Below are 57671 nucleotides of genomic sequence, written 5' to 3'. Positions count from 1 at the left end.
TTCACGATGGAGATGTAGAGCGTATCCGTGCGACAGGTATCGCCGGTCTTTCTATCGTTGCCGATTCGTTGGCTGCTATCCGTGATACGAAAGTACGTGTGATCCGTGACGAGCGTGGCTTGGCGGTTGATTTCGAACGTGAGGGCGAATATGTTCCTTTCGGTAATAACGACGATCGTACGGATAGTATCGCTGTAGAGATCACCGAGAAGTTCATGGAATATTTGCGTCAGCACGAGACCTATCGCCATGCGAAACCTACGCAGTCCATCCTTACGATCACCTCTAATGTGGTATATGGTAAGAAGACTGGTACGACACCGGATGGCCGTATCGGTGGAACTCCTTTCGCTCCGGGCGCGAACCCTATGAACGGTCGTGATACGAAAGGTGCTATCGCTGCGCTAGCTTCGGTAGCGAAGCTTCCATTCCAGCATGCGCACGACGGTATCTCTTATACTTTCGCTGTTTCTCCGGCTACGTTGGGAAAGGAGCGTGAAGTGCAGATCAATAATCTGGTTAGCTTATTGGATGGCTATTTTACTCCGGATGGAGGTCAGCATCTGAATGTTAACGTATTTGATAAGGATTTGTTGATCGACGCTATGGAACATCCTGAGAAATATCCGCAACTTACGATCCGTGTATCCGGATATGCGGTAAACTTCGTGAAACTGACTCGTGAACAACAGTTGGATGTTATTTCAAGAACCATTAACCATTCACTGTAAGTGATAAAAGGTAAGATACATTCATTAGAGAGTTTCGGGACCGTAGATGGTCCCGGAATTCGCTTTGTCGTTTTTATGCAGGGCTGCCCGTTGCGTTGCCTGTATTGCCATAACCCGGATACTTGGAACCCGAAAGGGAAGGTGAAATATCAGATGACTCCCGGCGAGCTATTGACGGAAGTCTTACGGTATAAGAGTTTTATCGCCCGTGGGGGGGTGACTGTTACCGGTGGGGAACCTTTATTGCAACCTGAGTTTCTGAAAGAGTTTTTCCGTTTGTGCCAAGAGCAAGGTCTTCACACAGCTTTGGACACATCTGGTTTCGTATGTACCTCAAAAGCTTGGGAAGTCTTGGATTATGCGGACTTAGTGTTATTGGACATCAAAACCTTAAACCCGGATTTACATCCGTTACTGGCGGGTGTCAAGCAGGATAATACGCTTCTGTTCTTGGATGAATTGGAGAGACGTGGCATAGATACTTGGATTCGCCATGTTATTGTCCCCGGATATACGGATAATGACGAGTGGCTGGAGGCGTTAGCTCGGTATGTCAGTTCATATAAAGTGGTTCGCAAAGTGGAATTATTGCCTTATCATACGATGGGAACCTATAAATATGAGCAATTAGGTCTCGATTATCCGTTAAAGGGGGTGGAACCCTTATCAAAAGAACGTTTAGATAATGCGAAAGCGATATTCTCTCGCTACAAACCAGAAAATAACAAGGCCTGATCTCTCGATCAAGCCTTGCGATTATGCAACAGCTAATCAGGGAAAACAATCTAATCCGATTAGCTTTTAAACGATAGTAATAATTTTTTGCCTAGACTAACCTTGACTATTTAATATGTGTTTGTTTTGTTATATGCAACAAATATCTATTTTTGTAAGGAGATAAAAAATGATATAGATCAGAAAATGATGAATAGTATGAAGACACCACAAGAAATAGCCGAAATGATATCCAAACGTTTTTATCCATTACCCGATGCGGATTTGGATTCTCTGGCCTCGATCATAGAATCAAGTAAGGCTGCGAAAGGAGAATTATTGTTGGATAACGGACAAATATCTAAATATTTATATTATGTGGAATCGGGATTATTACGCCAGTTTTACTATAAGAATAAACGTGATATTACCGAGCATTTCTCCTGTGAGGGAAATATCGTTATTTGTATAGCCAGCACATTCCAAAGAGAACCGACGCGTTTATTAATCGAGGCATTGGAACCGACGGTTTATCACCGGATCTCTTTTTCGGAATTTAGCGATTTATTGAAAACATCTTTAGCTATTAATAGATTGTACCAGAAAATACTGGAGTGGGCTTTGATGCTTTCGCAAGAGAAAGCGGACTCTTGGCGTTTTGAGTCGGCAAGAAAACGTTATCTGCGTTTTCAACAGGAATATCCGGAAGCAGCGAAACGTGCTTCTGTCAATCATATCGCCTCGTATTTATTGATGACACCCGAATCTTTGAGCCGGGTGCGGGCGGGAGTGTTGTAGTCTCTACCTACATTCAGGTATTATTGAGGTGAAAATAGCAATTTGTGGTGATTTCACGGTTCAAGTAATCCATCTATATTTGCGTCAGTTTAAAAAACGTAGAAGCAATGAAAATAGAAAAGATTACAGGACGTGAGATCCTAGATTCAAGAGGTAACCCGACAGTAGAGGTTGATATTTTACTAGAGTCCGGCGTTATGGGCCGTGCGTCTGTGCCTTCCGGTGCGTCCACCGGCGAGAACGAGGCTTTGGAGTTGCGTGATGGCGATAAGAAGCGTTATGGTGGTAAAGGCGTATTGAAAGCGGTTGAGAATATCAATACGATTATCGCTCCGGCATTGAAGGGGATGTCTGCCTTGGATCAGATAGGTATCGATCATGCGATGTTGGCTTTGGACGGTACGAAAACTAAATCGAAACTAGGTGCGAACGCTATCCTTGGCGTTTCTTTAGCTGTAGCGAAAGCTGCCGCAAATTATTTGGATATTCCTTTATATAGATATATTGGTGGAACGAATACCTACGTGATGCCTGTTCCGATGATGAATATAATCAATGGCGGTTCGCATAGCGACGCTCCGATCGCTTTCCAAGAGTTTATGATTCGTCCGGTAGGTGCCGCTTCTTTCAAGGAAGGCTTACGTATGGGCGCTGAGGTATTCCATGCGTTGAAAAAGGTATTGCACGATCGTGGGTTAAGTACCGCTGTTGGTGATGAGGGTGGTTTCGCCCCGAATTTGGAAGGTACGGAAGATGCCTTGAACTCAATTATCGCCGCTATCAAGGCGGCTGGTTATGAACCGGGCAAGGATGTGATGATCGGTATGGATTGCGCTTCTTCTGAGTTTTATAAGGATGGAATCTACGATTACACGAAGTTTGAAGGAGAAAAAGGAGTGAAACGTACTTCCGACGAACAAGTGGATTATCTGGAAAAGCTGATCAACGAATACCCGATCGATTCCATTGAGGATGGTATGAGTGAGAATGATTGGGCTGGTTGGAAGAAACTGACAGATCGTATTGGTAACCATTGCCAATTAGTCGGAGATGATTTGTTCGTGACAAATGTAGAGTTCCTTTCAAGGGGTATTAAAGAAGGTTGCGGTAACTCAATCTTGATCAAGGTAAATCAGATCGGTTCCTTGACGGAGACACTGAACGCTATCGAGATGGCTCACCGTCATGGATACACGACCGTTACTTCACACCGTTCCGGTGAGACGGAAGACGCTACGATCGCCGATATCGCTGTCGCTACCAATAGCGGACAGATCAAGACGGGATCATTAAGTCGTTCGGACCGTATGGCTAAATATAACCAGCTGCTTCGTATCGAGGAGGAATTGGGAGACCGTGCCGTATACGGATACAAAAGAATCAATTAAGTATATAAAGTAAATTATAATCGCTAATTATGTAGTAATCCAAAACCCAAGATATTGAAGGGCTTATCCGTGAGGATAGGCCCTTTTTATTGATTGATAAAGTATTATCTATAACCTCATAAAATATATCGATTAGAAAAATTGTTTTAATGAATAAATATGTTATATTTTTGTATCGGAAATAAAAACAAATAGTATTCATTTAAAAATAGGAACAAGTATGGAACCGATTATTAATTCTCAACTTCCGGAGTTTAAAGTACAAGCTTTTCAAAATGGTAATTTCAAGACTGTAACCAACGAGGACGTCTTGGGTAAGTGGGCTATCTTTTTCTTCTACCCGGCCGATTTTACATTTGTTTGTCCAACAGAGTTGGTCGATATGGCTGAGAAGTATGAGCAGTTTAAATCAATGGGAGTAGAAATTTACTCTGTAAGTACAGACTCTCATTTTGTACATAAAGCTTGGCATGACGCTTCCGAGACTATCCGTAAGATCCAATATCCGATGTTGGCGGATCCCACTGGAGCACTGAGTCGTGCGTTTGGTGTGATGATTGAGGAAGAGGGTATGGCATACCGTGGCACTTTCTTGGTAAATCCGGAAGGAAAGATCAAAGTGGCCGAGATTCATGATAACAATATCGGTCGTGACGCTTCCGAGTTACTTCGTAAAGTTGAAGCCGCTCAGTTTGTCGCTTCACATGATGGTGAGGTTTGTCCCGCTAAATGGAAGAAAGGGGAGGCTACCTTGAAACCTAGCATTGACTTGGTAGGGAAAATCTAAATAATTAAGAGTATAGATCGTGTTAGAATCAACATTAAAAGAACAATTGAAAGGTATATTCGCAGGGTTAAATGCGAATTATACCTTTGATATATCGATCTCTCCTGCGTATGAAAGTAGACAGGAATTGTTGGATTTATTAGGTGATGTTGCCTCTTGTTCGGATAAAATATCTATGCAAGTATCTGATGGGGAGGGATTGGAATTCATTTTGTTAAAGGATGGAGCGAAAACGGGGATTAAGTTTCGTGGAGTACCTAATGGACACGAGTTTACTTCCTTACTGTTGGCGATCTTGAATTCAGATGGGAAAGGCAAGAATTTTCCGGACGAGAGCATTTGTAATCGTGTTAAAGCCTTGAATGGCCCGATACATCTGACGACCTATGTCTCTTTGACTTGTACGAATTGCCCGGATGTGGTACAGGCATTAAACGCTATGACGACTTTAAATCCTCAGATCCATCATGAGATGGTAGATGGGGCTATCAATCAAGCGGAAGTTGATGCCTTGAAGATACAAGGCGTCCCCTCTGTCTTTGCGGATGGAAAACTGATCCATGTAGGACGTGGGGAATTCGGAGAATTGTTATCGAAGCTGGAAGCTCAGTATGGAATCAATGAGAGCCTAACGGAGAAGACGGTAAAACGATATGACGTGGTTGTGGTCGGTGGGGGTCCGGCTGGTGCTTCTGCCGCTATTTATTCCGCACGAAAGGGGCTGAGTGTCGCTGTCGTGGCGGAGCGTATCGGCGGGCAGGTGAAGGAGACGGTAGGAATTGAGAATCTGATTTCAGTTCCGGAGACAACAGGTACCCAGTTGGCTGACAATCTGCGCTTGCATATGCGGCAATATCCGATTGACCTGCTGGAGCATCGTCGTATAGAGAAGGTAACGATAGAAGGAAACGAGAAGGTTTTATCTACGGCTGGAGGTGAGATATTCAAGGCTCCGGCGGTTATTGTCGCTACGGGCGCTAGCTGGCGTAAATTGAATGTACCGGGTGAGGCAGAGTATATAGGGCGTGGAGTGGCTTTTTGTCCTCATTGCGACGGTCCGTTTTATAAGGGAAAACATGTTGCCGTGGTTGGCGGTGGAAATTCCGGTATCGAGGCGGCTATTGATTTGGCGGGGATCTGTTCGAAAGTAACCGTTTTGGAGTTTATGGATGAGTTAAAAGCGGATCAAGTCTTGCAAGAGAAAGCGAAGAGTTTGCCGAATGTCGAGATCTTTGTTAGTTCACAAACAACCGAGGTGGTTGGAAATGGCGACAAGGTAACCGGTATCCGTACAAAGGATCGTAAGACAGGGGAAGAGCGTGTTATTCATTTAGACGGTATTTTTGTTCAAATCGGCTTAGCCGCTAATAGTGGTGTCTTTAAGGAGATTGTCGAAACAAATCGTCCCGGTGAGATCGTGATTGACGCACATTGCCGGACGAATGTCCCGGGTATTTATGCAGCGGGCGACGTTTCCACCGTACCCTTTAAGCAAATCATTATTTCTATGGGAGAAGGAGCCAAAGCGGCCCTTTCGGCCTTTGAAGATCGGGTACGTGGCGTACTTGATTGAGGAAAGTACCTACAAATAGGTAATTTTTGAACAGCGTATCTTTTTTATCGGTTATATTACTATATTTGCGATCGAGAGAAAAGAGATGGATAGATTAAGAAAATATCTGAGGATATTACTCCCTGCGCTGTTCATAGCCTATTTGGGATGTATTATTGCGTTTACTCACGTTCATATTGTCAACGGGGTAACGATCGTCCATTCTCACCCGTTTCATAAAACGGACGATGGTCGTCCGGACCATGAACATGGCTACGCCGAGTTTCAGTTGCTTCATCAGTTATCTGTCTTGCAGATAACAGGTGCGGCTTTCGTCGCTATTCTGCTGGCGGCTTTTTATTCCTTTATCCGTAACTTATCTTTCGCTCCGGTCTATCCGGACTATATCGTTCCCTTCCGGGGAAGACGTACGCTTCGTGCTCCTCCCATATTCTGATATTGTGAGATTAATAACATTGTATTACTTATCAGAATAAATTAAAATGAATAAATTTTTCATCTTTATACTATGCCTGTGCTGTGCCCTAACGGTAGCTCAGGCCATGGGAGAGAACCGTCTAAACGACTCAGACGCAAATGTTTTCGGACATGTATTGGATAAGAAAACAGGGGAACATCTTCCCTTTATCAACGTATTGTTAAAAGGTACCACGATCGGTACGACCACCGATAACTCGGGACATTATTTCCTGAAGAATCTGCCGGAAGGTAAATTTACGCTAGAATATAAAGCGCTCGGGTATAAGACTGTCTCTAAAGAAGTGACCCTAAAGAAAGGAAAAACCTTAGAGATTAATGTAGAACTGGAAGAAGACCAGATCGCCTTGGATGGCGTGGTGGTATCTGCGAATCGTGCGGAAACTTCCCGCCGGTTGGCTCCCACATTAGTGAATGTATTGGATGCGAAGGTTTTTACTACGACTAATGCGGTGAATTTGGCACAGGGACTAAATTTCCAACCGGGTGTACGGGTAGAGACGAATTGCCAGAATTGCGGTTTCCAGCAAGTCCGGATCAATGGATTAGACGGACCTTATACCCAAATACTGATTGATTCACGTCCCATATTCAGCGCTTTATCCGGCGTATATGGGCTTGAGCAAATACCGGCGAATATGATCGAGCGGGTAGAGGTGATGCGAGGAGGGGGATCGGCACTGTTCGGCTCGTCCGCTATCGCCGGGACAATTAATATCATCACGAAGGAGCCCTTGAGAAATTCCGGGGAATTGTCGCATACGTTAACCTCGATCGGTGGGACATCCGCTTTCGATAATAATACGACCCTAAATGCCTCTTTGGTATCGGAAAATGGGAAAGCGGGCTTATATCTTTTTGGCCAGAACCGTCATCGTTCCGGTTTTGATCAGGATGGAGATGGTTTTACGGAGTTGCCTAAATTGAAGAATCAAACGGTTGGTTTCCGTTCGTACCTGAAAACGAGTACTTATAGTAAATTGACATTCGAGTATCATCATATGAATGAATACCGCAGGGGAGGAAATCTGTTGGATCGTCCACCTCATGAAGCGGATATCGCCGAACAGTTGGAGCATTCGATTGATGGAGGAGGTCTGAAATTCGATCTTTTCTCCAAGGATTACAAACATAAATGGAGTGTTTTCACTTCTGCCCAGAATACAGACCGGGATAGTTATTACGGGACGAATCAAGATCCGAACGCTTACGGCAAGACTACGGACCTGACGGTTATGGCCGGTACGCAATATGCTTATAGTTTTGATAAATTCTTATTTATGCCATCGGATTTGACTGCCGGTTTGGAGTATAGTTTCGATCATTTGAAAGACGAGATGATCGGGTATAATCGCTTTACGAATCAGAAGGTGCATATCGAGAGCGCATTTTTGCAGAATGAGTGGAAAAATAAGCGATGGAGCTTCTTGATTGGCGGTCGTTTGGATAAACATAATATGATGGATCATATAATATTCAGCCCTCGTGCGAATATCCGTTTTAACCCGACGGAAGATATCAATATCCGGGCTAGTTATTCCAGTGGTTTCCGTGCCCCGCAAGCGTTCGATGAGGATATGCATATCTCGGCGGTCGGCGGAGAGGTCGCTATGATCCAACGTGCGAAAGATTTATCCGAGGAGAAATCGCGGAGCTTGAGTGCTTCGGTCGATTTTTACCATCGTTTTAAGAATGGTATCCAGTTGAACTTCTTGGTGGAAGGTTTTTACACCAGCTTAAGTGATGTGTTTGTCTTGGAAGATATCGGGAAAGATGAGCAAGGCAATCTGATTAAGGAACGTCGTAACGGTTCCGGGGCGAAAGTGATGGGATTAACCTTGGAAGGGAAGTCGGTGCTAACTTCATGGCTATCTTTGCAAGCGGGCGCTACTTTCCAGCGAAGCCGTTATAAAGAGGCCGAGAAATGGAGCGATGACGAGAATGTACCAGCCGAGACAAGGATGTTCCGTACGCCGGATACCTATGGTTATTTTACGGCTACCCTTACGCCTATCAAACGTTTCACGGCTTCCCTGTCGGGAACTTATACGGGAAGTATGTTGGTGCAGCACTTGGCGGGATATATACCTTTGGATAAGGCGGTGGAGACTCCGGATTTCTTTGATATGAATATCAAGCTTGCGTATGAGTTCCCGCTTTACAAAGAGCTGAAACTAGAAGTAAATGGAGGCGTGCAGAATCTGTTCAACGCTTACCAATCCGACTTTGATCAAGGTAAGAACCGGGATTCCTCCTATATCTATGGCCCGGCTAGCCCGAGAAGTTATTTTGCCGGTGTAAAGATGAGCTTTTAATCATGTAATGCCCTTTGAAAAAACATGTACGTGTTTCGTGAAAAACACGTACGTGTTTCCGAAAAAAGACGTACGTGTTTTTTTGAAGGCAAAATAAACAAAAAGACAGTGTTCCCAAGCGTATGATCGCCCTGCGGAAACACTGCCTTTTTTATGGGATAAATCGGGATGTTTTATTTAACGAACGGAGCGGCTTGCAAATAGGCGGCGCTCTTCTCTACACCCTCGAACTGAGTACGGCCTTTCTTGTCGCCTTCCAGTTCCACGTAGTAGCCGAGGATACCGATCTCGTACGCTTTTTTGAATATATTCGGGAAATTCATCATACCGGAATCACCGATGATCCAACGATCCTTGATGTGCAATAACTTAAAACGATTCGGATAATTCTCCATCCATTCCACGGGATCTTGCTGCCCCATAACGGCCCAATATACATCCAACTCGAACATAACCTTATCCGGATCGGTATTTTTTAGGAATAACTCCTCGATATAAGTACCTTTAGGAGGTGCCCACGGATTCGGGTTCTGTTCCGGTTTCTCGCCGGCTTTCAATACCCGTTTGAACTCATTGCTATGATTATGGTAACCCCATAGGATTCCGGCTTTCTTCGTGATCTCTCCGGCACGGTTGAAGATCTCCGATACTACTTTGGCGTCATCCTCGTTTTCGATACGGGGTAAACTCGGTTGTACCATACAACTAACACCTAGCTCGGCATGGATATCGGTTGCCTTTTTCCAGAACTCGTCGAATTTGGGCATATTCTCTTTCGTGTACTCACGAAGAGAAGGGGTCAGGTGTGAGCTACTGATTCTCAAACCGGCATCATCCACCATTTTCTTATAATCCTTGGAGGCGATGAATGTCGTATTTTTAGGATTATAATCACCGAATTTACCAGTGTCTTCCCTATATCCGAAAATCTCCAGATCGGTATATCCCGCTTTTGCCAATCGGTTCAATCCGTTAGGCATATCTTGCAGTAACTCCTGTCCGAGCGAATAGGTTTGCAATCCCATCTTTTTCCCGGCGGTTGCCGAGGATATCGCATCCGTGGCGGGTATGGATCTGGTGGGATTTGAAGCCATTACTTTTTGGCTGGCTATGCCCCCTAAAGTAAGTAATGAAATGTTTCTCAAAAATGTTCTTCTGTCTGTCATGGTGATAAAGAATTAAAATTAAACATCTGTTTCTCGCAAATATAGTTAACCTTTTTGAAGTTTATTAAGAAAATGTCTCTCAAAAACTTGCGATTGGGTTTAAATAGATTTAAAATTTGACATAACTCAATTTTACGAACTTACTCCATACATCCAATTACCTGAATAAGGGGATTGTTTGGTATACCTCCGTGGATTTTTAATGTGATTTTACCCATTCTTAGGTATTGTGGGGCTGTAGTCTCTGATCGTAACTTTGCAACGTTTTAAATAACATAATTGATTAAATGATGATGAAGAAAATCAGAGGGCTTTTCCTCTCCTTTTTACTGTTGCTTATTTCCATCTCGGCTTTTTCTCAACATAAAACAATGATATCGGGTAAAGTCCTGTCCACGGAAAAAACAACCGTGGATTTCGCTACCGTTTATCTAAAAGGTACGAATTACGGCGGGACTACGAATGAGGAAGGTATCTATCATCTTCAAGCTCCCGCGGGAGAATATACATTAGTAGTATCGGCTATCGGATATAAGACGGTAGAGAAACCCGTGAAACTGATGCGTGGGGAACGGACGAAGATGAATGTGGTAATCAGCCCTCAAGCTACGGAGTTGGATGAGGTGGTTGTCGTTTCTAATGGCGTGACCCGGCTCAAGCGTTCTGCGTTCAATGCCGTGGCCCTCGATACGAAAGCCTTGCAAAATTCAACCCAGAACTTGAGTGAAGCCTTGGCTCAAGCGCCCGGAATGAAGATCCGGGAGTCCGGCGGTGTCGGCTCGGATATGCAACTGATGATGGATGGATTTACCGGCAAGCATATCAAGATCTTTATCGATGGGGTTCCGCAAGAAGGTGTCGGCAGTTCTTTCGGACTGAATAACATTCCGGTGAATTATGCCGAGCGTATAGAGGTCTATAAGGGTGTGGTACCGGTGGGTTTCGGAACAGACGCTATCGGAGGTGTTATCAATATCATCACCAAGAAGAACCGGAACAAATGGTTTTTGGATGCTTCTTATTCATACGGGTCTTTCAATACGCATAAATCTTATGTGAACTTCGGACAAACTTTCCGGAGCGGACTCACGTATGAGATCAACGTTTTCCATAATTATTCGGATAATAATTACTATGTGGATACTCCGGTGAAGGACTTTACGACCGGAGCGATCAATAAGAAAAAGATCGAGCATGTGAAGCGTTTTCATGATACGTATCATAACGAGGCTGTTATCGGGAAAATAGGTTTCGTGGATAAGAAATGGGCGGATCGTTTGATGTTTGGGTTTACCTATTCACATATGTATAAAGATATACAGACGGGCGTACGCCAAGAAGTGGTGTTTGGCGGCAAATATCGGAAGGGATACTCGATCATGCCGTCGTTGGACTATCGCAAGCGTGATTTCTTCGTTAGGGGCTTGGATGTGGTATTGACGGCGAATTATAATAAGAACATGACGAACAATGTAGATACCTCTTCCTATGAATATAATTGGCGTGGCGAGATGCGTCCGCTCCGGATGCCCGGTGAGCAATCTTATCAGAACACCCGGTCGGATAATAATAACTGGAACGGAACCTTAACAGCTAACTACCGTATCGGTAAGGCGCATACGTTCACGTTCAATCACGTGATCAACGCGTTCCGGCGTTCGAATCAGTCTCTTTTGAACGAGGACTCGGAAGCGAACGCTATCCCGAAGGAAACCCGTAAAAATATCAGCGGTCTTTCGTATCGCTTGATGCCGACGGAACATTGGAACTTGTCTGTGTTCGGTAAATATTACAACCAGTTTATCGCGGGGCCTGTCGCTACTTCCTCGGCTCAAGATGACTATATACGTACGACCAATTCGGTAAGCGCGATGGGATATGGGGCCGCGGGAACTTACTTTATCTTGAAAAGCTTGCAAGCGAAATTGTCCTATGAGAAAGCCTATCGCCTGCCGACCAATGAGGAGATGTTTGGCGATGAGGACCTTGAGACCGGCGATATTTCCTTGAGACCGGAGAACAGCGATAACGTGAATCTGAATTTAAGCTACAACGAGACATTCGGTAAGCATTCCGTATATGTGGAAGGCGGATTGATCTACCGAAATACGAAAGATTATATCCAACGGAATATATCGGATTTGAGCGGCGGTAAATATGGCGCTACCTATGTGAATCATGGTCGTGTAGAGACCAAGGGTTACAATATCTCGGTTCGCTACGGTTTCGCTAACTGGGTAAGCGTAGGAGGAAACTTTACGCAGATGAATGTAAGGGATAACGTGAAGACGGTTACCAGCGGGACGAACCAAGAGAGCTTGACATATGGCGCACGTATGCCGAATCTTCCTTATCAGTTTGCCAACTCGGATGTGACCTTCTACTGGCGTAATTTGTGGAAGAAAGGCAATACGCTAAGTGTCACTTACGATAATTTATATATGCATAGTTTCCCGCTGTATTCGGAGGCAGTAGGCAGTGAATCCGAATTTGTGGTACCAACTCAATTCTCGCATAACCTGACACTCTCTTATGGTATACAGAACGGGCGTTACAATATCTCTTTCGAGTGCAGGAATCTCACGAACGAGAAATTATACGATAACTTCAGCTTGCAGAAGGCTGGCAGGGCTTTCTATGGTAAGGTGAGGGTTTATTTCGGTAATTAATTTAAAGTGTGACTATCTTTTATTTATCAATAATTAATTCAAAACATAATAGATTAAAACAACATGAAGAAGAATTATTTAATGACAGGTCTTGCCGCCGCGTTATTGGTTGGGGGGGTATTTACTTCTTGTAGTGACGACGATCCTGTAAACCCGGATAACGGAGGCAACGGGAATGGAAATGGCGGAGGATCGACCTCGGAGGCGGTTTCGAGCTATGTAGTTGCCGCTTCTGTCGGTGACGCGAATTACTTGTTGACAGCCGATACGCTGGGTGATGGCTCTATCTCCGCTAAAAACAACGGACTCACTACGGAAAGCGGTACGCAATGGATCTTCTATAAGGATAAATATTTGTATCGTTTGGTTTACAATCAAGGAAATGCCGGTGTTACTTCTTCATACGTACTGAATACGGAAGGCAAGGTTAAGGAGCGTGATAATACTTACGAGATCAAGCGGTTTACTTCTTATGGTATCTACGGTGACTATATCATTACATCTTCTACCGGTGATCTGGGTGAGGAATATGCGGACGAGAATGGTTATCTGCCTAAAGGTTTCTTGCTCTCTTATCTGGATGTGGCCAAAGAGACGTTTACGACAAACACGAATACGATCTTGTCGGAGAATTATTTGGGAAATGGCGAGTTTGTTACGTTAGCGGGTATTCTCCAAGCGAACGGCCGGATCTATTCCGCGGCTATCCCGATGGGATTGAGTAAGTACGGCGTGAAAGCGGAGGGAGGTAAATATGTTAAATACCCGGAGCTGGTAAAGACTGAATCCGGAGGAAGCGGTAGTGGCGCTTACGAAAAAGGGGAATTGCAATGGACGCAATATCCGAACGAGGCTTGGGTCGCTATTTATGCGAACGAGAAATTCGAGAACCCGAAACTGATAAAGACGGATAAGATCAGTTATGCTTGCGGACGTAACCGTTCTCAATACTACCAGACCATTTGGACGGCAGACAACGGCGATGTGTATGTGTTCTCGCCCAGCTATGCCAAGACGATGACCGCGGAGGTACAGAAAACGACTTTGCCGGCCGGTGTAGTTCGTATTAAGGCTAACGCGGAGGGGTTTGATCCTGATTATTATTGTAATTTGGAGGCACAGACGGGTGGTAAGGCATTCTTGCGTTGTTGGCATATCACGGAAGATTATTTCTTGTTGTTGATGTATGATCGTCCGTTGACTGAATCCGGATTCGCCGCGAAAGAGTTGGCTATTTATAAAGGAGAGGATAAGAGTCTTACTTACGTGAAGGGGCTGCCTTCCACGGATGTTATTTCCGGATTTGGCAATACTCCGTTCTCGGAGGATGGTATCGCTTATATGGCGGTTACGACTACCGATGGAAGTCAACCTGCCGTGTATCGTATCGATCCGAAGACAGCTACCGCAACAAAAGGTCTTACCGTTGAGGCAGAGCAAATCAGTGGTGTAGGTAAATTGACTGCCGCTCAAGAGTAATAAGCAAGTATGAGTCGGACTCACATTCTTTTAATATTCCTCCTGCTCCCGCTAACCCTGCGGAGCCAGGAGGATATTTGTATAGGAAAGGAACTGGTTTTGTACTCTACCGTATTGCAAGAAGACCGGAGTTATTGGATACACCTGCCGGAGCATTATAATATGGATACGAAACAACGCTATCCGGTTGTTTACCTGCTAGATGGAGATTCTTTCTTTCATTCGCTGGTAGGCATAAGGAAAACGTTGGCATCCGGTAGAGGTAAATATCTACCTCCCTGTATTATTGTCGGGGTATTAAATACGGATCGGACACGTGATTTTACGCCTACCGCTTCAGCCGCCGGACGGGATGGTAAAATCTCCATAGATGCGATTCCGCAAGGAGGGGGAAGTGAGGCTTTCAGTAAGTTTCTTACGGAAGAACTTCGCCCTGCTATCGATAGTGCCTATCGCACGAACGGCTGGAATATGCTTATCGGTCATTCGTATGCGGGGCTTTTCACCTTGAATACGTTTCTTCGTCATACGGAATTATTTGATACCTATCTAGCGGTCGACCCTAGTTTGTGGTGGGATCAGGGGCGGTTGGTCCGGGAGGCGGAGGCTTTGGTTGCAGGCCGGGATTTTAAAGGGAAAAGCCTGTATATCGGTGTCGCGTCTAAAAAAAGGACGGACCGGGTGGACATTCATCTTGACAAAGTGAGTTATCTTCTTTCGGAGCTTTTACCGCAAGCGGAGAACCTGCGTTTCTTTAGTAAATCATTTCCCGACGAGAACCATGGAACGGTAGCGGTTCCGGGTATATATGACGGGATTAAACAATTATTCGGAAAATGAGAAAATTCTTTGCGAAAGTACATTTATGGCTATCGATACCTTTTGGCATTATTATTGCGATTGTCTGCCTGACCGGGGCGATTCTCGTCTTTGAGACAGAGATATTAGAATTAGGCTACCCTTCCCGTTATTTTGTAAAGGAAGTAAAAGGGGAACCTCTCTCGCCTGCCGCCTTGATAGAATCGGCGCGCCAACAATTACCCGATTCGGTTCGAATAAACGGTATTCGGGTATCGTCTGACCCGAGACGAACTTATCAACTGGTATTACCGGGGAAAAAGGCCGCGGGTTTTATTGATCCCTACACCGGGGAGGTGACCGGGATGGATGACGGACAAGGTTTTTTCCTGAAAATGATGCGTCTTCATCGTTGGTTACTTGATGAGTATAAACGGGATGGAAGTTTTTCTTGGGGAAAATCAATAGTTGGCTATGCGACTTTGGTCTTGGCGATTATTATTATGAGTGGAATTGTTATCTGGTATCCCCGTAATAAAAAAGTATTGAGAAACCGGTTGAAAGTAAAGACCAAGGCTGGTTGGTTCCGTTTCTTCTATGATTTACATGTCTCCGGGGGATTCTATGCGGCATCGCTCCTGCTTATCTTAGCGTTAACCGGATTAACATGGTCGTTTGGCTGGTATCGAAATGCCTTTTATAGTGTCTTCGGTATTAGTGCAAACCCGCCTCAAGCGCATCATGCTCCAGCTTCTTCCGGCGCGAGGAAACCTGCGAAGAAAAAGACGGATTACACACAATGGGCTGAGGTGTTATCGGCATTGAAAAGCCATTATCCGGACTTTAACTCAATCACGATCCAAGATGGCTCCGCTACGGTTTCTACGGCCCGTTATGGAAATACAAGAGGAAGCGACCGTTACTCCTTTGATCCTGCAACGGGTGAGATTACGGAAGTCCAATTATATAAAGATCTCCCGAAATCGGGGAAGATAAGAGGATGGATTTATTCCGTACACGTCGGCTCGTGGGGGGGAATGACTACCCGTATATTGACTTGCTTAGTTTCCTTGTTGGGGACGATCTTCGCGATAACCGGCTATTATTTTTGGATAAAGAAACAATTCAGGAAACTGAGATGAAAAGAAAGAGGTATGTTTGAGCCACATACCTCTTCATAAATCTAAACCAATCTAGTTGAATACGCAAACGTTGCAATATTAAGGTTAAACAGTTATGTATGTAAAAGTGTGCGTCTATTCAATTCCTTCTTTCCTTATAGATGCCAACCACTGGTCGATCCGCCCTTCCGTTTGATCGTCCTCGTTCATTTCATCCAGAGGAAGTCCGACGAACATACCGTTTATGCAGGCGGTGGAACTGTCAAATGAATATCCCGAAGCATCTACAGCGCCAATGAATTTGCAACCTGTATTTCGCAGGTCGGAATAGATCGTGCCGATGGCGTCACAGAAAGTGTCGCTAAAAGAGGCTGAGTCTCCGCAACCGAATAATGCGACGGTTTTCTCACTTAAGTCCAGCTTTTTCAGTTTCCCTAGATAACTATCCCAATCATCTTGCAAATCTCCGGCGCCCCAAGTGGAACAGCCTAATAACAAGATTTCATAAGGCGCCACATCAGCGGGAGAAGCGTTAGATACGTCATGAATATCTTTGTCTTCCACACCCAGCTTCTCCGCGATACGTTTCGCGATCCCTTCCGTCGTTCCTGTAGACGAGCCGTAGAATATTCCTATAGTCTTCATTTCTATTTGTTTTTATAGTTTGATAACGAAAGCAAATATCCGATATCTTATTAGTCTCGGCAATACCTACAAATATGTATTTTGAGGGTCGCGAATACCCATGAATGATCAGTGATGGTTGGGGGAAGAAAGCATTTTGTGAATTTGTCGATAATTTGAATTGTTTTTTATAAATTTGCCAACGTATTGGTTCGCCTACTTTATTCAGGGTACGGCGATTAAAAGGGAATCAGGTGAGAAACCTGGACAGTCCCGCTGCTGTAAGCTCCAAAAAAGCTTTAGACATCAACTCATTGCCACTGTTTCCGGAAGGAACGGGAAGGAAGTTCTAAAGTGGAGTAAGTCAGAAGACCTGCCAATGCCGGATAACCGCCGCGATTTTACGCTACCGGGGTTTAGCGTATGATTCAAATATGGAATACAAAGAACATTGCTCTAAAGAGGTAATTTGGATAGGGTAAGTTATGCCGTAGTTCGTGGGGAACTATGGACGATTTATTTTGTGTTAGCCTGTTAAAGCCATGTCCTTTTATATCATTCAGTGTATTTGTTTTTTGGAGTTTTACATTAATATTATGCTTATGAGAAAGTTTTTATCTTTTTTCTTTGTAATGGCTTTTTACGTAGTGGGAGCCTATGCGCAGGTATTGGTTCAAGGTCAACCGCATCCTTTCGCAAGGAATATCTCAACAAAGCAGGAGTCTCAATTAAGAGCTGATGCCAGTTTTACTTTCGATGACATCCAATATTGGGTTGGTAATGGTAGCAATAAAGCCGCTTTAGTGATTGAATGGCATGATGGGAATCGCCCGGATGCCATGGTTTGGGGATATCGCTGGGATGGCGAGGCTACCGGACATGATATGATCGTGGCGATTGCTCAAGCAGATCCGCGATTGGTATTGCTCACCCAATACACCGGCTGGATGGGATATACGATCGATGGAATCGGGTATGGTGAGAGTATACTTAATATTTCTTATGATCTAGAGGGAGCGAAGTCTGAGCCTAAAAATGCGTTTAAATTTGAACCTCCTATCACAAATCCGCTGTTGGGACAAACTTCTCACCCTGAGCATCCGGCAGAGGATGTTGCGGCCGCCATTCGGCAAGGGGTTCAAACAGGAGTTATTTATCACCCGATAAATGCGGAAAGATATGGATATCCATCTTATGACTATGACTATTGGAGTTGTAGCAATGGCATTCATTGGCAAGCCGGTTGGTATTATGGTTATTGGAGTTATTTTGTGAGAAGTAGTCAAACCTCGAATTTTAGTTATTCTGGTTTAGGTGCGACAAGCCGTGTATTAACGGATGGTTGTTGGGATGTGTGGAGTTGGAATGGGAATATGAATACATCAGAAGGAACTCAGCCCGGGGATGTCTTTGTCGCTGCGACAATACCTTCTGGAGGTGGAGGGGATGAACCCGAGATCCCAGTGATACACGTAACATCCATTTCTCTCAATAAGTCTTCTTTGCGTTTACAAGCAGGAGCAAACGCAACCCTTGTAGCTGGTATCTCTCCTGTAAACGCTGATAATAAGCAGGTTACTTGGAGTAGTTCCGATACAGGCATAGCAACCGTAGAAGATGGGGTCGTAACAGGTGTCAAGCCCGGTGTGGTGAAAATAACAGCCCAATCGGTAGATGGCGGATATACCGCTGTTTGCGAGGTAACGATAACGGAAGTTGTTATTCCGGAAATAGATTTCAATGGTCTTGATGCTGTTTTAACTTTTCCGAAAGTAGAGGAAGCCACCTCTTATGAAGTTCGTGTTTATAGAAATGAGGATAGTGGTCATAAAAGAATCGCTACTTATGTAATCGATGCCGAAGGTAATATAATCACAGAATTAAGAGCGGTGAGCTTACAAGGCTCTTCTGGGAAAATTTTGGTTCCATTGAAAAATTTAGACATAGACGGTGTTTATACGATAGAGATACAGGTGCTGAATGGATTGGATATAATAGATACCTATACAGTAGAAAAAATATCGAATCCAGTAAGTAATGAATATTTATCCGCAAGTGGTAGTCGGGTAATTTATCAAAATGGGACATTGTCTTTGGAGCATTTGGATGGATATCATTTTTATTTAATGACAATGGAAGGAAAAATATTGAGAACCTTTATAGCTCGAGTTCCCCACGAACTTTATCCTATATCGCTTCCCTCCGGGAATTATCTGTTGACAGGAGAAAAGGATGGAGACCGGAAGGTCTTTAAATTCCGTATTAATTAATAATTAAATTCATTTACATGAAAAGAACACTTTACTTAAGTATGGTTTGCTTACTATCGGCCTTTTCGGCTGTGGGGCAAACCGGTTCGCGGGGGCTGAATCCGATAGAGAAGCAGAAACTGCAATTACCTGAACTTCCGGCTTCGCAAAGCCGAGTCACGCTACTACGTTCAAGTGAAAACGTAGATTATACACAGGGAGTCTTTATTTTGAACGAGGACTGGTTTGGTCATAACAACAGTACTATTAATTTTATGACTTCTTCTGGTGATTTCGCTTATAAGATTTTCCAGACAGCAAACCCTGGTAAAGAATTAGGTTGTACATCTCAGTTTGGTACTATTTTTGGAGATAATATGTTTATTACTTCTAAACAGCCAAAGGATGGTGGAGCCAGTATTGAAGGAGGTCGCTTGAATGTAGTGGATGCCAAGACAATGAAAGTGAAAGCTCAATTTACGGATATAGGCGGAGGCGATGGACGTGCTTTTTTAGGCGTGAATGACTCTGTTGGCTATATTGGCGCTTCAAACGGTATTTTTTTGTTTGATATAAAGAATTTGACGGTTGGAGATCAATTGAAAGGTGCCTCAAATTCCGGGGGACTTTATAATGGTCAAGTAGGAATGATGGTCCGGACAAAAACATATGTGTTTGCGGTTCAGCAAAGTAAAGGCGTTTTGGTGATAGATCCTCTAAAACATGAGATTATCAAATTGATAGAAGGAAGTTTCAGTACTTTGACACAAAGTAAGGATGGCAGTGTTTGGGTAGGTGCTGGATCACGCCTGTTATGTATTGATCCGGAGACTTTGGAAGAAACTTATCTATCATTACCCGATGGCTTGACTATACCGGATTCATGGTATGCTTGGACTGCGGGTGTTCTTTGTGCAAGTACGCAAGAAAATGCTATTTATTGGACAAAGGGAGGTGGTTTTAGCAGTGGTAATGAGATTTATCGTTATGAGATCGGTAATCCTTCTTCTATGGATAAACCATTTTATACCATTCCGGAGAAGGGACGCGTATTGTATGTGGGTGCCGGTTTACGTGTAAGTCCAGATGACAAATTGTATATTTCCGCTTTTGAGAATTTTGGCTCTATAAACTATTGGCAATATGTTGTAGATGCTAAAACTGGCCGTCAATTAGGGTGTTATCCGCTAGAACCCAGCTATTGGTTCCCTGCCATGCATATCTTCCCTGATAATGAGGCTCCGGTTGTTAAAGATTTTACTTCGATAGAGGCTGGTATTAATGATGCGCCTATAACTGTATCTTTAAAAGATATGGCTACGGATAAAGACAATATAGCTGAAGCTATCTATAAATCCGTTAAATCAGTATCGAATGAGAGTCTGTTATCTGCATCTATCTTAGGTGATAATCTGACTCTAACATTGAAGCCGGATCAAACAGGAGAAGCTACCGTCTCCGTTAATTTCGATTCGAATGGAAAGATTGTCACAAAGGATTTGAAAGTGACGGTGAAAGGAAAAGCAGTTTATTTAGATAAGCATGAGTTATCTCTGAATGTGGGTGAAAAATCCACATTAAAGGTGACTGTTCCCGAAGGTGTTTCTGCCGTATGGACTTCTTCGAACAGCAATGTGGCGAGTGTGGCGAATGGAGAGATAACCGCTGTTGCTCAAGGTACTGCCAAAATTATCGTGTCAGCAGGTAATGAGAAGGACACTTGTCTTGTAAATGTTTCTCTTTCAGTCCAAAGTTTGACTTTAGATGTTGAGAGTGATACGACCCGTGTACAGCGTGATGGTACACTCCAGTTAAAAGTTAAATTACATCCTGAAGGAGCGGTTCTACCTGAATTGCTTTGGAACTCCTCGAACACAAAGGTCGCTCATGTGAATAATAAGGGATTGGTTACGGCTTTTGCGGATGGACTAGCAGTTATTAAGGTTATGAGCGCAGATTCATCCAAGATGGATAGCTGTGTTATCAAGGTTCTAGCCAATATTCAATCCGTGAGTTTACCGGAATCAATATCCCTAAATACGAATTCGAATGGAAAGCAACATACTTATACGTTGAAACCTACGTTTATACCTGCTAAGCCTACAAATACGGTTGTTAGTTGGAAATCTTCGAATGAGGATATTGTCACGGTTTCAGAGAAAGGCTTAATTACGGCTATTAAAGCAGGTGAAGCTACCATTACGGTGACTACGGAGGATGGATCGAAAACTGCGGAATGTAAAGTGAATTGTGTACAATGGCCGGATGCGGTTAAATTGGATTTGACATTTGTTTCTATGAAACCGGGTAACACGCAGCAATTGACGATAACGACAACACCAGATTCGATAGGTGCCGTACCAATGAAGTATGTTTCTGATACGCCGGATGTTGTTACGGTTGATAAGAATGGTGTATTGACCGCAAAAAAATATGGTGAGGCAATCATTACGGTGTCTCCGTTAAGTGGTGCGGATGTAAAAGCGACTTGTAAAGTTGCGGTTGAGATTCCTGTAACGAGCATCCAATTGGATAAAGATACGATTTGCCAGAAACCGAACACTTTCGCTCAATTGACCGCAACTATTAATCCGGGGGATGCTACATTCCAAGAACTGACATGGAAGTCTACCAGTATGAGCCCCGTGCGCGTGTCTAGCGATGGCAAGGTTTCTTTCGTTCGTCCGGGTAAATCAAATGTCGTCGTTACTTCAAAATACGGAGGAATAACCGATACTTGCGTAATAATCGTTGATTCAATCCATGTGGAATCTTTTGAATTAAAACAGCATGAGATGACAATCGATATCTCGAAGTCTGGTCGCTTAGAATGGATTTATGCGCCTGATGACGCATCTCAGACAATGCCCGATATAACGGCCGCTGATGAAGATATATTATATATTTATTATGATGGACGTATTCGTGGAGAAAAGGCGGGCTCTACTTGGGTCTATGCGAATATGGAAAATGGCAAGTTTGTCGATTCTTGTTTAGTCCATGTCGTATGTGATATAGATACTGTAACGTTGAATAAGAATCAAGCTACGATAGAACTAGGTCGTACGATAACGTTAACTCCGACAGTTAAAGTAAAACCAACCGTAGAGAATCCGGAAGAAGTGGATCAAACAGTTTATTGGAAAAGTGATAATAAGGAGATCGCTACCGTTGTGGACGGTGTAGTGATCGCTATTTCAGGAGGTTCTACTCGCATTTGGGTATATACGAATTACGGAGATATTCCTGCCTATTGTGATGTCACGGTAGTTCCGGTTACGGAGGCTCCTTCCTCTTCAGTTACAGGGGTTTCTTTAAATGCTTCTTCTTTGTCTTTAGATAAGGGCGAGACGGCTGTTTTAGCTGCGATTGTCACTCCTTCAAATGCGGAAAATAAATCCGTGTCATGGAGTAGCTCGGATATTACTGTTGCTTCTGTAGCCGACGATGGTACGGTTACCGCCGGAATTGCCGGTGTCGTTACGATAACCGTAACAACGGATGACGGTGGTTATACGGCCACTTGCGAGGTTACGGTAACCGACCCAGACTTGGATAAACCTGTGGTTGAGGCCGCTGATTCCACGGCTACGCTGACCTTCCCGAAAGTGCCAGAGGCTACCTTCTATGAGGTCTCCGTATACAAATATGTGAATGAGGTTCCCGTATTGTTTGGTGTTTACACGATGGATGCGGACGGGAATATCCTCACCAGCTTGCGAAGCGATCTGCGTTTAGGTACTCCGGATAAGATCGCTATATCCTTGCGGGATTTGGATGAAGATTCTGATTATATCGTGAAAATTACGGCTGTTAAAGAGAAAGACGGAAAGAAAGAGGTGGTAGGCACATTCTATAGTGAACCGTTCTCTACCTCTTCCGGGACGGTCAGCAATGAGACGATAGGTGCGGGTGAGGCCCGTATCTATTATTACGCCGGCTATCTGCATTTGAATAATCTGGAAGGCTATCGTTGCTATATCGTAGGATTCAACGGTACGGTATTGGATGCTTTTGAGGTGACCGATTTGAATGAGAGCCGTTTGATGAGTTTTTCCAAAGGATCTTATATCATCACTGCCATCAATGGCAATGATCGGATAACGAGGAAGTTCGTAATCAAGTAATATCGAAACAAGGTGAAGGAGAGTCAAAAGGCTCTCCTTCCTATCGTTATAACAATGTGATATGAATGACATTTTAAATTAATTAGCTTATGAGAAAATTTTGTTGTTTATTTCTATCTTAGTACCCCGTTATTGAGCAATTTTAAGCATGAAAAGATTCATAGTTCCCGCATTGCCGGACGAAACCTCTGAGGAAGAGGATGTTTACGAGCTAACGCATATCGATCACTTGTTTATAAGAGACCGGATCGAGATTCCGGGATTCAGTAATTACGAGACGTTAAAATGTGACTTTCATACCCATACGGTATTCTCCGACGGCTTGGTATGGCCCGATGCCCGGATATATGAGGCTTGGCAGGAGGGATTGGATGCGATAGCGATTACTGACCATATCGAGCACCGGATCAACAAGGTTATTTTGAAAGGAGATTTAAACGAATCTTACAAAATCGCTAAAAAAGCCGCTGACGACATGGACTTTATCGTGATTCCCGGAGCGGAAATAACACGTTCCAAGCCCTTGGGACACCTAAACGCCTTGTTTGTACAAGATGTCAATCTTATGGAGAAAGAAAATCCTGTGGAATCTATTGCCGAGGCAAAAAGGCAAGGGGCATTTATTGTGTGGAATCATCCCGGCTGGCCGAATCATAAGGCCACTTTATATCCCATACATGAAAAACTGATTCAAGAGAACATGATCGATGGTATAGAAGTCATGTCTTACAAGGACTTTTACCCGATTGCATTAGAATGGTGTTCCGGTTTTAAGAAAGCGTTTATGGCAAGTAGCGACGCTCATTGTGTTCTTTCCGGGATATACAGGAAAGGACTACGTCCCCTGACGCTGGTATTCTCGGAAGAAAGAAGTGAGAAAGGGATACGGGAGGCATTGTTCGCCGGTCGTACGGCCGCGTTATTCGATGGGAAAATCGCGGGAGAAGAAAAATACTTGGCCCCATTGGTCAAGGCCTGTATCCGGGTTAAGCGAATGAGGAATACGTGTTTGGAGGTAACCAATATATCTGATATTCCTTTCATTATATATTGCGAAAACAATTTATACCTGCTCCCGGAAAGAAAAACGATTATAATGATGAATCCTAAGGAAAATAGTTGGATAATGAAAAACTGTTTTATCGGCAGGAATAAGAACCTATCGATTTATTTCGATGATTTTTCGGTATGAGTCAATTTTCATCCAGCTCAGAGACCGGGCCCTAATGCGGCATATTACGTCTCTACAACTAGATATAAATTTCTCGGAAGGGCTAAACTTTTCGATCCGTAATTTCTCTAGTGCTTCCGACAATCCTCTGGCGGTAGCACGCTCATCGATCTCCCCTGTTTTCATCCGAACTGATCATGTGGGTATCTATATTAAATCGGATTACTATTGATAGTAACCGCATTTTTTATGGATAGTAGTCGGTATTTCCCTCGTCCTTATTTTTTAATTTATACAATATGCAGTATAGTCAAAAAAAAGCATTTAATAATATTGTGTATATTTTGAATTGTTTTTTATAAATTTGCTGCCGTATTGGTTCGCCTACTTTATTCAGGGTACGGCGATTAAAAGGGAATCAGGTGAGAAACCTGGACAGTCCCGCTGCTGTAAGCTCCAAAAAAGCTTTAGACATCAACTCATTGCCACTGTTTCCGGAAGGAACGGGAAGGAAGTTCTAAAGTGGAGTAAGTCAGAAGACCTGCCAATGCCGGATAACCGCCGCGATTTTACGCTACCGGGGTTTAGCGTAGGATTCAAAAAGGGGAAATATACGAAGTGAATATTGCTTTACATGAAGGATTGATCGGGTGAATCGTGACTTAGTACCTCCCGGACTATGGAAATATTCATGATTATTTGATCTTTCTTTTATATTCCCTCTTGATCGTTTTTTGGAGTTTTACATTTAATATAAAAGCTTATGAGAAAAATTCTATCTCTTTTCTTTGTAATGGCTTTGTGTGTAGTAGGTCTTTCGGCGCAAGGATTGGTTCAAGGGCAACCACATCCCTCGGCTCCGAATGTGCTGGCGAAAACAAAGTCCCAGTTAAGGGCTGACGCCAGCTTTTCTTTTGACGACATCCAGTTTTGGGTAGGAAGCGGCAGCAAGAGAGCCGCTTTAGTGATCGAATGGCATGATGGGAATCGACCGGATGCTATGGTTTGGGGATATCGCTGGGATGGCGAGGCTACCGGACACGATATGATCGTGGCGATAGCGAAGGCCGATCAGAAACTTCTTTTATTAACCCAATATACGGGTTGGATGGGTTATACGATCGATGGTATTGGATATGGGGATAATCTGGACGTCCGATATGATTTGGATGTGGCCAAGAATGAACCGAATAATGCTTTCAAATTTGAACCTCCCATTACGAATCCTTTGTTGGGGCAGACTGGTTTTCCTGAAAATCCGGCGGGGGACGTAGCGGCGGCTATTCGACAAGGCGTACAAACCGGGGTTATCTATCACCCGATAAATGCGGAAAGATATGGATATCCATCTTATGACTATGACCATTGGAGTTGTAGCAATGGCATTCATTGGCAAGCCGGTTGGTATTATGGTTATTGGAGTTATTTTGTGAGAAGTAGTCAAACCTCGAATTTTAGTTATTCAGGTTTAGGTGCTACAAGCCGTGTATTGACGGATGGTTGTTGGGATGCGTGGAGTTGGAATGGAAATATGAATACATCAGAAGGAACTCAGCCCGGAGATGTCTTTGTCGCAGCGACAATACCCTCTGGAGGTGGAGGGGATGAACCCGAGATCCCGGTGATACACGTAACATCCATTTCTCTCAATAAGTCTTCTTTGCGTTTACAAGCAGGAGCAAATGCAATCCTTGCAGCTAGTATCTCTCCTGTAAACGCTGATAATAAGCAGGTTACTTGGAGTAGTTCCGATACAGGTATAGCAACGGTAGAAGATGGGGTCGTAACAGGTGCCAAGCCCGGTGTGGTGAAAATAACAGCCCGATCGGTAGATGGCGGATATACCGCTGTTTGCGAGGTGACGGTAACGGAGACGGTTACTCCTGAGATCGATTTTGAAGGGACCGGGGCGGTTATCTCATTCCCTAAAGTGGAGGAAGCCACCTCCTATGAGGTTCGTGTCTACAGATATGAGAATGGAAGTTATAAAAAGATAGGCACTTACGTAGCGGATGCGGAAGGCAATATCATTACTGAACTACTGACGAAAGGCTTACGGGCTACTTCCGGCACTATATCCGTCCCACTGAAGAACCTAGGGAGGGATGACGCTTATCGGATAGAGATCCAAGTCATGAATGGCTTGGACGTGATCGATACCTATATGGTAGAAAAATCTTCTGATCCGGTGAGCAATGAGACTATGGCTCCCGTTATCCCAAAGGTTTCCTATCAGAATGGAGCGTTGCGCTTTGAGCATTTAGCCGGATATCAAATCTATTTAATGCAGATAAACGGGAAAATGTTGGAACGTTTTGTGATTCAAGTTCGGGAGGAACTTCATCCAATATCTCTTCCATCCGGGAATTATCTACTGATAGGCGAAAAGGATGGCGATAAAAAGACATTTAAAATTCATATTACTCAATAATTAAATTTATTAACATGAGACGAACACTTTACTTAAGTATGGTCTGTTTGCTATCGGCTCTGTTGGTAGTAGGCCAAACCGGTTCGCGGGATCTGAATCCGATAGAGAAACAGAAATTGCAATTACCTGAATTACCCGGTTCGCAGGCACGAGCCTCGATGCTTCGATCCAATGAAAGCGTGGATTACACGAAAGGTACCTTTATCGTAAACGAAGATTGGTACGGGCACCAAAACAGTTCGGTGAACTTCCTGTCGGATGATGGGACTTGGACATATAACGCGTTCCAAAGAGAGAATCCGGGACATGAATTGGGATGTACGAGCCAGTTCGGTACGATTTATGGGGATTTGTTGTATATCGTGTCCAAGCAATCAAAAGATGGTGCGGCATCTGTAGAGGGAAGTCGCTTAGCGGTAATTGACGCGAAAACGATGCAAGTGAAGAAGGAATTTCAGACGATCAACAGCGCAGGAGCTGATGGACGTTCTTTTTTAGGAGTGGATCTGACGAAAGGTTATATCGGAACGAGTAATGGTATTTATGTTTTTCATACAGGATACGATGAAAAGACCGGAAAATATGATGAAAACCAGATGTCTATCGAGGCCAGCGCAATCGGAGGAACGACGGGAATTTCTTCCAGCGATTTGTATCATTCACAGATTGGAACCATGATCCGTGTTGGAAAATATGTATTTGCGGTACATCAAACGAAAGGATTGTTGGTGATCGATCCGAAAGAAGATAAAGTTATCAATATGATATTGAAGCCCGAGGAGGATAGTAATCATGGCTTGGGCTCTATCGTGCTTTCTAAAGATGGTAATTTATGGGCTAGCGTGACATTCGAGTTAACTGGTACCGGAGCGACAATGCCTTATATGTGGAAAGTGAATCCATATACGTTAACAACGCAAAAGGTAGATATACCAACAACGGATGGTATTGAGGAGATTCCCAACTCTTGGTATGCATGGACCGCCGATGGTTTCTGTGCCAGTACGAAAGAGAATAAGATCTATTGGAAAGGACAAGGCTCCGGTAGTTGGTTCACGGGATATAAGATTTTCTGTTATGACATAGATAAGGATTCTTTTTATCAAGTATTCGACTTTACAAAGCTAGATAAAGGAGATTGGCGTCTTTATGGTACGGGATTCCGTATTGATCCGGTGGATGATAATATGTATTGTTTCCTTTATCATGAATTCTTAAACCCGGAACATGAATTAGCGGTAATTAAAACAGACGGAAGAGGGGATACGAACGGAACAATGGTAGGTCGCTATCCTTATGAGAAAGTGAATTATTGGTTCCCTGCTTTGCCTGTGTTCCCGGATAACATGGCTCCGACAATCACAGACGGTTTACCTAGCGAAATTACGTTTTCCGCTGAAAATACGAAGTATAGTAAATCAATGGATGAGATTATAGAAGATGGTGATAATATGATTTCAGCGGTTGTTACTACGATTGTGAATCCGAATCCGGAACTAATTAGTGCGGAGGTGATAAATAACACGTTGACTATTGCTCCGATCGTGGAGAGTATCCAAGAAGTGAAAGAAATTCAACTTAATTTTGAGTTTAACTCAAATGGTAAGATCGTAAATAAACAAGTTGTCGTAAAGTTGACAACTTCAACAGTAGCTCCTTTTGAGTTTAATGAAAAAGAGGTGACACTGGAAGGAAAAGAAAAAACTTTAACATTGGCTGTTACAGGATTAGCGGAAGAGACAATAGAATGGAGTAGTTCTCATCCTGAAATTGTGAGGGTTTCGGAAGATGGTACTGTCATTGGTGTCACTTATGGTACTGCGATAATTACAGCGAAGAGTAAGATACGCCCGACACTTTCTGCGAAATGTTCTGTTACTGTCAAGCGTCCAGCAATGACATTAAAGGAATCTTCTGTAGAATTATATGTTGGAGAAACAAAAGAAAGAGTGCTGACTCCTGTAGATAATAGAATAGAATTAGGAGAAAAGATAGAGTGGACTTCATCCGATGAAAATATCGTAACGGTGGAAGGAACGGCATATTATGCGAATGTTACTGCTCATTCTGCTGGTGTCGCTGAAATTATTGCGACAATTAAATCGGAAATAACCGGAGAAACTTTGTCTGTAACTAAACGTAAGGTAACGGTAGAAACATTTATACCTGTCGAAAAAATAGAATTGCGATTCGCATCTTCAGGAGAGTTGCTGCCAGAAGATGTCATAACGATGAACCTGAATGACAAGCTACAGCTTTCCGCTATTGTTAGGCCGGACAATGCCAGTTCGAAGGATTTGAAATGGTCTTCTAGTGATGAAACTGTTTTTTCTGTTAGTAATGCAGGAGTGATACAAGCAAAGGGTAGTGGTGAAGTGACTATTACTGTTTCAGCTGCGGGCAGTGATGCTTTAGCTTCGTGTCAACTTTCTTGTTCGTTTGAGTATGAAGGTGCGGCCTTTAAAAATAAGACTGTAAAATATAATTATAATGATGGTGCCGGAGAGTGGTTTTTGGAAATTCCTGTTGTTTTTAAACCAGCTAAGCCTGATTATATTGATATTATAGATGCTAGAGTTGAAGGAGATTTAGCGGATCGTTGGGGATTTGACAGTTTTGACGGTGAGAATTTAGTTTTGAACTGTTATGATGATACTCAAGGGACAGGAACACTTATAGCGACAGTCCAGGACTCGCAGACAGGGGAAACGAGTGAAATCTCTTGTCTTCTGTGTAGTGCAAATGATTTAACTAAGTTCGAATTGGAAAAAAGTTCATTGTTTATGAAAACCGATGAAACTTTTCAGTTAAAACCTCAAATAGAGTGGGGAGACGTAGAACCTGTAAAAGTCTTATATGTTTCATCGGATGAAACGATAGCTTCTGTTGATGATGGAGGATTGGTTACGGCCCATAAAGAAGGGAAAGCAAATATTGAAGTATATCTTGAAAATGGTTTGGCTTCTACAGAATGTCAGATAACTGTTGCAAAAGTTGCTGCTGCCAGATTAACAATTCTTGTACCAGATAGAATTGTGAAAGTGGGACAAAATGAAAGGTTTCAGTTCACCGCAAAAGTTTATCCTGATGATGTTAGTTTCTCTTCGGTAAAATGGAGTGGTTCTACTTATATTGATGAAAATGGTTTATTTCAATGTCGCAATATGTCTAAGCATACAATCATAGCAACATCGGAAGATGGTCAAGCGTCTGACACGTGTATGGTTTATGTACAAGGAGAAATACCTCTAGAATCCTTTAGTGTAGAACCTAAAGATATATTATGGGATATAAATGATGGACAGGTTTATGATTTGCGCTCTAAATTTAAATTTAATTATTATCCAATGAATTCGTCTTGCGCTTCTAGTACAATGCTTCCTGAAGTGGTTATCGAAGATGAGGATATTATTACTTATGTAAAACCGGATCCCTCAGGATTGAACGGAGGTTATAAACCATCAAAGGTTGGGACAACAGGAGTTGTGTTTGAGGCGATAGATGGCGGTTTTAAAGATTCTGTTCAAATCCATGTGACTGATAAGAGCTTAGGGGTTTGGGGTGTGACTTTAGAGTCTTCTCAAAGAGTAGCGGCTATTGGTGAGCATTTCACTTTATCTTATGAAGTACAAACTGATCCAACAAAGCCGGATGTGGAAAAAAGTGTGACATGGACTAGCAGTGATGAAAATGTTGCGACAGTTAATTCTAAAACAGGAGAGATCCAAGCATTAGCTGACGGTGAAACGGCAATTCGAGTGAAGACTGATACTGGTGGGTTTGTTGCGACGTGCACATTGTCAGTGGGAAAGGGTATTATAAAAGTGACAGGTGTTTCTTTAAATCAAGATCGGCTGGAGTTGCTAATAGGGCGTTCTGCTCAATTAATAGCGACAGTTCTTCCGGAAAATGCTAAAACAAAAACTGTAAACTGGTCAAGTGATAATCGATTGGTTGCGGAAGTCGATGAAGATGGCAATGTTTCCGCATATGAGGAAGGAACTGCTACGATCACGGTAACAACCCTTGATGGAGGCTATACAGCTACTTGTAAAGTGATTGTTTCTGCGGAACTGGAAAAACCGGGGGCAAATGTTACGGGTGTTAGCCTAAATGCGTCTTCTTTGTCTTTGAATAAAGGTGAGGAGGCTGTATTAGCAGCGGTGGTATCTCCATCCAATGCGATTAATAAATCAGTAACTTGGAGTTCTTCGGATGCCACGGTAGCCACAGTAACTAACGACGGTACGGTTAAGGCCGGTATCGCCGGTGTAGCTACAATTACGGTGACAACAGATGAAGGTGGTTATACCGCTACTTGTGAAGTAACGGTAATAGATCCGAATTTGGAAAATCCCGTGGTTGAAGTAAAAGATTCCACGGCTATATTAACATTTCCGAAAGTTCCGGAGGCTACTTTCTACGAGGTGTTTATTTATAAGTACGTAAATGGGATACCTGTATTATTTGGTGTTTACACGGTTGATGCAGAGGGTAATATCCTTACTGGCTTGATGAGTGAGCTTCGTTCTGGGGAACAAGAAAAGATCAAGGTCTCTATTCCTGAATTAGATGGAAGTTCAGAATATATCGTAAAAGTTACAGCTATCAAGGAAGGTGATGGTAGGCAAGAGATATTAGGAACATTCTATAGTGAGCCATTCTCCACATCCGGTCCGGTGGGTAATGAGGCTATCGGTGTTGGTGAAGCGATGATTTATTACTATGAAGGTCGATTGCATTTGAATAATCTGGAAGGTTATTCTTGCTATATTGTAAATATGAATGGCGCTATATTGGATCTTTTTAAGATATCGGGAATTAACGAGTCTCATCCAATCCAATATTCAAGAGGTGCTTATATTATAGTAGTGGTAAAAGATAATGATCGGATGAGCAAGACGATCGTTGTTAAATAAATAATGTATTAACAAATTAAACATTGATGAGCATGAAAAAGCTTTATCTTTTTCTCGCATTAATCTTAATGGCGGGAAGTATCAGCGCACAGCGTATGGTACAAGGTGTGTTACGTTCGGATTTACCGGCGGAAAAACAGAAAGCGGCTTTGATGTCCGCAAGGAGTAACCGTACTTTTTCTTTTGACAGTATTGATTTCTGGGTAGGTGATGGTGAAAACCGTGCGGCTATAGTTTTGACTTGGCATGACACTGATAAAACCGTACCCGATAATATGGTATGGGGATATCGATGGTCTGCTGATGTAGATACCATTTCTGGATTGAGCCTATTTGAGTCTGTGATGAAAGCTGATCCCCGTTTGGTTGGATTGGTTCAATATACAGGTTCAATGGGTTATACGATTAATGGCATTGGATACTGTGAACCAAGAGCGACTTCAATGCAAATATCTTTTCAGTTAGACAGCGCTAAAGCTCATGTTAGTTATACTTATCCAGATAATGCGGCAACACTTGCAAGAACTGCTATAAACCAAGGAAAATCATCAGGTGTTATTTATCATCCATTTGGTTCAAATGGAACAAGTTATCCTGCTTATGATTATGACTATTGGGTGGCTACGGCTACGGCAACTAACCACTGGTTCGCTGGTTGGTATTCCGGTTATTGGAGTTATTTCGTTCGTGATTCCTATACTCAAGATTTCTCTTATTCCGGATACGGGGCATCAAGCCGAAAAGTCCAGAATGGTACTTGGGATGCTTGGAGCTGGAATAGTTTTATGGGAACGACATCGGGAACAGAACCGGGTGATAATTTAGTAGCGGCAACTCCTATCATTTGGCTTAATAAGAAAGCTATTTCTTTGAGTGGAAGTGGAACCTATCAATTAGTTGCGTCTGTACAATCTGCTTATGCTTCTTTAACGGGTGCGGTATGGTCTTCTAAGAATACTGCTGTTGCGACAGTTGATCAAACGGGTAAAGTTACGGCTGTAGCTCCGGGTACAACTGAAATCAAATTAATTACAGCTAATGGTAAATATAACACGTACTGTAAAGTAACCGTAACCGGTACAGCCACGAAATCAGCGGCCGCAACCGCAAACATCTCTTATTCCGACAATTCCTTGCATGTAAAAGATCTAGCCGGTTATACCGGTTACATCACGAACACCGCAGGTTCTGTAGTATCTACTTATGTGATCACCTCTTCTGATGACGTGAAAACAGTAAACTTGAATAAAGGTGTTTATGGCTTTACAGCGGTAAAAGGTACAGAGAAAGTCTCTGTTAAGTTTGTCGTGAAGTAAATCATCTCTTGATTTCGCTAGAGCGCTCTCTCTTACTTATGAGAGTACTCTAGCGTTACAGATTCCGTGAAAGATGTATGATCTTACGGCGATAAGATTATACATCTTACAACGGTAAGATCATACATCTTATAATGGTAAGATCATATATCTTTTATCGAACTACAAGCTAGCTTTTGGATTAATTTGCGTTCCTTGCGACGATCCCGGAGTATATCACCATAATACCATGCCATTGTTTTTTCATTGAAAGCTTCACGTGTAGCTGTACTGTGTTCCCTGTATTATAATGTATGTAGTTGCTGATTTTTTTATTTCTTTACAAGAAAATTTTCTTTTCATATGATCGAATATAAAAGCTACGATTATACAAGAACCATCCCTGTGGATGATTATATCTTACGTTATCGGGATGAGCGGCGTTTCATGGCCTATTGCCGGGAGTGTCGTAGGTATGGAAACAGTTGGAGTTGTCCGCCTTTTAATGATTCGGAGGACTATTTATCCGGGTTTCGGAATCTATTGATTGTTTGTACGCGGATTACTCCTGTCGTATTGGATGTACCGGATGCGGTGGAAGCGGGGCAAGAGTTGATGCACCGGGAAAGGAGCCGATTGGATAAACGTCTTCTTGCGTTGGAGGAGGAATATAATGGACGGGCGTTTTATGCCGGTAGTTGTATCCTTTGCCCTTGGGAAGAGTGTGCACGTAGATCTGGTAAGGCTTGCCGCTACCCCTCGCGGATTCGTCGTTCCCTTGAAGCCTGTGGGTTCGATCTGGGACGTACTACCTCGGAGTTGTTCGGTATAGAGATGAAGTGGTCCGAGAATCGGAATTTGCCGGAATATTTACTTCTGGTTAGTGGATTCTTATCTGATAGGGAAACCCCGATTTGGTAAGTTAACTTACTTCGTCGATGGAGTTAACTTACTTCGTCGATGGAGTTAACTTACTTTACCGATGAAGTTAACTTACTTTGTCGATGAAGTTAACTCCGTGAAATGGAGGAGTGGTACGGCTAGGCTTTATTTATTCGGTAACCTCCCAGCATTTCCATCCTTTATTGGCGCAGATATATACAATGTACGAGCGTACATTATATATAGGGAATTTCAGTTTGGTATCCTTGGCGTAAGCACGTACTTGCGCCACGTCCTCGGGGCGGGGATCGTTTAGCGCCAGCATGTGTTCGGCCTCTTTCGCCTTGAAATACTTGAATTCCACGACGCGATCGTCTTTGTAATAATCCGTGCTGGGTATGCCGGTCATCTCGAAATCGGAGCGGCCCGCCGAGTTGTTCTGTTCGATGGCGAACGTATAGTAACTACTCAAGTAGCGTGAGCAAAGCTCGAAGAAGGAGCAACGGATGAAGTTCTCGTTGATCTTGTCGAATACCTGCGCCGGGAACTGCCCGAGATACTGCTCGAAGTAGTTTTGTACCAACGGTTCGAAACGGCGGTCTTCCGTGAAGCGTTCGTAGGTGGGTACATAACGGGGAGCGCCACCTTCTATATGGTTCATCTCGTTGTAATAGTCCATGTAGATGCTGCGCATCGTGAGGTTGGGTAACACCATACGGTAATTATTCCTCAGCGTGGTCATGCCCAGATAAAAGAGGCTGACGGGATAAAAGGTCTTGTCGAAGAACTTCTTCTTGTTGAACTTACTGGATAGGTCGGCGATGTTGTAAGATAACTCATCATTGATAACCAAAGCATCAAGCATTTCTTTTGCGTTTTCCATGGATAGGGTCAGACGACGGATCCAGCTGATATCGGTACGCAGGTTCTCATCGACCAGTTCAGAGGGGATAAAGCCATTCAGCGCCGCGAAGTTCTTAAAGAAATAAGTCAATATCGTAGAGTTGAACAAAGGCTCGGCTCCCGGACGGAAACGATAACCATCATAATTATTTACGATGAGTTGCCAAAGCTCCTCAAAGGAGTCTTGCCCCATACCATATTTGTCGATGACATACCTTAGGTAAGCGTTGGCCTCCTCATAGGTAAATCCCAGCATATTTAGGAAGCGTGGCTGCAAGGTGAGGATCTCCGCTATATTGTACCCGCTCGTCAGGTCGTCCATCGTTACGGGAAGGACACCCGTGCAGAAACAAGTTCGGATACTGCCTTCGCCAATACCTTTCTTTATTACCTTGAAGAAGGTACGCAGGAAGCTGTCCTTCGTGGTTACTTGCTCATAGAGCGGATCCTTATAGGCGGTTAATAATTGATTGGTGAAATTATCATATTCGTCTATCAATATGTAAACCTTCGGGAGGTCATGCTCACGGGCATACCCCAAGGCCTCTTCCAGCATTTGGGAGGCATTGCCTTTGGTGGTAAACTGGAAGTCTTGGAATAAGTCCCGGTTGTGTGTCACCATGATCTCCACGGGAGAGCAATTCAAGCGGTTGAAATTCCGCTCCAACCCCTCCATGTCATCTGCCATGGCCATAGCGGAGAAATCATAGCGTACGATCATGTAGCGGCTATGTTCCTCCGTCGGGTGTTCCCCGATCCAAGTGCCGCCGAACAATTCCTCGAAACGATCGGCCTTGGTGCGATCGTAGTAACAGGCAAGAGTGGATACGAGTAGGCTTTTCCCGAAACGACGGGGACGCAGGAAGACCGGGGCGTTGTAGTTCTCCAATCCGGGGATAAAGCTCGTTTTATCCACATAATAGAACTTACGCTCCCGTAAATCTATAAAATCCGCTACCGCATAAGGAATCGTTATTCGTTCCATGACATTTCTTTTTTCGTATATTACACAATACTACAAATATATAAAAATTCCTTATGCGATGAGATTTCCTGGACTTATGTTTTCCGGAAAGGGTATTGTTTCTGCCGATGGCGAATAACCCAAATGTAAAAACCAGTGAAATAGAGAAACGGTACGGCTAGGCTTATGAGGATCCATAGGATTCTGGAGAAGTGCCCGAGGAAAGTGCCGAAGTGGACAAAGTACATGGAGCGGACAAGCTTCTCGGCGGCCGGTTTGTCTTTCCATAGGTTTGTGGCGACGACCTTTCCGGTGATAGGATGGATGTAGATATGGTTGCTTCCCGTTCTTTCGAAGTCCCCTTCCTGATACATCCGTACGGAGAAGACAGACGTGTTGTCTTTCGGGAAGAAGATCATTGTCGGGGTTCCCTCTTTGAACTCTTCTTGGGCGGTCGCTAAAACGGAATCCAATGATACCCAATCACCTGTGTATTTATCTGTTTTTGGTGCCGGTGCGACTGCTTTTCCTGCGGATATGGATTCAAAGAAAGATTGATATTCTTTCTTGAACCCGAAATAAGAGCCGGTAAAAGCGATGACTAGCAAAAAGAGGGATGTACATATACCTATGATGGAATGCGACTTGAAAAGCTTGGCTCTCAAGCCCATCTTTCGGTTCACGGAGAAGATACGACGCTTGGGTAATAATAGAAAGCCGGAGAGAGTTAGGAAAATCAACAGGAATCCCGATAAGGCGACGATGGTCGCTCCTTGCTTTTTCAATAGCAGGTTCACGTGAAAGTCGTATAACCATTGAAAAACCTTATGCCGGTATCTGTCCACTCCCGTAACTTCCCCTGTATAGGGATTGACATAGATCTGGATACGGCCTTTCTCATCCGGGAATGTAGTACGGAAACTGTAGGCGCAATCCTCGCCTCCGTATAAGACCATATTATTGATCTTAGCTTGTGGATATTCGTGCCTTACGTTCTCTAGCAAAGTTTGCGGCGACACGGTTCGGGAGGCTGGCTTGACAAAAGCGATATCCTTGACAGATAGTTTTTCAAGTTCCGGCTTGTACACGATCGCTGTGCCGGAGAGGCATATTAGGGTTATTATTAGCCCTAATATGAGTCCGGTGTATAAATGTAACTTTACTATGATCTTTCTAATGATCGAATTATGCGACATGTCTTGTGCCTTTTTTAGAAGTTGACCGCTAGCATAACCATCAGCGTCCTGGCCGAGCCGGGGAATAAAAGATAGTTCCCTTGGGATCCGGTATAATATTCTTGGTTGAATACGTTTTTCAAGTTCGCCGAGATCTTGTAGAAACTGCGCTTGTAAGCCACGAAACAGTCAACCAGATGATAGGCGTCCAGATCGATCGTATGTGCCATGTTTCCGTAGGATTTACCTTGGAAGTACCAACCACCGCCGAAAGATAAGCCTTTAACCGGGCCTTTACGGATTAGGTAGGAGGTCCATAGGTTGAACTGGCTTGGTGAGATATTGGCCAGTTGCGTACCTACGGGATAGGTCTCGTCGTTCGTTTTCGTTACCTCGGCATGCGTATATGCGTAATTGAAGGCTACGCTCCAACTGGGAGTGATCTCTCCGTTTACCGAAAACTCTATACCTTTGCTGGTCTGCTTGCCGATCAGTATCTTATATTCCTCGTCTTCTGGGTCTATCGTCGGCAAGTTGGTCTTCGACAAGGTATAGAAGGCTAGGCCGGTGCTCAAGCGATCGTTGAAGAATGATTTCTTGACTCCCGCTTCCCATTGTTTAGAGGTAATCGGGTCGAATGCCTCGCCATCCTTCGTTTGCCCGGATTGAGGGACAAAAGACTGACTGTAGGTAGCATATAGGCTCAAGTCGGGCATGGGCAGATAAACAAGACCCACACGAGGCGAGATGGCAAAGTTGTTTTCATCCGTTTTTTTATCCTTAATATAATTATCTTGTTTATCGTTCACCCAGTCCGCACGGGCACCAAGCAATAACTTCCATTGATCGGAAAAGCTTACTTGGTCTTGTAGATAGATTGCGTAGGTACGTTGGGTGATACGTAAGTCTGTACTCTGTTCCATCTCGAAATCAACTGGTTCTTCGGAATATTCCGGATGAACATAACTAATCGGGGTGTACATATTCCCTTTTACTTTCCTTCGGTTGGTAAGCCATCCGTATTCCAAGCCCGCTATTACTTTATGCTGGATGAAGCCCGTCTTGAAGCTGCCGTTCAATTCCTCCAATACATTGGTATAATTGATTTTTGCGTCCCAATGTGCCAAACGGCGGGTAATCGTGCTGTCCTTCTGAGGGGTTTTCATCTGGAAATACAGACGATCCTCATGCGTGAAATATTGGCGGGCGGAACTTCTGAATGACCAGTTCTGGTTGAAACGGTGGGTCAACTGGAAACCAACGCTATTATTGGTAAACTTGCCATAGGCCCACGGTTCGCCAAGGAATGTCTTGAATCCGTTATCTATCACCTCATTGTTGATATGCAAAACGCCCGGATCCTGTGTCCTTTTATCCCGGAAGATATCGGCATCGATATTAAGGGTGGTCTTGCGTCCTAAGTCAATGTCGATGACTGGGGTGATGTCGTATCGTTTGCTGTTTTGCGGTTTCCTGAATTTGTCGGCATCTTCATACATTCCGTTCAAGCGGTAACGGATGGTCTTTTTGGTGTTCAGCGGGCCGGAAATGTCGATAGAGGCTTGCTTATAGTCGTAACTGCCGTATCTGATCGTAGCGCCATACCGGGGCGTATATAAGGTCGGCTTGGTGATAAAGTTGATGATACCTCCGGGCTCTACCGCTCCATAAAGGACAGATGCCGGGCCTTTGAGGATCTCTATACGCTCGATACTGGATAGCGCGTCGTTCGAGAACTTTAGGTATCGTACCCCGTTCCTGAAATAGTTACGGGAGTTCGTCATGGAGAAACCACGGGAAGAGAAGACCTCGTTGATGTTGGAAGCCTCGCCGGAAGGTCCGCCTTTCACGCCGCCCAGGTTCCTTACGGCCTCGGTCATGGTGGTAGCCTGTTGGTCTTCCAATAATTTCCGGGTCGCTATGCCTACGGTTCCGGGTATTTCCATCACGGGGATATCCATACGGGTAGCCGAATTAGCGATGTCGGAGTTATAACTCTGTGGTTTTGCCCCGACGATATCTACCTCGGGTAATCCTAATAGTTTGTAAGATAACTGAATCTCCATCTCGTAAATTCCTTCTCCCGCGGGAATATCCCGGATCGCCGAGACGGTGTTGTAACTGTTGGTGATTAGTACGTGGTCCTTCGTGTCCTTTAGTGATAAGGAGAAATACCCATCCGTATCTGAAATAACCCGTATATCCGTACCCTTAATGTAAATGACAATGTTTGCCATCGCCTTGTTGTCTTCATCTACGACCGTACCGGATATGACTCTGGAACTTCCCTCGGATGGCCTACTTTGAGCGACCGTCCGGGTGCCACACAAAACAATCCCGCTAACAATTAGCAGGAACAAATAAAAGTGTCTCATAATGTATAAAAATTAATTACGCAGTTTACATCTCTAATGTAATCGTTCCACTAGTTCCCCAAATCCCGGGAGAATCTATTTCTTTTTTTATCTGGCAGGTTTCCTGACTAACCCGGAAAGCGACCTTCCCATCTTTAGAAAAGACAGTGGCATGAAGAAGCTTTCCTCTTTACGGGTTTTACAGTAGCGGGCTCTGTTCCGGAATCTAACCGAAATTCCCTTTTATAGACTTGCAGAATGCAACGTCTATCACCAAGACATCACAAAAGTATAGTATTGATAGGGCTTTTTTTAATGAAATATGTTAAATATATTGAACGTGTTAAACAATTTGGCATATCCTTATGCGATAGTTTTTCCCGGACTAATCTTTATGGAAAAGTTTTTTCACCATTCAATGAACTTTCCTCTTTCCCGGCGCTTTTCCAGTTCCTCTTGTAAATGTCGTTGGCGATCTTTGGCGATGTAACGACGGGCGAAGATGTTCGGGACAGCTACACCGAGTGAGATACAAAGAATGATGAGTGCGGAATTGATCCCGTTGAAGAATGCGTTTGTGACCTCACCGACTACTCCATGCAGGTTTATAAATGCCAGTAATGAGCGATACATGAGTACTCCCGGAATCATAGGAATGACAGATGGAATCGTCAATACGTGATTGGGAACATGGCACCAATGAACCGCTTTTACGGCAAGGAGGCTGACTACGAAGCTTCCCATAAACGAGCCGATCACAGGACCATAACCTAATTCGAAGTTCACAAAGTTACGGGTACATACCGCAATGATACCTCCTACGGCTACCACCCATAATAATCGGCGTTGAATATTGAATATCATGGAGAAGCCTATGGCGGAGATAGCTGCCGCTAATGCATATATGTAGTACGGGTCATGTGGAACCATATTTAATTCACTGAACTTATGATCTATCTCGACATCATTCATGACAAGTACCCGCATGGCGAATGCGATACCGAAAGTCATGGCGGCTACCATCATGACCGTATTGGAGGCCCGGGTGATGCCGACAAGCAAATGATTGTCTAGCATATCATCCACGAAGTTAATCAAGGGTACGCCCGGCACGATAAATAAAGCGCAGGCTAATAATGGATGATAAGGAGTGTCGGATAGCCCGGAGAAGGAGGATGCGTATGCCAAGCAGGTGGATACGAAAGCGGCCGCAGCGATACTCATATATACGTTAAGTCCAGCCTCGACACAGCGGGCCCGTACCCTAAACCCGACGAAAGCGCAAATGGAAGCGAATAGGAATGCCATCCAGTCGCATCCGAATAGCTTACAGAATCCTCCGCATGCGAATCCCGCTCCGATAGCTACGATATAAGGGGTATAATTCCGGGGTTGGTGAACGATCTTCTCCAGTTCTTCCTCATATTTATCCAAGGAATAATCTTGCTCGATCGCCCGCCATGAAAGCTTGCTTACCTGTGAGATTGTCGTCATGTTAATGCCATGCTTCTCGCATTTCTGGAATTTGGAGAATGAGTTTCGCTCATCGCTTACGTTTACCATGATCATGGTCCACCGGATATCGATATGCAACTTCTCCTCGGGGATCCCCATAAAGGCGGCAACTCGTTTCATGTTTCGCTCGATACGATTCGTGTCGGCGGCGCTTTCCATCAACAACTTTCCTGTACGGAGCAAAAGATCCAGTTTGCGCCGTAACAACAATACTTCCTTGTCTGTCATCATTTTCTTTTTGTTCTTATATTGTCTGTGTATCCTATGTCCTAACCCACGAGGACATGAATCTGAAATGAATGGCAGGTCTTCTGACTAGCTCCCATCCTAATGCCTTCCCGACCCTATCGCGTCAGTGGCGAAAGTAGTATTAGAATGTTCAACAGAGCTTCACAGCAGCGGGACTGTCCCGGATTCTCACCGGATTCCCTTTTAATCCGTACGCCCGAATAGGCACTACGGAACCAATTCGGGCGCAAATGTACGGAATTTTTTTTATATTTACTTCTTAATCATCCGTAGAGACTCTGTCTTTCCTCCGGTTATGATACGGATGAAATAGAGGCCTTGGGATAGATCGCTTACGTTGATGGATTCTCCGGGATTGATCGTGGATTTCCGGACCATTGTTCCGCGAGATGTATAGATCTCTATCTTCGCCGGGGTATCGATATTGATTTGTATCGAGTTAACCGCCGGGTTCGGATAGATTTTCAAGGTCGGCTGCGAGACCTCTTCTATGCTTGTCGGTGCTTCTTCGGTTGTTACGACCATGTTCTTGGTGACGATCTTTCCGTTCGAGTTGAAGCGGACGGTTATTGTAGCCTTCTGATATTCCTTGATATCTGAGGTCGTACTGATGATTAAGGAGTCATTACGAACGATCGCGTTAATCGGGCTGGAGGGAGTAACGGATGAGACTGATTTTACGATGGCGGCATCCATATTGTCCTCATCGGTCACCATATTGCCTAAAGCGAGTTTATAGACTGGCTTTTCCTCGGTTAATACGATAGAGGAAGGGAAACCGGAAGATACTACCGGTGCGGCGTTATCCGGGAAAACCGGGATAGCCGGGAACCAATAGTTGACGATCATCGAATATTCTTGTACCACTTCGCCTTTGTTATTTATACGAGCTAACATGTGCGTAGGATCTTGGAACTCATGATACAAGAAGGTGTATAGCTCGTCGGTTTTTGGGTTAAGGCGAAATCCGGTTCCGTACAAGCGCCAATCCCAGTCCTGTTTTCGGAGGTCGATTAGCTGGAAGAATTGTTTCTTGTCAATATCATACCCACAGATTTGATACCCCGTGAACCAACTGCCTTCTTTCGGTTGTCCGTTCCAGTAAATCTTATTTTCTTTGGCACTGGCGCAGAAACCGTCGGCGGTCCATGCGTACCAAGAGTTTGGAACGACACCGATGGTCTCGCTTAACGGGATCTTTACCGTGTCCACCTTAAAGGTATAGGGGTTCAAGTTCAGCATATATTCCAAGGCGGAACCATCCCCGGCCGTATTCTGGGTCATGCTGATCCAGAGCGTACCATCCTTGGATTGAACGATAGAGCCGAAACCTCGTTGAATCTCCTTCTCTAGCCCTTTTACAGTCTCTTTCTCGATCGGGGCGGCGATGGTACGGATAATTTTATCGGTTTTCGGATCTATTATTAATAAACCATATTGTTGATGGACGGCAAAGACAAGGTCGTTAGCACGTACCATGGTACCGATCTGGGCATAATACAACTCACCGTATCCATCGGCGTTCGGATTTCCGGAACCTTCTATTTGTTTGCCGATCGCCATCTTATCGCTATCGTAGATCCAGATACCGTTGCTGGTTCCTATATAGCCTTTGTGCTCGTCTACCGGAAGATAGGAACGGCCGTCGGCTATGGATTTGCCCTCGGCGTTTTGGGCGATATACTTGAATTCCTTGATCACCTTCATGGTCTTGGCATCGCATACGGCAAACCGGCTTCCGGTGATTTTTGCCCCGGGATCTCGTTCTTGCTTAGAGACTAGGTAGAACTTATCGCCATAGATCGTACCGAATTGCGTGGTACATCCTAACTCATGCCCCGGATTCTCGGTCTGGAAGACACGATAGTGCCATTCTCCATCTTGAGTAAGGAAATTGACGGTACTGTTCTGATGGCCGTACCAATCCTCGTTTACGATAAATGTACCTTGACTGTAATCCATATCCGTGGAACGCAGGATGGAAGATTGTGACGGTACATCCCTCATTTGGACCCGATCGATGCCGGCGGCGATCCATGAGGTATTGCCTTGGGCCATTAGGCCGCTCGTGGCGAACGTACAGAGAAGTAAGGTAATCGTCTTTTTCATAAGCCTTTTATTTTTAAGATTGCTTGATCGTATTGTAATTTCATTTGTTCGCTTACCGGATCGGGTACGATGATGGAAGGGGTGGCGATGTGTAAATCCTGCGCACGGATAATCTCCGTCGAGGTCTCTCCGATCCAACCGCAATATTGGTTTACCGCCGTGTATACCTTGATAAAGTCCACGCCGGGTAATTCCACCTTATTGCCTTCCGCGTCCACGGCCCATTCGATATCGAAGCTGTTCAGATCCTTGTAATCGTTCGGATGGTTATCCACGTATCCCCATGGATACGAATAGAGTACGTAGTATTTACCCGTATCACTCTCGTCCGTAGCGTTATCCTTTAACCGGGTACCGGAGAAAGTCAAGGAATTCTCTTCAATCCATTTCGGATAATAACTTTGCGTATGATATATATTTTTCGCTATATAACCGGTATTGCCTTGATTATCTTTCCATGGTACATAAGTAGCGTCACTCCATTGCTGGCCCATGTCTGGCTCGGGGATCTTGTTGGGATCTGGACGATCATAGGTAATGCGATAATTCTTGATGGTTTCCGGTTTATAGTATTCACTACCGGCCAGTTCGTACCATTCATCGTCCAGTAAGCCGTTCAGGTTCGTGTCGAAAGAGACCATGACAATACCGGGCTCGCAGCTGCCTCCCTTTTTCTCTTGATATTCCGGCAGGTCGGAATAGAAAGAGTTCCCAAGGATCATAAAGTCCTTCTTCCCTTTGACGTTGATGACCGTATGGTCGAAGCCGAAGATAACGTATCCTCCGTATCCTCCGAGGGAGATCATCACGTCATTCGTACCGGAGATATTCTCCTCTACCTTTTTCAGGATGGTTTCTTTCGTATCGCCTTCCTCGTATTCGGGCATCGTATTGACGAACTGACCCGGTGCGGGACAAAAGTCGTATACCTTGGATAGGTAAGGACTGTACTCTATATCCTCCTGCATCACCTCGAAACGAAAATCGTGCTTATAGGGGGTCTCCTTATCGATGATCTCGAAGGTCATCTGATAGGTGCCCGTATCTTTCGCAAGGAAGATATAAGAACGTTCGGTAGATACGAGAGAGTCCGTCCCGTTCCGGTGCAGTGTCCACCGATACTCGTCGCCGGTAAAGGCCGGGCTGAGTAGATAGGTTTTCATGCGGGGCAGATAATAGACATCATCGATACCCAAGCTAACCATCTGTATCTTGTCTTGGGTACAGGATAGAAATGCTAGGAAACCTGAAATGAATAGATATAAAACTTGTCTCATAACGCTGTTCTATTTATAAAGGAAAACCATATGGGCGGGGATATCCCCGGTACGTACGCCCCATTTTCGTATCCCGTTCTTATCGTAGCAATAGAGGGTCCCGCTGGATACGTAATTCTTGGCATCGGTGACGAAGATGTCTTTCGTATAGGGATGGACCATGATCCCGTATGGGATACGAATGTCTTTCTCGCTACCGTCGGTGATAAAGTTCGTGCTGATCACCTCTTTGGTACGGACATCTATGATTCCGTACGAGATGCTGTTACTCTGCGTATTCACGTTCCATTCCGTACTGTAATAGAAGAGGGAATCTCCGCTGATGCAAAGGTTGGAGCAAGGGATATTCAGGGTATCGGTAACCACCATCTCATTATATCCTTTTCGCTTTTCCAGTACATACAGGTTGGAATGTACCGTATCGTAATCTCCCCGAGAAGTTACCCATAATTTACCGTATTTATCCGCACGGATACGGTGCAGATTGATCCCTACCGGAATCTTTTGGACTTGCTTGAAACGGTTTAGTTCGATGACGGAAACCGTATTGTCGTACTCCGGGGCACGATAGCCTCCGGAATTCACTACGTAGATATATTCACCCAAAATCTCTAATTCATCCGGCTGGTAGCCGACAATGACTTTAGCGTCTATTTTCAGGCTGGTCGTGTCTACCCGATATACGGCTCCTTGTGGAGCATTCGGGTCGATTTGCACGGGGCCGACATAAGAGGTTACATAGGCGTTTCCCCGGTAAAAACGGATGTACCGGCAGTTAGGAATGTCTATTTGCGTGATCCGCTCACAAGTCCGGGCGTCCAATACTTCTACTTTATGGGAACAATTGACTACAACATATAGCTTACTTCCGTAAATCTGGATATCATTGCCTACATCGCCCAACTCCTTGACCACGTTTGGGTTCCGTTCCGAGTAGAGGTTACGGATATAATAACCGTTCACGTAATCCAGATAATCCAGCGTACATTTATTGCTTCCCATATTCCCCTCGTTCACTAAATACATCCCTTGAGGATTCGCCTCGGGGTGGATACCATCGGAGACCAGCTCGTATTCCGATGGAACTACGATCTCGATCTTACGGCAGGATGAAAAAGCGCAACCGATCAGGATACCTATTATATATAATGTATGTCTTTTCATATCTCGATCGTTAAAGACACTTTGTAATTTCGTTTCGGCATCGGATAATTCAGGATCACGTCGTAGTCTTGGCTTAACAGGTTGTTTACCTCTACGGCAGCCTTGATAAGTCCGAATTTGAATTTCAAATCTTTCGACAAGGAGATGTCGCTGGTGTACCACGGTTGCGTATAATTGTATTTGATATTTTCCTGCTGGTTATACCGCTCTCCCACATATATGAAACTATAGTTGAGGTTCCATCCCTTGAAAGAGGCTTGTGCGATGGCGGAGCCGCTATGCCAAGGGATATAAGGGATTTGATCTCCGTAATAGGTATCCGAGGGATCCGTGAAGTCTTGGGCCTTTTGATAGGTGTATTGTACGCGTAGCGTGACGAACAAATCTTTTACCGGATTGACGGTCGTTTCCGTACTGACATCTATACCTTTGATTTCTACCTTACCCAAATTCAGCATCGTCCAACGGAACTGCTGGCCTTTGGGGTAAGCGATGATCTTGTCTTTCACCTTGTTGTAATAACCATCCGCCTGTATCTTGAAGCGATAGAAAAGATGGTTCTCCCATGTTTTCGTGTAAGCGAAGCCGGCATCATATTGGGTTACGTATTCCGGGTTTAATTTGGAGTTTCCCATATCGGCGTAATACAAATCGTTGAAGGTGGGCATGCGGAAGATCCGTTTATAGAAAGCGCGTACATTAAAGTCTTGTTTCTCGAACGGCTTATAGGAGGCGAACACGGCGGGTGTGAGGATTTGCCGGGCTTCCGGTGCGGGGCCTTCTTCTACACGGTCGTTGATAAAAGTCGCCAGTCCGCTGGCCTGTAATTTTACTTTTCCTAACCGGAGCGCCGTAGCGACCGAAAGGAGGTTGGTGAAGCGTTCCGGGTAAACGAATCCATACATATCGGCGTTCATCTTGTTCCATTGCAAGTCGTAAGAAGCAGAGACATCCCAGTTCGAGAGGATGGAGTAGACATTAGCGGAAGATAGGTAAATCTCCCGTTGCTTATACAGGTTATCTACATGAATCAGCTTGTCGTCGTTGTTCACATAATGCGTACGGTAGAAAGCGTATTTCGCATTGACCTGTGTCTTGAATTTACTATTGATTTCTTTGATATAGGAGCCTTGCATGAAAGAGTTCGTATCCCATACTCGTTCGCCGCGTCGCCATACGTTGTTTACGATAGCCCCCGGGATACCTCGTTCGGAATTGTAGTTGTAGAACTTAAGATTCCAAGTACCGTCGCTCATCTTGCCATACAATCCGGCCTCTAGGCGGGTGGCGTTGATATCCCCGTTTTCCCGGACGGCGGTCGTATCGTAAGCGATCTCTCCGGCAGGGTTGATACGGCGGTAACGAAATTTGTATTTACCGCTTCCGCTTAACCATTCGGCGCTGAAAGAGGCGGCTACGTTTTCTGATATCTTATATTCGAACAGGGCCGAGGGATTGATAACGTCGAAGGAACCGACTTTCATCGTGGCACGGATATTCGTTGTTTTTCCTTCTTCGAAACGAGGACGACGAGAACGCAGATAAAGCGTACCGGCCGCACCGAAATCTTTCGCGGATTGGAAGATATCGCTCTTCTGGCCATTGTATAAAGAAATCTCCTCGATATTGTCTAAGGAATACATTCCGAGGTCTACTTGTCCGTTTTGCGCGTTGCTTAATTCGATACCGTCGTAGAAAACACCCATATGGTTCGTTCCCATGCTTCGGATGTTTACGGTCTTGATACCTCCTACGCCCCCATAGTCTTTCAATTGGACGCCCGAGAAGTAGCGTAAAGCATCCGCTACCGTGTGGCTGTTCAAATTTTGTAATTCTTTCCCCGATAGTTTTTGGGAAGGAATTACCTCTTTAAAGCTGAAACTCCGGGCCGTGACCGTAACTTCGTCCAAGTGTTGGATAGAGTCGAGTTTGCTTTGTCCATGGGACATACCTATCGCCAGCATCGATAATACGCAAGCGAGGTATCCCTTTCTAGCAAAGGATAACACCATTATTTAAAACCTGTTTAGAAAATGATTCGTACCAAGCCGCTCTGTCCTCGCGAACGACTTCTCCCTAACTGGCAGGTCTTCTGACTGACTCCCATCCCGAAAGCCTTCCCGATATATATCCTTATATACCAGTGGCGAAAGTGTTTCCGGAATGTTTGAAATAGAGCTTCACAGCAACGGGACTGTTCAGGAATTACACCTGATTCCCATTTAATCCGTAACCCCGGTTGGGTGAAACGGAACCAATTCGGGACAAAGGTATGAAATCTTGTTAATATCCGGGCTATAATTGGAGAATTTCCTTAAATGAAAGGGTTGTACTTGTATGTTACGATTTCCTTTTTATTTAAAGAAGCTTGTACGTCAATTAACCGTTGGTTGCTGCTTCCCCGGAATAAAAGGCTCTCATCCCGAAGGGTTTGTTTGTAGCGGCCATCTACCAATACGTCGATATAGGATAATAAGGCGGCTTGTGCCGGGTTCTTTATCAGGTCCTCGAATTTATATCCCGTGTAGCACCAGATCGTCTTTTGGCTTTTTTCCTTGATCGCCTTGGCTACCTCGGTGAAGCCTTCCGGCTGGAACATGGGATCTCCACCACTGAAGGTGACGTTGGCGAACTCGTCAGCCAGCACTTTCTCCACGATCTCTTCCGTTCTTACTTTCTTCCCTTTATGGATATCCCATGATTCGGGGTTGTGGCAACCCGGGCATTTGTTCGGGCAACCCGCCGCATAGATGGCGGTCCGGAATCCCGGACCGTCTACGGTGGTATCTTCGATGATATCTATGATGGACAACATGGTAATTGAAAATTGACAATTGACAATTGAAAATTAGTTGTGGGTGATGCGGTCGTTCAGCTCGGATAGCTTGGCGTTGTTCCAACGGTCGGTGGTTCCTACCAAGTAACCGGTGATGCGTTGAAGTTTGTCCAAGTGTTTGCTGCCGCATTTCGGGCAGGCTTCCAGATTCGGGGTGGAGTTCTCGTAGCCACAATCCAGACAACGGTTACGATTATGGTTTACGGAACCGTATCCGATATTGTATTTATCCATCATATCCACGACACGCATGATCGCTTCGGGGTTATGGGTAGCGTCGCCATCCATCTCTACGTAAAAGATATGGCCGCCACGAGTCAAATCATGATAAGGAGCTTCCACTTCGGCTTTATGACGGGCACTGCACTTATAATATACCGGGACGTGATTAGAGTTCGTATAATAATCCCGATCCGTGATACCCGGAAGCGATCCGAACTTCTTACGATCTTTTCCCGTGAACTTGCCGGACAAGCCTTCAGCCGGAGTTGCCAGTACGCTATAATTGTGTTGGTATTGCTCAGAGAATTGGTTGGCGCGATCCCGGATATACGTAACGATCCTTATGCCTAAGGCCTGCGAATCCTCATCTTCGCCATGATGCTTCCCGGTAAGGGCTACCAAGCATTCGGCCAGTCCGATAAAGCCGATACCCAAGGTGCCTTGGTTGATAACGGAGGCTATCGAATCGTTAGGCTTCAATTTTTCCGAGCCTAACCACAAGGAAGACATCAACAACGGGAATTGCTTTGCGTAAGCGGTTTTCTGGAACTCCATACGCTCATGCAACTGACGAGCCGTAAGTTCCAACATATGATCCAGTTTGGCGAAAAACAGGGCGATACGTTCCTCCTTGTTCTCCACCTGCATGCACTCGATAGCCAATCGTACGATATTGATCGTCGAGAAAGATAGATTACCTCGTCCGATAGAAGTCTTTGGTCCGAAACGATTCTCGAATACACGGGTACGGCATCCCATGGTCGCTACCTCGTGGATATAGCGCTGAGGATCGTCCGCTTTCCAATCCTCGCTTTGGTTGAAGGTCGCGTCGAGATTCAAGAAGTTCGGGAAGAAACGACGGGCGGTGACCTTGCAGGCCAATTGGTAAAGATCGTAGTTACGGTCTTCCGGCAGATAGCTTACGCCTCGTTTCTTTTTCCATATCTGGATCGGGAAGATAGCGGTCTCGCCGTTACCTACGCCTCTGTAAGTGCTTTTTAATAACTCCCGGATGATACAACGACCTTCCGCCGAGGTGTCGGTTCCATAATTGATGGAGCTGAATACCACTTGGTTGCCTCCACGGGAATGGATCGTGTTCATATTATGGATAAAAGCCTCCATCGATTGGTGTACACGGCTTACCGTGCGGTTGATGGCATGTTGTATGACGCGTCTATCACCGCTTAATCCATCCAAGGTCTGTGTCTGGTAATCGTCGATAGGCTTATTATATAAGTGGGAGAAATCCTGTCCGTATAAATCCTCTAAGGTCTTTACTTCCTCGATAAAGCTATTACGTACGTAAGGAGCTAGGTAGAAATCGAACGCCGGTATCGCCTGTCCGCCATGCATCTCGTTTTGGGCGGTCTCTAGAGAGATACAGCCAAGGATGCTTGCGGTTTCGATTCGTTTAGCCGGACGTGATTCGCCATGACCGGCGGAGAACCCGTATTTCAGGATGCGATCCAACGGGTGTTGTACGCAGGTCAAGCTTTTAGTCGGATAATAATCTTTATCATGAATATGGAGGTAGTTGTTAGATACGGCTTCCTTGACCTCTTCGCTCAATAAATAGTCATCGACAAACGGCTTGGTGGTCTCGCTGGAGAATTTCATCATCATGCCGGCGGGTGTATCGGCGTTCATATTCGCGTTCTCACGGGTGATGTCGTTGGATTTGATATTGATAATCTCCAAGAACATATCCCGTGTTTTCGCCTTGCGGGCTACGCTTCGCTGATTTCGGTAAGCGATATATTTCTGCGCTACGTCCTTCCGGCTACTGGCCATCAATTCCAGTTCCACGGCATCTTGAATCGCCTCTACGGTCATTTGAGGTTCTCCCTTGAATGAGATATGGTCTGTGATCTGGCGAATCAGTTGCATATCTTCTCCCTTGTCTGTATGCAACATGGCTTTACGGATAGCGGTTACTATCTTCTCCTCGTTGAAGCCAACGATACGCCCGTCCCGTTTAACAACTGTCTGTATCATGATGTCGATTAATTTGTGATTGATTATGCGTGCAAAGGTATCTTATTACTCTATATGATTTTCTTTTTGGAAAACTTTTTGCTGATTAAATTATGTTAAGGTGTTAATTTGTAGTGTGTTGTAAAAAGTTTTGGAAAACTTTCCATCTTGTATGATTGCTTTTGTTTTCCTTTTTGGCGATGTGGTGTGTTATAAGCTTCTCTTTGTAAAGCTTTTAAAGAACATAAGCCGGGATATATTTTTGTTTATATAAAATAATTCATACTTTTGCCCCCGTTTTGGTGATGACGTAAAACCATCCGGTTTCGTCATAAAGAGGGAATCCGGTGTGAATCCGGAGCAGTGCCCGCTACTGTAAGCTTTTGTAAAGTAGAAAACATTTCTCATACCACTGTCTGTAAAAGACGGGAAGGTCGTTTTCTACGAGGTAAGTCAGGAAACCTGCCAAGCGTTTTTATTGCTGTTTTTCTCGGGGTCAGGAAAGCGGAAATATACATAATAACAAATCGTTTATGAAAAGAAAGTGTTTGTGCGCGGCTTTAGCTGTAAGTTGTGCGATAAACGTATCATTTGCGCAGGTACGTTTACAGGGTAAGGTCGTGGATGAAAGTAATGAACCAATTCCGGGTGCGAATATCCGCGTGTCGGAATCCTTGAATGGTACAACCACGGATGCCAGCGGAAAATTTGAGCTGAACCTTCCCGATGGTAGACATCGTATTCGTGTGACTTACCTTGGCTATGAGCAAGGCGTGTATCAAACGGATCACTCGGAAAAAGATGTCGTTATTAAGCTGAAAGAAAAGTATGTGAATATCGATCAAGTGGTGGTAACCGGTACCGGTTCGCATCGCCGCATGAGTAATTCCCCTATTCCCGTGAAAGTGCTTACGGGAAAAGACTTGAAAGAGGCGAGCGTAACCAATTTCCAAGATGCGATGACCAAGCTGAATCCGAGTATCGTATTTATGGAAAACGGACAGGGGGCTACGATGAATATGAACGGATTGACAGAGAAATACGTGGTTATCTTGGAAAACGGTAAGCGTTTGGCCGGCGATGATACCTATTCCCGTATCGATATGTCTAACGTAAAGCGGGTAGAGATCTTGAACGGGGCCGCTTCCGCTTTGTATGGTAGCGACGCGATCGCCGGCGTTATCAATATCATCACGGATGATTCCCGCAATAAGGTGAACGTGACGAGCAATAGCCGTTATGGTAGCAAGAACCAATTCTTGCAGTCGGTCAATGCGGACGTGAATGTAGGGAAGTTCGGTTCATATACTTCTTATCAATATCAACGGGCCGATGGTTGGCAATTAAATCCCTATACGGAGAGTAAAGGCGAGTTGGTTCCTACCAATAAGCAAGCTTCCGAGGGATTTCACCGGAACGTGATCAACCAACGTTTCACGTACGACGCTACGGATCGTTTGTCTTTTTATGTGCGTGGTACTTTCTTTGGACGTTCCAGCGATCGTCCGATGCCAATGGATAAAGTGAATACGACCAACTATGATATGAGAAAAGAGACGTTCACTTATGGGGCGGGCGCTCAATACATGATTAATAAGAACTCTTATTTGAACGCTGATTATCTGTCGGACAATCATAGTACGTATAAGGATTTCTTTGATGGAAAGAAAAGCGGAGAGAGTGATATGACGAAACGGATTCATTACCATAACTTGAATGTCAAGGGAATCTTTCGTCTGGGCAAATATAATAAGCTTTCGGCTGGTACAGAGTTCATTAAAGAGTTACTGAGTAGCGAGACGGATAACATAGCGGGTAAAAGTATGTACACGACCGCGCTTTATGCTCAAGACGAGATCAATATCAATGAGCATTTCCAAGCGTACGCGGGTTTGCGCTATATTTACCATGAGAATTTTAAGAGTTATGCGACTCCTAACGTGGCTTTGCTGTATAAGGTAGGCGGTTTTAATTTCCGCGGATCGTATGCGGCTGGTTTCCGTACACCTGAATTGAAAGAGCTGTATACGGAATCGGAGAAGAAAGCGTCCGGAGCGACTCGCCTTACGATCGGTAATCCGGATCTGGACCCGGAGAAGAGCGACAATTTCACGTTGAGCGCTGAATATACGATGCGGTATTTCTCTTTGTCCGTATCCGCTTTTATGAATAACGTGCGTAGCATGATTAACTATAAGATGTTGGATACGGCGGAACGGGATGCTTATAACACTGCCCATGGTACGGACTATGATGAGATACAGATGCGTGCGAATATCGATAAAGCGAAGATCAAAGGTATTAACGTGACCTTCAATAGTTATCTGGGAGCGGGCTTTACCTTGAATGGTGGCTATAGTTTCATGGATGGAAAGAACGTATACGAGGATGAACCTTTGGATAAGACCGTTAAGCATAGTGGTACGGTAGCGGCTATGTGGTCTCATACTTGGAATAAGTATAAGCTGAACGTGAATTTTAACGGACGTATCCAAGGGGAACGTTATTCTACTTCTTATGGATACGCACCGAAATATTCCTTGTGGAATCTCAATACGAGCCATACGTTTAGAGCCGGCGATTTCTTGTTGGAACCGGGAGTAGGTATCGAGAACCTTTTTGATTATGTAGATGATCGTCCCTTTAATTACAATTACGCTACATTGACCCCGGGCCGTACCTATTACGTCAGCCTTCTGGTCCGTTTCAAGCAGTAAACTGTCACATGTCAACTATTAACTAATATAATAATGTATAGGGGATTTTTACGATCCATGTTTGTTTGTTCACTCCTGCTTGGGCTCGCCTGTTCATTATGGGCGAAACCCGGGCGGGAGTTTTACGCTTCCGATATCCGGGAGAGCATGGAAAAGGGAGATAAGTTAGCGATCTTGATGGTACATTTCGGGAGTGCTTACCCGGAAGCTCGTACCCAAGTACTCGATGTGATGAACAAGCGTGTCAAGGAGGCTTTCCCAGACGTGGAAGTCCGGCAGGCTTATAGCGCCCGTAGCGTAGTGAGTCGGTTGAGGGCGCAAGGTGTTTGGGTTCAGTTGCCGGCGGACGCCTTGGTAGAGTTGCGTGATCAAGGGTTTACCCATGTGATAATCCAACCGACTATCATTATAGAGGGTGTGGAGATGGAAGCGATCCGCAAAGAGGCGGAACAGCGAAAAGGTTTGTTTAAGGATTTGCGTGTAGGTAATCCCTTGTTATATGATGATACCGATTATGAGGCGGTGATGAAAGCGGTTTCCTCACCTTCTGGAGTGACTAAAAATGGGGCTAAGTTATTGGTGGCGCACGGAACTTATCATGCCAGTAACTCGGCTTATGCGAAATTGGGGTATATGTTCCAGACCAAAGGAATGAAAGATTATTATACCGGAACCCGTGAGGGTTTCCCTACGATCGAGGATGTAGGTGAGCAAATGCGCCAAGCCGGTCATAAGCGTGTGCAGTTGATTCCTTTTATGTTCGTACTGATTCGAGGTACGGAAAATACGGTTACGGATTTCTGGCAGAAAGGGCTACGTCAACAGGGTTTCGATGTGGATATTTATTTAAAGCCTCTAGGTGAGAATCCGGCGATCCGGTCTTTATTTATCGATCACATCCGTTTCGCCATGAAATATAAACGGGCGACGATTTTTGATCGAAAGAAATTATATACACACTGAACAATTGAAAATTGAGAATTGAAAATTAGTGAGTACTTACTGAACCAATTTTCAATTCTCAATTCTCAATTATTTACTGGTAGTCTTCTCCGGTTTCCCAAGCCTCCGCATCATTATATAATGCTTTTAGATGGTTCACCCAGATCTGACGAACAGCGTCGTAATCGCCTAAGCCTATGATCTTACAGTTCTCTAAACTTCCGTTATGGCTTTCTTTCGTGTCAATCTTGAAGCCCATCTTCAAAAGTTTTAGTCTCCAGCAAGCGTCGGCGTTAGGAGCGGCAGCGCTGAAATCATCATCCTCCTCGATACCCCAAAGGTCATTATGCGCATGGTCTCCGGCGATAGACATGAACGGAGCTAAGGAGATCGTGATCTCTTCCGGTTTTAAGTTATGATCCTCGCAGTATTTGGTAAGTTTGGAATAGACACATTCCTCATTAGGTTCGCCTTCTTCCGGCCAGAACAACATATCTCCGTAATCAACGGTACCTACGAATACATTTTTGTTAGCGGCCAAGGCTTGCATAGCCTCTTCTGTTTCCGTGTATTTCGTATTTGCGTTATAGTTTTTATCCGGGTTACCATGTCCCATTAATAAAAGGATGTTCTTGTTATCAGCCAATTTATCACTGTAGTGGCTGTATAGGACTTTCGCTACGGCTTCCACATCATCCTCGTCGTATACCAAACAAGGGCTTTTTACGACTTGAACACTCGGGAAAGACTCGATCATGAATTTCTTCTTCACGTCCGTATTCATCAAGCTTAGGTATTCCTCACCCGGGATGATGTGTAAGGACTGTACCGCTACCTTCTTGTAACCGGCATTTCCTAGAGCTTGTAACCAAAGGTCCGGTTGGTAACGTGCGATACCGGTCTCTGCCTCTACACGATTCACGCAAGTACGGGAGGTAAATGACAAATAGATGTCCGCATCGGGAAATGCGTTCTGGAAATCGGCCAATGTTGCGTCGTAAGTCTTGATAGACTCCTTGAATGTGCTACCGAATGTACACAACAAGATCGCCGTGTCATGTTTCTTACTTGTCTTTACGACTTCTTCCGCCGGGTTTGCGGTATTGTCGTCGTCTCCATCATCACAGGAGGTAAAAACTGCGCTTGAGGCAAATAGACTCGCCGCAAGCAAAAGGTACTTAAATTTGTTCATCGCATTTAACTTTTAAGATTGTTTATAGTTTATGTTTATTCTGAAATTTCACGATAAAGGAGGCGTACCAAGTCCGTCCGGGAGACGTAGTTCCACGATGGCGTCCGAACGGGGTACGATCCACATAATCGAAGATATTATCGATACCGACATTGATATCTAGGTTCCATTTTTTCTTTTTCAATACGTTATGACGGGTATTCAATCGCCATAGCTGATAACTTTTTCCATCACCGTCCGTGATATAAAAGCGGGTGGATTGGTATCGGCCGAACAAGGTGACATCCAATTTATACTTTTTCCACGCATGGTTCCATGCTAGTTTCCAATTGGCATTATGGAATGAGGTTCCGTTGATCGGGGTGTAGAGCATATAATTCGGGTCGGCTGGATCATCCGTATATTGCGCTTTGGCATCCGTATAGCTATAGCCTCCACCAATAGCCAAGGAAGATAGGATTTGATAGGTGAGCGATATATCTCCCCCGAAAGAGCGGGCTTTGGATAAGTTCTTGTGTTGCATGCTGGCCTCGATCTCATCCAATCGGTCTTCGGCGCTTGTCGGGATCTCGGTCAAGGCGATCATGTTCTTGATACGGTTGTAGAATCCTGTTACCGTGATCTGCAGGTTCGACGCATGATATTCTACGCTCGCCGAATAATAATTGGACTTTTGCGGTTTTAAATCCTTATTACCATAATAATGTTTCCACGGGCCGCCGCCGATCTGCGTGATATAATCATCGTGCAACTCCTTTAAGGTAGGAGCCTTAAATCCATTTGAGTATGTGGCTCGGATATTGAAGTCGCCTAGTTTGTACATGGCGGAGACTTTAGGGGTAAACGTAGCCCCGAACTCTTGGTGCACGACGAAGCGCCCACCTACCGTCACATTCAACCGATCCGTCGGATTCCATTCGTCTTGTACATAAGCGGAAGCCGTAAATACGGAGGCTTTCCCGTTCTCGATACGCCGGGGAGATTTCAAATGATCGTATTGATATTCGAGTCCGGCGCTTAGGATATTGTTTTCCCCGAGGTGGAATACGCTTTTGGCTTGTCCTAGGAAACGTTGTTGAGAGGTTTCCAGAATATGTTCCCCCGGATAACGGGTAATACGTAAACCCGTCTCCGGATCGAAGAAGTTCGTGACATCTTTATGATGGTAATTATAGAAATAGCTATAGTTACCATACGTTAGATCTACCGAAAGGAAGTTCTGCCCTCCCAATGCGTATTTAGCTCCTCCGGCTACATCGAAGTTCCGGTAGAATTGATCATAGGTATAATACTTGAATGCGCCGTGCGGACGATAATTCCATTTCTGGTAAAAAGAGCCATCGGCCGAAAGGCTCAGCCGGTCGTTCACTTTGTAGGTTAAGTTCTCCCTTAACGTAAAGTTCGTGGATCGGTTTACGGTTCGTGTCACGGTTCCATCCATTACCTCGTGATGGTCCCATTCTTGGGTCGTATTTCGCCAGCCGTCCGTGTGGGTCGTACTAAGTGAGGTGGTGGAATTCACTCTCTTATGCCCAAAGCCGATTTGTACGCTTTCCAATATATCTCCATATGATCCGACACGAGTCGTATTCGATAGGCTCACTTTATCCCGGTTCTTTTTCGTGATAATATTGATAACACCGGCGATAGCGTCCGAGCCATACAGGGAAGAGGCGGCACCTTTTACGATCTCGATACGTTCGATATTGGCGGGGTTGATAATACTCAAGTCGTTTTGTCCGCCGGTATCTCCGTTGATCCGTTTGCCATTGATAAGGATCAAGATGTAATCGTTACCTAATCCGTTCATCTGGATGCCACTACCCATGTCGCTCGGATTAAAGGTGATGGAAGCGTTCAGCCCTTCCAGAATATCTTGCATACTGCGTCCTTGGTAACTGTCAAGGGCTTTGCCGGTGATTACCTCTGTTTGCACAGGGGCGTCTTTCAGATAGTGTTCGGTACCCGTACCGGTGACCACGATCTCGTTCAATAGCACGGAAAGTTCCTTCGGATCTTTCAATATGCTTTGGGCGCATACCGATTGTATGCACAAAGCTAAAATAGCAGATGCTAAAAGCCTCATATAGTGTTTTATTGGTTCACGAAATAAAACAGCAAGCTTCTATTGATAATGTCTCAAAAAATAAACTGAATTGTTTTTTGTATGACACGTGCTCTTATCCTGAAAGCTTGATGTTATTGTAAGACTTTAGCAGGTATTCTGGCTCTCCTTTGGTTAGAAACCTTCCCATTCCAACTTAGGAACAGTGGTTTTTGAACTTCTAACCAACTTCATGAGGATTACATCGGCTCACCCGATAAATCAGGGGGAAAATTCTTTAATTCTATAGAAAATTT

35 protein-coding genes and 6 riboswitches (1 of these 41 running past the window's edge) are annotated in these 57671 nt (G+C 44.4%); of the genes, 21 read left to right on the top strand and 14 right to left on the bottom strand.

Translation table 11 applies throughout. The annotated features are described in order from the left end of the window. The 8 genes from pflB to DW033_RS09265 all read left to right on the top strand — a co-directional run. Window positions 1-731: the 3' end of a formate C-acetyltransferase gene (gene pflB / locus DW033_RS09300; protein ID WP_008772883.1), read on the top strand. Its footprint begins 1510 nt before the window's first position; only the last 731 of its 2241 coding nucleotides appear in the window; its start codon lies beyond the left edge, outside the window; it ends in the stop codon at window positions 729-731. Continuing rightward, a complete protein-coding gene (pflA, locus tag DW033_RS09295) occupies window positions 732-1466 on the top strand; it encodes a pyruvate formate-lyase-activating protein (protein ID WP_005867396.1) in 735 nt (244 codons plus the stop codon). Between the two features lie 186 nt (window positions 1467-1652). Continuing rightward, window positions 1653-2243: a Crp/Fnr family transcriptional regulator gene (locus DW033_RS09290; protein WP_008777750.1), complete on the top strand. Its 591-nt coding sequence runs from the start codon at window positions 1653-1655 to the stop codon at window positions 2241-2243. Between the two features lie 107 nt (window positions 2244-2350). Next, window positions 2351-3631 (top strand): phosphopyruvate hydratase, encoded by a 1281-nt coding sequence (eno, locus tag DW033_RS09285; RefSeq protein WP_005867398.1) that lies wholly within the window; start codon window positions 2351-2353, stop codon window positions 3629-3631. 220 nt (window positions 3632-3851) lie between these two features. Continuing rightward, the gene (gene ahpC / locus DW033_RS09280) at window positions 3852-4418 is read left to right on the top strand and encodes an alkyl hydroperoxide reductase subunit C (RefSeq protein WP_005867400.1); all 567 of its coding nucleotides are present in this window, start codon (window positions 3852-3854) and stop codon (window positions 4416-4418) included. Between the two features lie 19 nt (window positions 4419-4437). Next, window positions 4438-5991 (top strand): alkyl hydroperoxide reductase subunit F, encoded by a 1554-nt coding sequence (gene ahpF, locus DW033_RS09275; protein WP_005867401.1) that lies wholly within the window; start codon window positions 4438-4440, stop codon window positions 5989-5991. An 85-nt stretch (window positions 5992-6076) separates the two neighbouring features. After that, window positions 6077-6427 carry a hypothetical protein gene (locus DW033_RS09270; RefSeq protein WP_009016823.1) on the top strand — a complete coding sequence of 117 codons (351 nt, stop codon included), beginning with the start codon at window positions 6077-6079 and terminating at the stop codon, window positions 6425-6427. 46 nt (window positions 6428-6473) lie between these two features. Then, the gene (locus DW033_RS09265; RefSeq protein ID WP_009016824.1) at window positions 6474-8783 is read left to right on the top strand and encodes a TonB-dependent receptor; all 2310 of its coding nucleotides are present in this window, start codon (window positions 6474-6476) and stop codon (window positions 8781-8783) included. A gap of 173 nt (window positions 8784-8956) precedes the next feature. Here the strand turns inward: DW033_RS09265 and DW033_RS09260 are convergent, their stop codons facing one another. After that, window positions 8957-9949, bottom strand: coding sequence for a sugar phosphate isomerase/epimerase (locus DW033_RS09260; RefSeq protein ID WP_005859698.1), 993 nt, complete (start codon window positions 9947-9949; stop codon window positions 8957-8959). 287 nt (window positions 9950-10236) lie between these two features. Between DW033_RS09260 and DW033_RS09255 the strand changes: the two genes are divergently transcribed. From DW033_RS09255 to DW033_RS09240, 4 genes are all read left to right on the top strand, one after another. Further along, the gene (locus DW033_RS09255) at window positions 10237-12618 is read left to right on the top strand and encodes a TonB-dependent receptor (protein ID WP_008779143.1); all 2382 of its coding nucleotides are present in this window, start codon (window positions 10237-10239) and stop codon (window positions 12616-12618) included. Window positions 12619-12681: 63 nt separating this feature from the next. Next, complete coding sequence (locus tag DW033_RS09250) at window positions 12682-14097, top strand: DUF4374 domain-containing protein (RefSeq protein WP_005867406.1); 1416 nt, start codon at window positions 12682-12684, stop codon at window positions 14095-14097. Between the two features lie 9 nt (window positions 14098-14106). Further along, window positions 14107-14937: an alpha/beta hydrolase gene (locus DW033_RS09245; protein WP_005867407.1), complete on the top strand. Its 831-nt coding sequence runs from the start codon at window positions 14107-14109 to the stop codon at window positions 14935-14937. Then, the gene (locus tag DW033_RS09240; RefSeq protein ID WP_122143881.1) at window positions 14934-16037 is read left to right on the top strand and encodes a PepSY domain-containing protein; all 1104 of its coding nucleotides are present in this window, start codon (window positions 14934-14936) and stop codon (window positions 16035-16037) included. The genes DW033_RS09245 and DW033_RS09240 overlap by 4 nt, the downstream gene beginning before the upstream one ends. A gap of 114 nt (window positions 16038-16151) precedes the next feature. Here DW033_RS09240 and fldA read toward each other — a convergent pair whose 3' ends face one another. After that, window positions 16152-16661, bottom strand: a complete 510-nt coding sequence (gene fldA, locus DW033_RS09235; protein WP_005859688.1) for a flavodoxin FldA — start codon at window positions 16659-16661, stop codon at window positions 16152-16154. A gap of 170 nt (window positions 16662-16831) precedes the next feature. Next, a riboswitch (cobalamin riboswitch) is annotated at window positions 16832-17036 on the top strand. 206 nt (window positions 17037-17242) lie between these two features. Here fldA and DW033_RS09230 point away from each other — a divergent pair. The 7 genes from DW033_RS09230 (at window position 17243) to DW033_RS09190 (ending at window position 33753) form a co-directional block, all read left to right on the top strand. Continuing rightward, entirely contained in the window at window positions 17243-18910 is a 1668-nt protein-coding gene (locus DW033_RS09230) for an Ig-like domain-containing protein (protein ID WP_227713918.1), read from the top strand. A gap of 17 nt (window positions 18911-18927) precedes the next feature. Next, the gene (locus DW033_RS09225; protein ID WP_122382686.1) at window positions 18928-23016 is read left to right on the top strand and encodes a DUF5074 domain-containing protein; all 4089 of its coding nucleotides are present in this window, start codon (window positions 18928-18930) and stop codon (window positions 23014-23016) included. 148 nt (window positions 23017-23164) lie between these two features. Continuing rightward, window positions 23165-24208 (top strand): PHP domain-containing protein, encoded by a 1044-nt coding sequence (locus tag DW033_RS09220; protein ID WP_044546544.1) that lies wholly within the window; start codon window positions 23165-23167, stop codon window positions 24206-24208. Between the two features lie 338 nt (window positions 24209-24546). Beyond that, window positions 24547-24751: riboswitch (cobalamin riboswitch) on the top strand. 199 nt (window positions 24752-24950) lie between these two features. Further along, on the top strand, window positions 24951-26618 hold the full coding sequence (locus DW033_RS09210) for an Ig-like domain-containing protein (protein WP_009016832.1): 1668 nt from the start codon (window positions 24951-24953) through the stop codon (window positions 26616-26618). 14 nt (window positions 26619-26632) lie between these two features. Then, window positions 26633-31537: a DUF5074 domain-containing protein gene (locus tag DW033_RS09205; RefSeq protein WP_048927101.1), complete on the top strand. Its 4905-nt coding sequence runs from the start codon at window positions 26633-26635 to the stop codon at window positions 31535-31537. 32 nt (window positions 31538-31569) lie between these two features. Further along, window positions 31570-32853 (top strand): Ig-like domain-containing protein, encoded by a 1284-nt coding sequence (locus tag DW033_RS09200; protein ID WP_233554167.1) that lies wholly within the window; start codon window positions 31570-31572, stop codon window positions 32851-32853. A gap of 342 nt (window positions 32854-33195) precedes the next feature. Then, on the top strand, window positions 33196-33753 hold the full coding sequence (locus DW033_RS09190; RefSeq protein ID WP_009016835.1) for a DUF2284 domain-containing protein: 558 nt from the start codon (window positions 33196-33198) through the stop codon (window positions 33751-33753). 130 nt (window positions 33754-33883) lie between these two features. On the opposite strand, the gene DW033_RS09185 is transcribed toward DW033_RS09190, so the two are convergent. The 10 genes from DW033_RS09185 to DW033_RS09140 all read right to left on the bottom strand — a co-directional run bounded on the left by DW033_RS09185 (window position 33884) and on the right by DW033_RS09140 (window position 50480). Next, a complete protein-coding gene (locus DW033_RS09185; protein WP_122382684.1) occupies window positions 33884-35602 on the bottom strand; it encodes an ATP-binding protein in 1719 nt (572 codons plus the stop codon). Window positions 35603-35676: 74 nt separating this feature from the next. After that, entirely contained in the window at window positions 35677-36777 is a 1101-nt protein-coding gene (locus DW033_RS09180) for a PepSY domain-containing protein (protein ID WP_044544887.1), read from the bottom strand. Window positions 36778-36791: 14 nt separating this feature from the next. Beyond that, window positions 36792-39131 (bottom strand): TonB-dependent siderophore receptor, encoded by a 2340-nt coding sequence (locus DW033_RS09175; protein ID WP_048927102.1) that lies wholly within the window; start codon window positions 39129-39131, stop codon window positions 36792-36794. 75 nt (window positions 39132-39206) lie between these two features. Continuing rightward, window positions 39207-39403: riboswitch (cobalamin riboswitch) on the bottom strand. Window positions 39404-39518: 115 nt separating this feature from the next. Then, a complete protein-coding gene (locus tag DW033_RS09170; protein ID WP_044544886.1) occupies window positions 39519-40856 on the bottom strand; it encodes a threonine/serine exporter ThrE family protein in 1338 nt (445 codons plus the stop codon). Window positions 40857-40908: 52 nt separating this feature from the next. Then, window positions 40909-41109, bottom strand: a riboswitch (cobalamin riboswitch). Between the two features lie 17 nt (window positions 41110-41126). Then, a complete protein-coding gene (locus DW033_RS09165) occupies window positions 41127-42983 on the bottom strand; it encodes a DUF5074 domain-containing protein (protein ID WP_044544885.1) in 1857 nt (618 codons plus the stop codon). Further along, on the bottom strand, window positions 42980-44260 hold the full coding sequence (locus DW033_RS09160; protein WP_044544884.1) for a hypothetical protein: 1281 nt from the start codon (window positions 44258-44260) through the stop codon (window positions 42980-42982). Before DW033_RS09160 ends, DW033_RS09165 begins: the two co-directional genes overlap by 4 nt. Window positions 44261-44269: 9 nt before the next feature. Further along, entirely contained in the window at window positions 44270-45424 is a 1155-nt protein-coding gene (locus DW033_RS09155) for a YncE family protein (RefSeq protein ID WP_039848533.1), read from the bottom strand. After that, complete coding sequence (locus DW033_RS09150; RefSeq protein ID WP_044544883.1) at window positions 45421-47436, bottom strand: TonB-dependent receptor; 2016 nt, start codon at window positions 47434-47436, stop codon at window positions 45421-45423. Before DW033_RS09150 ends, DW033_RS09155 begins: the two co-directional genes overlap by 4 nt. A gap of 52 nt (window positions 47437-47488) precedes the next feature. After that, window positions 47489-47698, bottom strand: a riboswitch (cobalamin riboswitch). 40 nt (window positions 47699-47738) lie between these two features. Then, window positions 47739-48239, bottom strand: coding sequence for an anaerobic ribonucleoside-triphosphate reductase activating protein (nrdG, locus tag DW033_RS09145; RefSeq protein ID WP_009016844.1), 501 nt, complete (start codon window positions 48237-48239; stop codon window positions 47739-47741). A gap of 33 nt (window positions 48240-48272) precedes the next feature. Continuing rightward, on the bottom strand, window positions 48273-50480 hold the full coding sequence (locus tag DW033_RS09140) for an anaerobic ribonucleoside triphosphate reductase (protein WP_011967305.1): 2208 nt from the start codon (window positions 50478-50480) through the stop codon (window positions 48273-48275). 262 nt (window positions 50481-50742) lie between these two features. After that, window positions 50743-50944: riboswitch (cobalamin riboswitch) on the top strand. A gap of 48 nt (window positions 50945-50992) precedes the next feature. Between DW033_RS09140 and DW033_RS09135 the strand changes: the two genes are divergently transcribed. After that, the gene (locus DW033_RS09135; protein WP_008779146.1) at window positions 50993-53176 is read left to right on the top strand and encodes a TonB-dependent receptor; all 2184 of its coding nucleotides are present in this window, start codon (window positions 50993-50995) and stop codon (window positions 53174-53176) included. 33 nt (window positions 53177-53209) lie between these two features. Further along, complete coding sequence (locus DW033_RS09130) at window positions 53210-54139, top strand: sirohydrochlorin cobaltochelatase (RefSeq protein ID WP_039848534.1); 930 nt, start codon at window positions 53210-53212, stop codon at window positions 54137-54139. A gap of 73 nt (window positions 54140-54212) precedes the next feature. Here DW033_RS09130 and DW033_RS09125 read toward each other — a convergent pair whose 3' ends face one another. Then, window positions 54213-55310, bottom strand: coding sequence for a sirohydrochlorin cobaltochelatase (locus tag DW033_RS09125; protein WP_048927104.1), 1098 nt, complete (start codon window positions 55308-55310; stop codon window positions 54213-54215). Between the two features lie 22 nt (window positions 55311-55332). Continuing rightward, window positions 55333-57396 (bottom strand): TonB-dependent siderophore receptor, encoded by a 2064-nt coding sequence (locus DW033_RS09120; RefSeq protein WP_048927105.1) that lies wholly within the window; start codon window positions 57394-57396, stop codon window positions 55333-55335. Between the last annotated feature and the right edge of the window lie 275 nt (window positions 57397-57671).

Source organism: Parabacteroides sp. AF39-10AC (genome assembly GCF_003635405.1).
Taxonomy (GTDB): Bacteria; Bacteroidota; Bacteroidia; order Bacteroidales; family Tannerellaceae; genus Parabacteroides; species Parabacteroides distasonis.
Note: the sequence above shows the minus strand (reverse complement) of the source record. Positions and strands in the feature narration are given on the sequence as shown.

Excerpts from the sequence above, each read along its gene's own strand:
- DW033_RS09290 (WP_008777750.1), top strand. The coding sequence starts at position 1,653 with ATGATGAATAGTATGAAGACACCACAAGAAATAGCCGAAATGATATCC.
- eno (WP_005867398.1), top strand. The coding sequence starts at position 2,351 with ATGAAAATAGAAAAGATTACAGGACGTGAGATCCTAGATTCAAGAGGT.
- ahpC (WP_005867400.1), top strand. The coding sequence starts at position 3,852 with ATGGAACCGATTATTAATTCTCAACTTCCGGAGTTTAAAGTACAAGCT.
- DW033_RS09270 (WP_009016823.1), top strand. The coding sequence starts at position 6,077 with ATGGATAGATTAAGAAAATATCTGAGGATATTACTCCCTGCGCTGTTC.
- DW033_RS09265 (WP_009016824.1), top strand. The coding sequence starts at position 6,474 with ATGAATAAATTTTTCATCTTTATACTATGCCTGTGCTGTGCCCTAACG.
- DW033_RS09260 (WP_005859698.1), bottom strand. The coding sequence starts at position 9,949 with ATGACAGACAGAAGAACATTTTTGAGAAACATTTCATTACTTACTTTA.
- DW033_RS09255 (WP_008779143.1), top strand. The coding sequence starts at position 10,237 with ATGATGATGAAGAAAATCAGAGGGCTTTTCCTCTCCTTTTTACTGTTG.
- DW033_RS09250 (WP_005867406.1), top strand. The coding sequence starts at position 12,682 with ATGAAGAAGAATTATTTAATGACAGGTCTTGCCGCCGCGTTATTGGTT.
- DW033_RS09245 (WP_005867407.1), top strand. The coding sequence starts at position 14,107 with ATGAGTCGGACTCACATTCTTTTAATATTCCTCCTGCTCCCGCTAACC.
- DW033_RS09240 (WP_122143881.1), top strand. The coding sequence starts at position 14,934 with ATGAGAAAATTCTTTGCGAAAGTACATTTATGGCTATCGATACCTTTT.
- fldA (WP_005859688.1), bottom strand. The coding sequence starts at position 16,661 with ATGAAGACTATAGGAATATTCTACGGCTCGTCTACAGGAACGACGGAA.
- DW033_RS09230 (WP_227713918.1), top strand. The coding sequence starts at position 17,243 with ATGAGAAAGTTTTTATCTTTTTTCTTTGTAATGGCTTTTTACGTAGTG.
- DW033_RS09225 (WP_122382686.1), top strand. The coding sequence starts at position 18,928 with ATGAAAAGAACACTTTACTTAAGTATGGTTTGCTTACTATCGGCCTTT.
- DW033_RS09220 (WP_044546544.1), top strand. The coding sequence starts at position 23,165 with ATGAAAAGATTCATAGTTCCCGCATTGCCGGACGAAACCTCTGAGGAA.
- DW033_RS09210 (WP_009016832.1), top strand. The coding sequence starts at position 24,951 with ATGAGAAAAATTCTATCTCTTTTCTTTGTAATGGCTTTGTGTGTAGTA.
- DW033_RS09205 (WP_048927101.1), top strand. The coding sequence starts at position 26,633 with ATGAGACGAACACTTTACTTAAGTATGGTCTGTTTGCTATCGGCTCTG.
- DW033_RS09200 (WP_233554167.1), top strand. The coding sequence starts at position 31,570 with ATGAAAAAGCTTTATCTTTTTCTCGCATTAATCTTAATGGCGGGAAGT.
- DW033_RS09190 (WP_009016835.1), top strand. The coding sequence starts at position 33,196 with ATGATCGAATATAAAAGCTACGATTATACAAGAACCATCCCTGTGGAT.
- DW033_RS09185 (WP_122382684.1), bottom strand. The coding sequence starts at position 35,602 with ATGGAACGAATAACGATTCCTTATGCGGTAGCGGATTTTATAGATTTA.
- DW033_RS09180 (WP_044544887.1), bottom strand. The coding sequence starts at position 36,777 with ATGTCGCATAATTCGATCATTAGAAAGATCATAGTAAAGTTACATTTA.
- DW033_RS09175 (WP_048927102.1), bottom strand. The coding sequence starts at position 39,131 with ATGAGACACTTTTATTTGTTCCTGCTAATTGTTAGCGGGATTGTTTTG.
- DW033_RS09170 (WP_044544886.1), bottom strand. The coding sequence starts at position 40,856 with ATGATGACAGACAAGGAAGTATTGTTGTTACGGCGCAAACTGGATCTT.
- DW033_RS09165 (WP_044544885.1), bottom strand. The coding sequence starts at position 42,983 with ATGAAAAAGACGATTACCTTACTTCTCTGTACGTTCGCCACGAGCGGC.
- DW033_RS09160 (WP_044544884.1), bottom strand. The coding sequence starts at position 44,260 with ATGAGACAAGTTTTATATCTATTCATTTCAGGTTTCCTAGCATTTCTA.
- DW033_RS09155 (WP_039848533.1), bottom strand. The coding sequence starts at position 45,424 with ATGAAAAGACATACATTATATATAATAGGTATCCTGATCGGTTGCGCT.
- DW033_RS09150 (WP_044544883.1), bottom strand. The coding sequence starts at position 47,436 with ATGGTGTTATCCTTTGCTAGAAAGGGATACCTCGCTTGCGTATTATCG.
- nrdG (WP_009016844.1), bottom strand. The coding sequence starts at position 48,239 with ATGTTGTCCATCATAGATATCATCGAAGATACCACCGTAGACGGTCCG.
- DW033_RS09140 (WP_011967305.1), bottom strand. The coding sequence starts at position 50,480 with ATGATACAGACAGTTGTTAAACGGGACGGGCGTATCGTTGGCTTCAAC.
- DW033_RS09135 (WP_008779146.1), top strand. The coding sequence starts at position 50,993 with ATGAAAAGAAAGTGTTTGTGCGCGGCTTTAGCTGTAAGTTGTGCGATA.
- DW033_RS09130 (WP_039848534.1), top strand. The coding sequence starts at position 53,210 with ATGTATAGGGGATTTTTACGATCCATGTTTGTTTGTTCACTCCTGCTT.
- DW033_RS09125 (WP_048927104.1), bottom strand. The coding sequence starts at position 55,310 with ATGAACAAATTTAAGTACCTTTTGCTTGCGGCGAGTCTATTTGCCTCA.
- DW033_RS09120 (WP_048927105.1), bottom strand. The coding sequence starts at position 57,396 with ATGAGGCTTTTAGCATCTGCTATTTTAGCTTTGTGCATACAATCGGTA.